Below are 57221 nucleotides of genomic sequence, written 5' to 3' on the forward strand. Positions count from 1 at the left end.
CAGCAGCGGCCGCCGCAGGGACGGCCGAACCCGGCCCCGCCGCCCGGCGCCCAGGCCACCCAGAAGATCGACCGCGACTCGCTGCCCGGCGCGGCCGCCGACCGGACCAGGCGCGGTGGCCCCGCCACCGGCCCGCGGCCGACGGCCGAACGGGCCCGCCGCGTCGGCGACACCGGCACCGGCGAACGCAGGCAGACCGCGGGTGGACCGCCGTCCGGCCCGCCCCCGCGCCGCAACGGCGGCAGCGGCGGCGACGGCTCCGGCGGATCGGGTAAGCGCAGGCCCGGCCAGAAGAAGAAATCGCCGTGGCGGATCGTGCGCCGGGTCATCTACGTGATGATGGCCATGGCCATCCTGATACCCAGCGGCGTCTTCCTGATCGCCTACACCACCGTTTCGGTACCCCAGCCCGGCGACCTCAAAACCAATCAGGTCGCGACCATCTTCGCCGCCGACGGCGAGACGGTGATCAGCAGACGTGTTCCGCCGGAAGGCAACCGGACCGATGTGACGATCGAGCAGATCCCCGCGCACGTGCGCAACGCGGTGATCGCCGCCGAGGACCGGGACTTCTACTCCAATCCCGGCTTCTCGATCTCCGGCTTCGCGCGCGCCGCCCGGGACAACGTGCTCGGCAAGGAGAGCGCCGGTGGTGGTTCCACCATCACCCAGCAGTACGTGAAGAACGCGCTGGTCGGTGACGAACGCTCGCTCACCCGAAAGATGCGTGAGCTGGTCATCTCGGCCAAGATGGCGCGGCAGTGGAGCAAGGACGAGATCCTCGCGGCCTACCTCAACACCATCTACTTCGGTCGCGGCGCCTACGGTATCGACGCCGCCGCCAAGGCCTACTTCGAGAAGCCGGTGACGGAGCTGACCGCCGCCGAGGGCGCGGTGCTCGCCGCCACCATCCAGCAGCCGTCCGGCCTCGATCCGGAGAAGAACCCCGAGGGCGCGAAGACCCGCTGGAACTATGTGCTCGACGGCATGGTCTCCGGCGGCAACCTGCCCGCGGCCGAACGGCAGAGCATGCAGTACCCCCGGGTGGCCCCGGTGTCGAACACCGAGGACAAGACCCTGGACTCGGGCCCGGAGGGCCTGATCAAGCAGCAGGTGCTCAAGGAGTTGTCCGCCGAGGGCATCAGCGAGCAGCAGCTCAACACCGCGGGTCTGTCGATCACCACCACGATCGATGCGAAGGCGCAGCAGGCGGCCGTGGACGCGGCGCAGAAGAAGCTGCAGGGCGAGCCGGAGAAGCTGCGTGCCGCGGTCGTCTCGGTGGATCCGAAGACCGGTGCGGTGCGGGCCTACTACGGCGGTGACGACGGTAAGGGCTGGGACTACGCCAACGCGGGCCTGCAGCCCGGCTCGTCGTTCAAGGTGTTCGGCCTGGCGGCGAATCTCGAACAGGGCGTACCGCTCTCGCAGATGTACGACAGCTCGCCGATCACCGTCAACGGCATCAAGATCACCAACGTCGAGGGTGAGGGCTGCGGCATGTGCACCATCGCCGAGGCGTTAAAGCGCTCGCTGAACACCAGCTTCTACCGGATGCAGATCGACATGGGCAACGGGCCGAGGAAGATCGCCGACATGGCGCACAAGCTCGGCATCCCGGAGACCATTCCCGGCGTCGGCCCCTCGCTCACCGAGCCGGACGGCAGCGGCCCGAACAACGGCATCGTGCTCGGCCAGTACGACGCCCGCGCACTCGACATGGCTTCCGCCTACGCGACTTTGGCGGCCTCGGGGGTCTACCACAAGCCGCACTTCGTGCAGAAGGTCGTCACCGCCGACGGCACCGTGCTGCTCGATCGCGGCGAGGTGCCCGGCGAGAAGCGCGTCGAGGCGGCGGTGGCCGACAACGTGACGGCGGCGATGAAGCCGATCGCGGCGTGGTCGCGCAACCACAACCTGGCCGGCGGACGCGAGTCGGCCAGCAAGACCGGCACCGCCCAGCTCGGTGACACCGGGGAGAACAAGGACGCCTGGATGGTCGGTTACACGCCGTCGCTGTCCACCGCGGTGTGGGTGGGCGCCGTCGACAGCACGGCGCTGCGCAACTACCAGGGCGGCATGATCTACGGTTCCGGCCTGCCGTCCGACATCTGGAAGGCCACCATGGACGGTGCGCTGGAAGGCACCAAGAACGAGACCTTCCCCAAGCCCGCGCCCATCAAGGGCCAAGCGGGCGTGCCGGAATGGTCGGCGCCGTACACGCCGCCGCCGACCACCGAGGTCCCGTTCCTGCCGCCGATCCAGATCCCCTCGGGCCCGATCGAGATCCTGCCCGGCATCGTCATCCCGGGCCTGCCCGGCGCGCAGCCGCAGCAACAGCCGCAACAGCGCCCGCAGCAGCAGCAACAGCCGCAACGCGAGGAAGGCCCGGGCCCGCTGCCCGGGCAGCCGGTAGCGCCCACCGACGGCGCGTCGCCGACCGCGACCGGTTCGCCGCGGGCAGGCAACGGGCAGAACGAGAGCACCGGGGCACCACCCACCACCCGCAGCCGGTAGTGGCGGACCTGCGGCACCCGGCGGAATACGCCGTGGTGCCGCAGGTTCCACACTGCGAGCAGTCCCCTCAGCCTGCTGAGTGGGGACGACTCGATCCGAAGCAATAGTCGAACTCAAGGTAGCGTCGGGGGCCGTGACCGATCAGGAACTGGTGGACCAGCGGACGAACGGGAGCGTGCCGCAGGCCGATGGGGCACCTTCCGGTGGCGCTTACTACGTCGCGCCAGGCCCCCTGGCGCCGGATCTGCGCTCCGCCGACGCGCGGGATCGGCCCAGCCGCAACGATTCGCTCACCGCACAGCTGTCGACGGTCGTCGGCGGTCCGGTCGGTGAGCACGCGCTGATCGGGCGAGCCCGGTTCTGGACGCCGATGCGGGTGCTGCTGGCCTTCACGGTGGTGTTCCTGGCCTTCGGCTGGTTCAGCAAGGCGGGCTGCATCCAGCAGACCGGCACCGGCGAGGGACTCACCCTCGATTGGAACAACGGACGCCAGTACGTGGCGATGTGCTACTCGGACACCGTCCCGCTGTACGGCGCGGAGCGGTTGAACGAGGGCGCCTTCCCGTACAAGAAGGACTGGACCGAAAAGACCGCGGACGGCGGCCAGGAAACCCGGTACATGGAGTATCCGGTGTTGTCCGGTCTGTACCAATACCTTTCGATGCGCATCGCCAAGGCCTGGGATGCCGCGCCGCTGCCCGGCGCGCTGCAGGTGGTGATCTACTTCAACGTCGTCGCCTTCGGCCTCGCGCTGGCCTGGCTGATCACCGTGTGGGCCAGCGCGCAGCTGGCCGGGCGCCGGGTGTGGGATGCGGCGCTGATCGCCTGCTCGCCGCTGGTGATCGTGCACATCTTCACCAATTTCGATGCCCTGGCAACGGCTTTCGCCGCGACCGGCCTGCTGGCCTGGGCGCGCAGACGCCCGGCCCTCGCGGGTCTGCTGCTCGGTCTCGGTGGCGCCGCCAAGCTGTATCCGCTGCTGCTGCTCGGCCCGATCGTGGTGCTGTGCCTGCGCACCGACCCGATGCAGCGGCTGCCGAGCACCCAGCTCGGGCTGCGCTTTCGCGATATCGACAGCTGGTCGGCGGCGCAGGACTGGGTGCGCGAAACCCCCTATCGCATACACCTGTTCAGTCTGCGGCCGCTCGGCGCCGCGGCCGTCGCGGTGGCCGCCGCGCTCGGCACCTGGGTGGTGGTGAACCTGCCCATCGCCGCGCTGTACCCGAACGGCTGGCGGGAGTTCTTCCGGCTCAACACCACCCGGCACGCCGACCCGGACTCGATCTACAACGTGATCACCTCGTTCACCGGCTGGAGCGGCTTCGACGGCACGCTCAGCCACGGGGAACCGCCGGTCATCCTGAACGCGGTGTCCCTGCTGGCGTTCGTCGCCGCGTGCGTGGCGATCGGTTACATCGCGCTCACCGCGCCGCAACGCCCCCGGCTCGCGCAGCTGTGCTTCCTGGTGGTGGCCGCGTTCCTGGTGACGAACAAGGTGTGGAGTCCGCAGTATTCGCTGTGGCTGGTGCCGCTGGCCGTGCTCGCGCTGCCGCATCGGCGAATCCTGTTGGCCTGGATGACGATCGACGCGCTGGTCTGGGCGCCGCGCATGTTCTACTACCTCGGGCTGGACAAGAAGGGCCTGCCGGAGCAGTGGTTCACCGGCACGGTCGTCGTACGCGATCTCGCGGTACTCGGCTTGTGCGCCTTGATCGTCCGGCAGATCTATCGGCCCGAAGAGGACCTGGTGCGCCGCGATTATGTCGACGACCCGATCGGCGGCATCGTCGACCGCGCGCCGGATCCGTTGCTGCCCTGGCTGCCCGAGCTGCTGCGGCCCCGCGTGGCGCCGACCCGCGAGTGGCACTCGCAGGTCGGCGACTCGGCTCAGTGGGTGCGCAGGTAACGCGACAGCAGCACCTGATCCTCGGGCAGCGTGTCCAGGTCGAGCTGCCACGGACTGCCGGTCCACGGATCGAACAGCGGTGCTCCTGCGATCGTCGGTAGGTGCCTGCACGACTGGGACAGCATCGCCACGGTGGTATCGCTCGACTCGGATTCGTCGCTGCCGATGATCACGATCGACAGCCCGATCAACTCACCGCGCACCATCAGGGAACCGATGCGCTGCGCGTCCGAACTCTGGTAGCCGTGCGGGAAGTCGGCCGCGATCAGGATGCGGTGCTCCTCGGGTGGACTGCCCATGCCGCTGGTGAAGGCCAGCTCGGCCAGCTCCGCAGCTTGGACCAGCGCCTGTAGCCGCGCCGAGATCTCACTGTGGTCGGTGATCGGCGGCCCGTTGAGCACCGGCGCTAGCAGGTCGGTGAAACCGCTGAACGCACCGGTCAGATCGATGATGTCGACCAGCGTGCGCCGACCCGGCGCCGCCGTGAGCAGCCGCGCGAGCAGCGCGCTCACCACCGGCGCGACCGCGCGGGTGGACTCGGTATCGATCCACAGCGGCCGATTCAACGGCACCGGAACGCAATACGGCACTCGCAGTGTCCCGCGTTCGAGCGCGTACAGCTCGCCGAGCCGGATGCCGTCGCTGGGCGTGACCGGCTTCTCCCAGACCGGCGAGTCCCAGGACGCCAGCGCGGGCGGCAGCATCAGATCGGCGTCGGCGAGCTCGCGCACGAGCTGCGCGCTGTCGCGCTGATGGTTGCTCTCGGCGGTGGCGATCAGTTCGTCGTTGCGTTGCTGTGCCGCCCGGCGCGCGGCGTCGGCGACCGGGGTGTTCCTGGTCTCGGGATCCGCGACCGCGACCGACAATTCCTGGTCCAGCCGCTTGGCCGCGTAGTCACGGGCGGACAGCAGCGCGGCGGCCGAACGAGCGGCATCCTCGAAGATCATCCACAGGCGTTCCAGGCCGTGCCCGACCTCCAGCGGCGCCGCCGCCGCGGAGCGGGCTTCGCTGGCCATCGGACCGGCCATGGTGTGTACGCCCGGCCCGGCCTGGTGGGCTGCGGTCGGATGGGGCACCTCACCCACCTGTGCCGCCGAACCGGTCTGCGCGGCGGGATCGGCCGGGTCGTCCTCGACCTCGACACCGTGCGCGGTCAGCAGCACGCCGAGGCCACCGGAGTAGCCCTGCCCGACGGCGCGTAGCCGCCAATCGGTGCCGCGGCGGTACACCTCCAGGCAGATCAGCGCCGCCTCACCGGCCGACGGCGTGATCACGAATTCCGCTGTGGTCCGGTCGTTCTCGGACAGCGTCGCGGTCACCGTGCCGAGCCCGCCCGGACTGGCGGGGACCGCCGGGTCGGCGCTGACCACCAGCAATACCGCCTTGGCGTCACCGCGCACCTCGGGCAGCGTGACGGTCACCTCGTCCGCGTCCAGCCGCACCCCCGCAGCGGTCGGCTGGTTGTAGAACACGAAATCCTCGGGGGCGAAGACCTTGAGGTTCTCCGCCACCACCAGCGCCGAAACGTCCAGTGCCGCCTCGGCTTTCGCCCGGAATCGGACGACATTGCCGGTCAGTGGCGTGTTCTGACCGGCCTTCAGTTGAATCACCTTGTCTGCCTTGCTGTTCGCGCGTCCCGATCAACCGTGCTGCAGGAACCGGCCGAGATGGGGTACTGCCTCACCGGGGTGCTTGGCCGCGAAGCCTTCGCCGAGCGCCTGCATCTTCCAGTCGTTGCCGACCCGGAAGACCTTCGACATCGCCATCGCGGTGAAGGGCATGCCGCCGGCCAGGGTGTACCTGGCCAATTCGGCATTGGTGGTGCCGTCGACCAAGCGGCAGAACGCATTCTGCACCTGCTCGAAGGTGTGCCCCTTGTAGGAGGTCACGATGAACACCAGCGTGGACACGTGCGCCGGGATGCGGGTGAGATCGACCAGGATCACCTCGTCGTCGCCCTCACCCTCACCGGTGAGGTTGTCGCCCTGATGCCGGATCGAGCCGTCCTTGGAGGTCAGCTGACCGTAGTAGGCGACGTCTACCGGGTTCGTATCGGCGAACATGACCACCGACGCGTCGAGGTCCACATCGACGGTGCGGTTGCCGAACATGCCGCGGCTCTTCACCGGATCCCAGCCCAGACCCATCTTGACGAAGGTCAGTGCGGCGCCGCCCTCCTTACGGAGGGTGACCCGCTGGCCCTTCACCAGGCTGACCGGGCGGTCCTTGCTCAGGCTCACCTCGGCGGGCGGCTGCTGCGGCGGAACCGGTTGTCCCGGCGGCGGATACGCGCCCTGGCCGGGCGCGCCGCCCCGTCCGGGCGGCGGCGGGTAACCCTGGCCCGGCGGCGGGTAACCGGGACCGGGCGGCGGATAGCCGGGGCCGGGCGGCGGGTAACCGCCGGTCGGCGCGTACTGCGGATCCTGGGCCGGGTACGCCGGTGTAGTCGGCGGCGGCGGCTGGGTCGGGTAGGCGGGCGGCGGTGGCGGCGCGGGCGCGGCCTGCGGTGCGGGCGCGGCCTGCTGCTGGGACGAGGAATCGTCGACCGTCACGCCGTGGTCGGTGACCAGCGCGGCGAAACCACCCGCGTAGCCCTGCCCGACGGCGCGCACCTTCCAGCTGCCCTGGCGGCGGTAGAGCTCGAGCGCGATGACGATCGACTCGCTGCTCAAACCCTCGATCTGGTACTCGTACAACCGATTCCCCGCCGCGTCCGACACGATCGCGGTCGGCGCGGGGAACTGCCCGAAGTTGCTGTTCGCGTCGTCGAGGGTGATCACCGCGCGAATCTGCGCGATATCGGCGGGCACCGAGTTCAGCGACACGGCAAGCGAGGCGGGCTGCCCGGCGGGCGCGGGCTGCAGGTTGACCCCGGGTCCGCTCGGCTGGTTGAAGAAGACGAAGTCCGCGTCGGAGCGGACCTTGCCCTGCTCGGTGACCAATAGTGCGGAAAGATCCGCCGGCGCCGTGAGCTGGATGGAGACCACCACGTCGTTCGTGGCCAGCGGACCGTTTTGGCCCTTGGCGAGTGTTGCGGACAAGTTAGACCCTTCGCTTGTCGGTGCGTTCGAATGCCACTCTACGAGAAAGGCGCGGGCAACGGTTCCGGTAAACACCCTCGTTGACCCCGACAGTTGCCGGGGCATCGGCTAATGTGTCGACACGCAGTTGGAATGTGGGGGTTTTCCATGTTCCCGTAACGAGACAGCGAGCAAAAACACCCTCATGGCGCAACTGTTCGAACAATCCAAGAAGGTGATCGAGGCGCACCTCGCCGGGACGAGCCTACGGGCGATATCCGGGTCGATGATCGCCTACGAAGGCAACGTGCAGTTCAAAGCGGCCGGTTTCGGCGGCGGCGACGGAGTGCTCGCGGGGCTCAAGCGCCGCGCCACCGGCGAGAAACTCGCGCTGATGGAATGCTCCGGCAACGGCCGGGTCTTCTTCGCCGTGAACGGCCAGCACGTCACCGTGGTCAACCTGAACAACGAGACGCTGCAGGTGGAGTCGCAGCAGCTGCTCGCCTTCGCCGGGAACCTACGCACCGACGTGCGGTTCGCCGGCCTGCGCGGCGCGTCGACCGGCGCGGGGCTGTTCACCACGACGGTGTCCGGGCAGGGCCAGGTCGCACTGCTGTCGGCGGGCGGGCCGCTGATCCATCTCGAGGTGTCGCCGCAGTACCCACTGGTGGTCGACCCGGATGCGTTCGTGGCCGCGCGCGGCAACCTCAATCAGTCGTTCGTCACCGACGTCTCCTGGCGCACGGTGGTCGGTCAGGACGCGGGCGAGGCGTTCTCGCTGCGCTGGGACGGCCAGGGCGTGGTGTTGATCCAGCCGGCGGAACGGTAAGGGCGAGCGGATGTTCGAGAAAGTCAACAGCAAGGTCGTCAAGGTCAATGTCGGCATGGCGGGTGGCGTGGCCGCCCGCACCGGCGCGATGCTGTTCTATACAGGTGACGTTTCCTTTGCGCCGCACCAGATTCCGGGCGGCCAGGCGATGGGTGGCGGCGGCGGGCTGATGCGCATGGCAGGCCGCATGATGGCAGGCGAGCACGAGCGCACCATGCTGGCGCAGGGCACCGGTGAGGTGCACTACGGATTCGCGGGACTGGAAGTCCATGTGGTGCAGATGCAGCCGGGTGCGATGCTGCGGGTCGAGGCTTCGCGATTGCTGGCGAATACTGCCGGTTTGCAGAGTTCCATTGTCTCGGTGATGAGTTCGGGTGGCGGCGGGGGCGGCNGCGGACTGATGGGCGCGCTGCGCGGTGCCGCGACCGGGGCACTGACCGGCCAGGGCATGTTCACCACGCAACTGTCCGGGCAGGGCGCCGCCGTCCTGCTGGCGCACGGCGGATTCCTGGAACTGCAAGTGGGCGGCCCGAATCCGATCGTGGTGGACCCGCAGGCGTTCGTCGCCGCGTACGGAAACGTGCAGACCGAGCTGAAGACCGCGCTCAGCTGGCGCGACGCGGTGGGTCGCGGTTCCGGCGAGGCGATGCAATTGCATTGTGTCGGACAGGGTGTCGTGTACGTGCAGGCCTCGGAAGAGAAGTTGTGACCATGACCGATATCTTGAATCCGATGAATCTCGGTGACAGCGACAATATTCCGGGAAACAGCTACGCCTACTGCATCGACCTGAACAAGCCGTGGTTCATGCGCAAGGGCGCGATGATCGCCTACTACGGCGACATGCGATTCCAGATGCTCACCCATGGCCTGCAGGGCGGGCTGATGCACATGGTGGCGCAGCAATTCTCGGCGCCGCTGTTCACCGGCGACTATGTGGTGGCCGAGGGGCACGGGAAGCTGATCATCGGTGACCGCGGCTACGACATCAATTCCTATGACCTCGAGGACAACGGCAACCTCACCATCCGCGCCGCCAACCTGCTGGCGTTCGAGCCGGGCCTGTCGCTGAACCAGTCCATCGTGCCCGGCTTCCTCACCCTGATCGGCACCGGCAAGTTCCTCGCCTCCTCCAACGGCCCGGTCATGTTCGCCGAGCCGCCGCTGCGGGTCGACCCGGAATCGCTGGTCGGCTGGGCCGATTGCCCCTCCCCCAGCCACCACTACGACCAGCGCTGGATCTCCAGCTTCCTGGCCGCGGGCGCCGCGCGCTTCGGCGTCAGCTCCGGCGAGGAACGCCAATTCGATTTCACCGGTGCGGGCACCGTGCTGATCCAGTCCAGCGAGAAGGTGATCAGCGACGCCATGCTGGTCCGCACCATCGAGGGCCAGCTCCAGAGCGGCATCACACCCACCGGACTGCAACGTCTGCAGGGCGTCATCGCCCAGCAGTTGGGCGGGCAGCAGGGGTACTGAGTACCCGTGCGCGGCGGCGCGTCCCGGACTGCGCTACCGTCGGACCAGCTGGCCAGACGTCTGGACAAGGTGGTCGATACCGTGGCACGACGTTCGACACTGTTGCGTACTTCGGCGATCGCGGCTGCCGCGGTCACCAGCGCCGGCCTGGGTCCCGCGGTGGCCGCCGCGCAGCCCGGCGCGCAATATGTCGCGCTCGGTAGTTCTTACGCGGCCGGCCCGGGGATCGCGCCGGTCGCCGACGCCGGGTGCGCCCGATCCGCGCAGAACTATGCGCGCCTGCTCGCCGACGCGCTCGGGCTCGCGCTCGCCGACGTCACCTGCTCAGGCGCGACCACGGCCCACGTCCTGGATACTCCGCAGCGACTCCGGGACGGGCGGTCGGTACCGGTGCAGCTCGACGCGGTGACCGCCGATACCCGGCTGGTCACCGTCACCATCGGCGGCAACGACCTGCGTCTGGTCGGCACCATGATCACCCAAAGCTGCGGTAACGCTGCCGTCCAGGCGTTTTCGCTGCCCACGGCGGCGGCCGATGTGGTGACCCGCGGGTGCGCGCTCGGCGGGGGCGATATCGCTGGGCCGTCGATGGATACGGATTACGGTCGGGTCGAGCAGGCGCTGGTGCGTATCGCCGACGCGGTGCATGCCAAGGCACCAAATGCCCGCGTGCTGTTCGTCGACTACCTGCCCGTCGTCGACCGCGAAGCCACCGCATGCGCCGCTGTGCCCCTGCAACCGCATCAGGCGAGCACCGCGCGTGCAGGTTATGACGGGCTGCTCGCCGCGACCGCCCGCGCGGCCCGGTCGGCGGGCGCCGACCTCATCGAGGTCGACCAAACCCACACACCGTGCACACCCACCCCGTGGGTCACCGGTTTCGCCGACCCCTTCACCCGCACACCGGATCTCGCCGCCGTCATGAGCTCGTACCATCCCAACCTCGACGGCATGACCGCCATCGCCGAGCAGATCGCAGGCCTGATCAGCAGGTAGCCGCCCGCAGGTGGCGGCGGCCGAACGACCCGCGGTCATCCTTCGGATCGTCCGTTCGATGGACTCGGTGGCGCTCGGGGCGGGGTTAGTTTCCCGGCAGGACTTCGTGCTGGGAGGCGCCATGAGTGTGGGATTGCTGCTCGTCATCATCGTGGGGGCGATCGTGCTGATCGTGAAGCGGTTCCAGGGGGAACCGGTGGACGCGCGTGACACGTTTCTGACGCCGTTGATCCTGGTGGGGGTCGGGATTTACAGCGTCACCAGGGTCGAGGGGCTCAGTGGCGTCGACCTCACCTGGTTGGTGATCGGTGGCGTGGTGGGCATCGCGTTCGGCGCGGTGCGTGGCACCACGACGGTGCTCTTCGAGCGGGACGGACATCTCTGGCAGCGCTACACCGCGAAAACCCTTGGCGTCTGGGCGGCTTCGGCGGCGGTGGGGTTCGGCATCAACGCCCTCGGCAGCACCATGGGGATGCAGCACGACGCCAAACCCCTCACCCTGTCGATCGGTATCGGCATGCTCGGTGAGATGTGCACGCTGGGACTGCGCGCGCTGTCGACCGGTATTCCGTTCGCGCCGGACAAAAAGGCAGCCCGGCCCTAGACGTCATGACCTCTCGGCCCATCCAGCGCGCAGGATCGTAGCTACTTCGGATTTCGTTGCTTGCCAACCTAATTCACGATGCGCGCGATCGCTGTCGCTGACCAGCCGCAGGGGCTCCTGCGCCGCAGGCCGATGCTCTACGGGTATGGTCCGACCGGTCAACCGGCTGGCTTCGGCGACGAGTTCAGCGACACTGGTGCCACTGCCGCTGCCGATGTTGTACCGGCGGCACGCACCACGCTCGGGCAGGTGGGCGACCGCCGCCGCGAAAGCTGTTGCGGCATCCTCGATATGCACATAGTCGCGCACCGCGGTGCCATCACCGTTGATGGTCAGGCAAGGCTCGTCGCCCGCCGCCACCGCGAGGACGCGCGGCACGATCCTGGTCGGGTCCGGGTCGGCGCCGCCCGCGATATTGAACAGCCGCAACACCACTGCCGCGAGTTGACCGGTCGCCGCCTGCGCGGCGATCACCGATTCGGCGGCCGCCTTGCTGGCCGCGTACGGATGCGGCGGACGGTCCGGCAGCTCCTCCGGCATCGGCTGCCGGTCCGGCGTGCCGTAGATCGACGCGGTGGACGCGAAGACCAGCCCGCCCACCTGCGCCGCGGCCATCGCACGCAGCAGCGCGACCGTGCCACCGACATTCACCGCGAAGTAGCGCAGCGGATCGTCGACGGATTCGCGGACGCGAGTGAGCCCGGCCAGATGACACACCACATCGATGTCGCGGACCGCCGCGGCCAAGGACTCGGGGTCGAGCAAGTCGGCAGTACGAACCGGACCTGCCCCCGCCGTCCCCGCGCCACGCACCAGCCCGATCACCTCGTGCCCGCTGACCCGCAGCTGCTCGACGACGGCACCGCCGAGGTAGCCGTTCGCACCTGTCACCAATACCCGCACCCGCACATTGTCGGGTGCCGTAGCGCGCGGTCGGCCACCGGGCCGATCGGACCTACTCAGCCGACGGTGCGCCCTTGATGAACCAGTTGATGATCTCCTCGCCTGCGAGGATGCCGGTGGCCCGGGTGATAGTGAGGTTGGGGTGCGTCCAGTTTAGGTGTTCGAGTTCGCCGTGCCGTGGGCGGATGGCGTAGTCGGCGGCGCGCAGCATCTCGGCGTCGAGGGCGCCGTCGCCCGCGGCGAAAGTCTCGGCCTCGGTGGCGAGTTCGCCGGACGCGAGCAGGCGACGGCGGACCTCGGCGACGGCGTGGCTCTTGCAAACGACATCGGGCATCGAGTAGATCTTGCGGCCCTGCTGGGAGGCGGACCAGCCGCGAGCCCGGCACCAGGCGTCCCACTCGGCCAGGAAGCCGGCCGGAACTTCCTTGGGGCGCACGACCAGATAGCAGAAGAGGTCGTCGGCCTCGCGGAACTTGGTGACCCACGAATCGTCGATGCGGGCCCGGAGTTCGGCGGTGACCTCGGAGAGCGTCGCGCCGCCCGCACGGACCTTGGCGTCGATGTCGATGCGCCAGCGCAGATCGGGCACGCCGTCGACCAGGATGTTGCCGCCGTTGCTGGTGATGGCGTAACGCCATGGTGCACCGGGCAATTGGATGCGGGTGAACTGCTTGATGGTGCGGGTGGTCGTCGGGATGACCGCGGCGGGCTCGGTGAGGGTCTGCATCCGCAGCGCGGCGGCGGTCGTCATGAACGACAGCGGCGCACCCTCGAGATGTTCCACGCAGACGGTCGGCACGTCGGCGGCCGCGCTGAAGGCATTGCGCGAGTAGATCATTGTCCGGTCCAGGTCGGTGGCGACCAGCGTGCGTCTTCGGGGTCTTCGTAGCTCCATCACGGCTGCTGCACGTCCTTGATCAGTCCCATACACGAGTAGGCCAGGTCGGGCACGACCTCGACCGGCACGCCGCGGGCCGCGGCGAGCAAACGAATGTGCGCGTGTTCGGGCGCCTCGGCGTCGCGCACCAGCACCAGCCACGGCATCCGCCGCAGCAGTACCCGGGTGGTCTCGCCGACGCCGGGCTTCACGAAGTTCACACTGGCGACGCCGTATTCGGCGCGGACCTGCTCGACCGAGGCCCAGCCCGCCCAGGTCGGCGTGCGATCGCTGTCCCGAACGGCCGCTACCGCCGCGGGCACCCGAGAACGGACGGCATCGAAGGCGGCAGTCACCGTATCGATCAGGCGCTGTGAGACATCGTCGTCCGCGAGTTCGCGGTAGTACTTGGCCCCGTGGAACTCACCGGGACCGATCAGCGTGTCGTTCAGCACCGTGCGGGAAACCAGGCCGGACACTGTCGAATTCAGGCAGGCGGACGCGATCAGGAAGTCGTCGCGCGTGCCGTAGGTACGGACGCAGTGGCCCGGGTCGGCGAGCACGGCGAGCTCGTCGTTGAACCGCGCACCGCCCGCCGCGTGGTACGCGTCGAGGGCTTCGGTGAGCTCGCGCGTGATGGCACCCTTGCCGGTCCAGCCGTCCACGAACACGATCGAAGACGGATCATGATGGCGCGCAAGGTAATCCAGCGCGACAGCATCGATACCGCGATCCCGCACGATGGAGACCGCGTAGTGCGGCACGTCCAGGCTCCCGGCGGCCCGCCCGGAGCGCAACCAGCGCCGCATGAGAATGCCGATCGGCGTGCCCGCCCGGGCCAGCGACACCAGCACGATGTCGTCACCGCGTTCGGCCACCACGAGTTCGGCGACGGTCGCCACGGCCAGCGCCAGCCGTTCGGCACTGTCGGCGAGCACCTCGTCGAACAGCGAACGGTACGCGGCGTCGGGCTGGTACTCGATCGGCAGCGACTCCGCGTAGTGCGCGGCACCGGACTGGATGCGTCGCTCCCGCTCGGCCACATCGGCCTCGAGGTCGACGTCGGACAGATCCTTCAACAGCCACGAAACATCGTCGGCCGCATAAGAACCGAAGTCGGGGCCGTGCAGCGGTTCGGGCAGTGCGCGCGCCACCGCGGCGCCACCGCGCGCGGCATGCAATGCGCGGGGATCGGCACCGGGGATCACCGCGACGAGCACATCGGCACCGGAGGCGGTCAGGACATCGACGAGCCCACCGTCCGCGACGAGCGCCGCGGTATCGGCGGGCGGGGCGATGACGACGACCAGCACCGGATCAACGGACTCGGCCACCGGCGCGGCGCCGTCGGGCTGACCGGAGAACTCCGCCGTCCAGTGCGCGTTGTACAGGTAGCGCGGCGCTTCCTGATCCGATTCCGGTGCGGTGAAACGGAATCCGCGACGCAGCGGGTAGCCGGGCTCGTCCAGCACGTAGGCCGGTGACCGCGTGGTGGTCTGGTAGCGAGTCGGCGTGCCGGAATCGGCCAGCTCCGCCGCGAGCCGCAGCGGCAGATACATCAGCTCCTCGTGCGCGAGCACGATCACGGGCCGTCCGGGGAATGCCAGCTCGAGCCGGGATCGCAGCACCTCGTGCGCGGCCGCGACGGCCGCGTCGAACACGGTGAGGTCAGCGCGCAGAATCCCGTGCCTGCCACCCTCGGGCACCGTCGCGGGCCAAGGCAGCTCGATCCGTTCGGACGAGCCGCGCTGTGCGGCAACGGGATTCAGGTCAGGTTCCGGCAGCTCTGCGACCGCGTCGACCAGACCGTCGGGCAGCACGGTGCGCCCCGACGCCAGGCAGACGGTCTCGATACTGACTCCCAGCTCGGCGGCCGCCTTGTCGAAGGCGAGGCGATCGGCTTCCAGGCGCATATCCACCAGCGAGGCGAGCAGGTAACGCGAGCGCGGCGAGAAGGCATGCAGGGCCCGAATCGCGTCGAGTGCTGTTGCGCCAGTTGAGATTTCATCGTCGACCAGCACCAGTGGAAGGTCGTTCACGAAGATATCGGCGGGCACGGGTTGCAGCAGGTGCGAGGTGGCGTGCGAGTGCCCCTCCTCGAAGCCGGTGAGAGTCTGCGCCTCGGCGACATCACGCCGCGTCGAGTGCAGATAGCCGACCGCGCCGATCCGCGCCGCCACGCAATGCCCGAGCCCCGTCGCGGTTTCGGCGAAACCGAGCACCAGCGCCTCGCGGTCAGCGAGCAGCTCGCGCACCAGATCACCGAGCCGGTTCCCGCCGTCGAGCACCACTCGCGGGTCGGTCGGCAGATGCTTACCGAGCACGGTGGACACCAGCAGATGCGCGCGCCGCGGATTGCGGCGCAGGCCGGGCTGGATCAGCTCCGCGATCGCCAGCTCGGCGGGCAGCGCACTGGCCTGCCCGGTATCGATGGCGCCATACGACTCTTCGTGATGCAGTCGAAGACCGAGAGTTTTTGTCGCCCAGGGAATTCCGACAATATCCAGCGCAGCGCCGGTCATACCGTTACCAACGCCGTCAACAAATCCACGAACGAAACTCCCTTATTCGCCACACCGAAAACTCGCGCCCGCAACAGCGTCTGCCGCGCCCAACTACGGTGCGGGCGCATTTCATTCATCTTGTTCCGATAGCCCGACGCCGCGACACCGCCGACATCGACCTGCAGAATGTCCAACGCGTCGGAGTACTCCTCATGCGTCACCACCGACAGCGCGTGCACCGCCGCCACATGCGACGGATGGATCACCGTTTTGCCCTGGATCCCGTTGGCCCGATCGAGCGTGATCTCCCGCAGCAGACCGTCGAGGTCCCGGCTCACCAGGTACTGCCGGAACGGCACCGCGTCGGACTCCTCGAACGGCGCGGTGCGCAGTAACGGCCGGAACATCCGCTCGTGATCGGCGAAGTACTCCCAAACCGGCCCGGTGATCACGAAACCGGTCCCGTCCGCCCGGCCCAAGTAGTTCACGATGTCGGCGATCACGTCGGCGACCACCCGCACGTCGTAGATCGTCAGATCCCGGTCCCGCCGAATACCGAACGTCGAGCACATGTCGGTAGCGCCGACCCGCACCGCGAGCACCCGCTCCCGATGCTCGGCCAGCAGCTCCGCGATCAGCGTCAGCTCCTGGTCGCGCGTCTGCCGGTGCACCAGCCCCGCCGATTCGAGCACCGGCATGCCGTAGATGGGCCTGCCCAGCCGCTGCATCGCCGCCGCCAGCGCGGCCAGATATTTCGGCCCCGTCGTGCTGTCGAACTTGGGAAATACGAAGCCGGTCAGCACCGCGGCGCCCGCGCCCAACTGCTCGACGATCTCGGTGATCGTGTCCGCGTCGCGGACCCGGACGAACAGCAGCGGGTTCGAATCGCCGTTGGCCGCCAACAGGTTCAGCGTGTCCACGGTCTGCCGTTTGGCCAGCTCGACCTCGTGATCGGCGACCGCGTCTTCCAGATCGATCACCATCGAGCACACGCCGCGTTCGGCGCGTTTGCTGATGGTCAGGGCCAGATCCGGCCGGGTGGCCGGTGCGTACAGCGTCGCGCCGAGGCCGACGGCCAGTAGTTCCCGATCGGTGTAGTCGTCTCCGAACGGCTCCGGCTCGCGGTGGAACAGATCGCGCGCCTCCGGTCCGTGCAGCTGCCGGAAATGCCGCAGCGGCATGCGCTTCCGCAGGGAAACCTCCCGCTGGACGGCGATGCCTGCGGTCATCGTTTTCCCACCCTCATTCTCGTCGTGGTCCTGCTTGTTTTCTCATTCGATCCACTACCCCGGCTATGAAGTCGGTGATGGTATCCAGCTCCACCACATAGGCCCAGTAGTTCGGGTGCCTACCTGTCAGTGTTTCGCTGATCCGGTCGATCCGTGCGGCCTGCGCATCCAGCACAGAGCCCCATTCGGTGACGAGCCCGCGACTCACCGCGAGCATTTGGGCGTCCCGCAGCCGAAATCGTACGGCCTTGGCTTTCTCTTGCGGGTCGGACCGTACTTCACGCAACGTGGCGAGCCGTTTGGTGACGGCGTCGACCCGCTGCTCGGCCTCTGTCAGATACCCGCGGGCGGATGTGGTCAGATCAAGTGCAATCTCCGGGTTGTGCTCCGCCGCTGCCGCGCGCGCCCGGCCCAGGGCGGCCTCCGCGGCATCGATGGCTCGCTGGCTTTCCCGCTCATTGTCAGCTAAGTCGGCCGAACTCGCAGCGTTGAATTCGCGCAGCAGGCTCGAGTACGCCGGTGCGAGGCCCTCGGCCTTGGTCCGCGCGGCGGCCAGCCTGGTGCTGACCGAGGAGATCGCGGTCTTCGCGGCCGTGGCCCGGGTCGGCGCCTGCGTCAACGCGTCCGCCAACCTCTTTGTCGCCGCCTCCAGCCGGTTCGCGGCCTCGCGCACCGCGGCGGCGGACGCGCCCGGACCCAGGGCTTCCAATGTGATGAGAGCCTCATCGACGGCCGCGGTGTGTGCGCGCACCGAGGGGTAGTTCGCGTACTCGGATTCGGCGGCCTGCCCGCGCACCCCAGCCGCGGTGACCTTGACCTGGTGGGCCAGCTGCGGCACGGTGCCGAGGATCGCGACGGCCTGCTCGAGCTGGGCCTGATGGCGGCGGTAGAACTCGTCGACGGCACGGGCCGCGTCGGTCAGTTGCCTCGTCACGGTCGCGGTCTGCTGTGGGCCCTGCGCCTGCGGGGTTCCCTCGCGTTCGGCCTGGTCGAGCTGCTCAGTCAGCGCCACGTAGGCGCCCGCGGCGTCGTAGCAACGGCCGCGCACCGGCTCCCAGGCCGCGGCCATTCTGCGGTCCGGGAACACCTCCTCGGCCGCGTGCACCGCCGCCTCGGCCGCGCTCTGGCGCTGGTCCATGTCGAGGAACGCGGACGCGAGCGACGCTCGCGCCTGCTCGATCCATTCGTTGTTCCCGGACGAACGGAACCAACCACGCCTACGACCCGCCACGCCCCGATCTTAGAGATCTCTCGTGTTCACCGAGGGTTCTGCGGGTTCCTACGCAAGTTCGCGGAAACCTACTACTGTCGTAAGGCGTACCCGGCGATTCGGACATGCTGGGAACCAATGACGGACTATTGAAAGGGAATCCCGCATGGGTGTCAGTTTGTCCAAGGGCGGCAATGTCTCGCTGACCAAGGCGGCGCCTAACCTGACCGCCGTCGCAGTCGGCCTAGGGTGGGACGTACGGACCACCACCGGGGTTGACTTCGACCTCGACGCCAGCGCGATCGCGACCGGCGCGGACAAGAAGGTCCTCTCGGACCAGCACTTCGTATTCTTCAACAACCTGAAGTCGCCGGAAGGCGCCATCGAGCACGCCGGCGACAACAAGACCGGTGAGGGCGAGGGCGACGACGAGGTCATCAACGTCGACCTGGCCAACACCCCGCCGACCATCGAGAGCATCTTCTTCCCGGTGTCGATCTACGACGCCGAGACGCGGCAGCAGTCGTTCGGTCAGGTGCGCAACGCCTACATTCGCGTTGTCGACCGCAGCAACAACGAAGAGCTCGCCCGCTACGACCTCACCGAGGACGCCTCGACCGAGACCGCGATGGTCTTCGGCGAGCTGTACCGCAACGGTGCGGAGTGGAAGTTCCGTGCCATCGGTCAGGGCTACGCGGCCGGCCTGGCCGGTATCGCCCGCGACTACGGCGTGAACGTCTAAAGCACACTTCACCACAAGCAGGGGGCCTGGTGACGGGCCCCCTGCTCGTGCGCCCGGTCTCCGGATGCGCGGGAACCCTGCTGCATGCAGGATCGTTGGACAAGCAAGGGTTCTCCGGCCACGCTGGTAGCAGCGGCGCCAACTCGGTTCAATCAGACAAGCGCTCGGACGGATAACTCGTCCGGTCGACGCAAACGAAAGGTCCCCCGCGTGGTCGTGCGCATTTTCGGCATGTCGATCGTCGTGACAGTGCTGTCGCTGGTCGTCGCCTTCCTGTACGGCGGGCCAACGGCGTTGGCGCTGGTCTTGATCCTCGGCATCCTCGAAGTATCGCTGTCCTTCGACAACGCCGTCATCAACGCGACGGTGCTGCAGCGGATGAGCGAGTTCTGGCAACGGATCTTCCTTACCGTCGGCATCCTGATCGCCGTGTTCGGTATGCGCCTGGTCTTCCCGCTGGCGATCGTCTGGATCACCGCGGGGCTGAACCCGGTGAAGGCGTTCGACCTGGCGCTCAATCCCCCCGAGGGCGACGCGGCGTACTTCCCGAACGGCGAGCCGAGCTACGAAACGCTGCTCACCGACGCGCATCCGCAGATCGCCGCGTTCGGTGGCATGTTCCTGCTGCTGCTGTTCCTCAACTTCATCTTCGAAGAGCGCGAGATCACCTGGCTGTCCTGGCTGGAGCGTCCGCTCGCCCGATTCGGCAAGCTCGACATGCTCTCGGTGGTCGTCGCGTCCATCGGCCTGGTGCTCACCGCGGAACTGCTCACCCCCGACGACAAGCGCTCGACCGTGCTGCTCGCAGGCCTGCTCGGCATGGTGGTCTACATCGTGGTGGACGGGCTCGGCTCGATGTTCCACACCGAGGAGCACGTGGGTGACGGGCCGTCGGAGCTGGTCAAGGCCACGGGTAAGGCCGGGTTCTTCCTGTTCCTCTACCTCGAGGTGCTCGACGCGTCGTTCTCCTTCGACGGTGTGATCGGCGCGTTCGCCATCACCGCCGACCCGATCATCATCGCGCTCGGCCTCGGTCTGATCGGCGCCATGTTCGTCCGGTCGATCACTGTGTACCTGGTGCGCAAGGGCACGCTGGCGGAGTACGTGTACCTCGAGCACGGCGCGCACTGGGCGATCGGCGCGCTGGCGGTCATCCTGTTCGTCTCGATCGGCGTGCACGTCAACGAGCTCGTCACCGGCCTGGTCGGTGTCGCGTTCATCGGTGCCGCGTTCATCTCCAGCATCCTGCGCAATCGCCGCGAGGACGACAAAGAAGTGGAGAGCGAACGAGAGCCGACCCCGGTAGGCTGATTTTCGGCAGGCAGCCGAATACTCGTGCGGCAGCGGCCACTCCCTCGGGAGGACCGCTGCCGCTCCCATTTCTCTAGGGGGATCACGCCGATGGCGAACGACAGCAACGCCGGTGGGGTCAACCTGTCCAAGGTGACCCTGTCGAAGGCGACACCCAGCATCAACCTCACCAAACCGGGTGAGCAGCAAGGCAACATGCGGGTCAACCTGAACTGGTCCACCGGTTCGAAGGGTTTCTTCCGCAGGTCCAAGCCGGTCGATCTCGACCTCGGCTGTCTCTACGAACTGGCCAACGGCAACAAGGGTGTCGTGCAGGCGGTCGGCAACAATTTCGGTGCACTCGACACCGAGCCGTTCATCGCGCTCGACGGTGACGACCGCAGCGGCAACGCGGCCGGCGGTGAGAATATGCACATCAATCTCGCACGGCCCGAACTATTCCGGCGCATTCTGATCTTCGCCTTCATCTACGAGGGCGTGCCGAACTGGGCCGCCGCCGACGGTGTGGTCACCCTCTTCCCGACCTCCGGCCCGCAGATCGAGGTCCGGCTCGACTCCCCCGTGGACGGTGCCCGCTCCTGCGCCATCGCGCTGCTGCAGAACCAAGGCAGCGGCATCACGGTGCACCGTGAGGTGCACTACATCAACGGGGCGCAGAAAGAGATCGACGAGGCCTACCGCTGGGGCATGAACTGGCACAGCGCTCGTAAGTAGAACACCCCCTTTCACGCGCGATAGACCGTTTCACCAGCGCGTTCGGTGGACATTCAGACCACGTTCAGTCGACTCCAGATGCTGTAGGAGATCGATCGCCGGTACTGCGGCGCTCCGACGTGAACTGGAGGAAACCCATGACCACCACCCCGAATGTGCTGCTCGTGCACGGCGCCTGGGCCGACGGGTCCAGCTGGAACAAGGTGATCGAGCGCCTGCTCGACCAGGGCTTCGGCACCGTGGTCGCCAGCCAGCTGCCGCTGCGCGGCTTCGCCGACGACGTCGCCGCGGTCACCCGCGATCTGGACGCGCTGACCGGTCCGACGATCCTGGTCGGCCACTCCTACGGCGGTGCCGTGATCAGCCAGGCGGGCGCGGGTCGCGCCGACGTCACCGGGCTGGTGTTCGTCGCCGCCTACGCCCCCACCGCGGGCCAGTCCGCCTTCCAGATCAACCAGGAATTCGGTCAGGACCTGCCCAGCGGCGCGGACCTGGTGAACATCGGCGCCGAGGACATCCCGGATCTGATCATCGCCCGCGACCGCTACCACGCCGACTTCGCCGCCGACGCCGACCCGCGCGAGGCCGCGCTGCTCGCCGCCACCCAGAAGCCGACTTCGGTGCTGTCGCTTGCCGGTTCGGGCACCGCGACGCCCGCGTGGCAGACGCTGCGGCACAACACCTGGTACCAGATCTCCGAGTTGGACGCGATGATCCACCCGGACCTGGAGACCAAGATGGCCTACCAGGTGGCCACCGAGGATCACATCGTTTCGCTGGCCACCGGGCACGCCTCGATGATCACCCAGCCGGACGCCATCGCCGAGCTGATCGCGCGGGCCGCCGGTCGGTAAAGCCGGACCACCCGACATCCCGGTCCACGTCAGCCGGTGGGCAGGCTGCCGGCTGACGGGATGCGCGCCGTCGCGCCGAGCAGATCGCCGATGAGTTCGAGATACCTTGTCGCGCCGATGGTTTCGGCATGCGAGCGGGCCTCCCAGCGCAGCTCGACGGCCCGCTCCGGGTCACCGCTGTCGTGCCGGACCGCGGCGAGTTCCAGCAGCGCCGGGATCAGCTCGACCGGCGAGTCGTAGCGGCGCAGCAGGCCGACGGCCCGGTCCAGCAGCTCCGCGTCCACACCGCCCGGCGCGGCGGAAGCCATGGCGCGCAAGGCCCTTCCGATGGTGCCGGGGGTATCCCACTGTTCGGCCAGTTCGAGTTCCGCGGCGGCCAGTTCGCGGGCCTGCGCGCGCTCGCCGAGGCGCACCAGTTCCATGGCCGCGGAACTGCGCCACGGGATGTGGGCCGGGTTGCGGATGCCCACCGCGCCGACGCGGCGCCCACAGTCCAGGAAGTGCGCGATCGCCTGGCGGGAATCGCCGCGGGCGGCACACAGCAGACCCTTGACGTGGATGACCACGGTCCACTCCCAGGTTTCGGGGTTGGCGTGCTCGGTCACGCTGTCGAGCCACTGCTCGGCCTCGGTCAGGCGGCCGAGCCCGAGCAGGGCGTGCGCGTACTGGGCGACCAGTGCCAGCGGTGGCCGGATGGACTCGTCACCCAGCGTGCCGACGGTCGGTGCGACCTCGCGCAGCACCCGGCGGTAGTCGCCGCAGCGCAGCAACACCTCGGAGTGCAGGATGAGGCGGTAGACGTCGATGGTGCCGAAGTGGTGGTCCTTGCGCTGTTCGCTGAGTCGCCTGGCCAGCGCGAGGTCGCCGGACCACATGGACAGGTGCGCCAGCAGGCCGATCAGCTGCTGCGGCAACACTTCCCAGCCGCGGGCCGGATCGGGTTCGGCGGGGAAGCGGGCGAGGGTTTCGAACGCGGTGTGCCGCACGCGGAAGGCGTCGTCCCAGGTGAGTATCGCGGTGGTGATCTGATCGGTCGATTCGGCGCCGCGCAGTGCGGCGACGTAGTCGCGCCACGAGGCCGAGGTCAATCCGGCAACCGCCCAGGATGCAGCGCGGATACTTTTGGCCGCCAACGGGTTTCGTTCCGCTGTCTCGGCGAGTACCTCGTCCAGCAGCGCCATCGCCGCGCCGGACTGCCAGCGCGTCGACATCGTCCAGGCCAGTGGAATGAGCGCGGTCGGCGCGACCTCACGCGTGCGCTGACTGTGCAGCGCCTCCTCCAGGTGTGCGCGGGCCGCCGCCGGGTTGGTCCACAACTCCAGCTGGCCTAGCCGGACGAGAATGTCGTCGCGGCCGGTGGGCGCGGTGATCCGCAACGCCGCCGCCAAATGGCGCACGGCATCGATGATCAGGCCGTGACGCAAGCATTCTTCTGCCGCGTCCAACAGCACCACCGTCCACCGCGCGTACTGCACGCCGACCAGATCACGGAGATAAGCCGCGACCTGTCTGGCCGAGTAGCCTGCGCTGCGCGCCTGTTCGGCGGCGGCGATCCGGATCCGGTCCGTGTCCTCGCGACCGCCGAGCCAGCGAATCGTGTTGCCGATCAAGGGATGACGGAACACCGGGGGCGTCACCGAAGTCAAAATGCCTGAGGCGGCGAGTAGTTCGCAGCGGTGCTGGATCACGCCGGCCGGTTCGTCACAGGCGGCAGCGAGCACCTCGATGGTCGGCGCCACATCCGCCAGCACGGCGAGGGCGCGCAGCATGGCGACCCCGTGCGGGGAGTATCGGCCGAGCAGTCGGCTGATCGAGCGCGAATAGCAGCCCTCCGGTAGATATTCCGGGATGCGGTCGTGGTCACGCAGCGCGACCAGGTCGGTGATCAACGCGCCGGCCAGCAGCGGAATATCCGCCGTCACCTGCTGAATATCCGCGGCCAGTCCTGGCGGGCACGTTGTCCCGGTCCGCCGTTCGTACAGTCCCTCGATCGCCGCCACGCTGAGCCCACTCGGCCGCAAGATCGCGACGGCGAGCGGCTCCAGCCGCGCGTGCAGATCGAGAATCGCAGGCTCCCAGGGACGTTCGTCCAATGCCAGCACCAGCAGCACCCGCATCCGACGTAGCCGCGGCGCCACCGCCGTCAGCACCCGCGCCGAGCGCTCGTCCAGGTGCTCGCCACCGTCCACCAGCACCACGTGCAACCCCGCCGACGAATCCTGAATCAGCTTGGCATGCAACGTTTCCACCAGCCGAGCATCGGAGTCCTGCGCCGACACTTCGATCCCCAGCAGCTCCGTGATCGCCCCCAGCGGCGGCGCACCGTCCCACAGATCCACGCGCCGTGCATCAGGCACCCGGCGCGCCAACTCGTCGAGCAGCTGCGTCTTCCCGAAGCCCGGCCGCCCCGAAATCACCACCAACCCACCGCTACCCGCAGTGGCCCGCTCGGTCCACGCCGCGATCCGCGTCAGCTCCTGGTCGCGTTCGAACACCAGTGGCGCTGCGGAATCAGGTTTCTGCACTGGTGCCAGGACGGGTGCCGATGGTGGTGTTACCGGCCGTGTCACGCCCGGTGCCGATGCCGATGCGACCGGCGATGTCGACGCCGTTGCAGGTGCAATCGTCCACGTAGGGGCTGCTGGCGGTGTGGGCATCGGTGCTGATCCGACCGCCGACGGTCCCGCTATCGGCACCGCGGCTGCCGATGTCGGGTCCGCTACTGGTGCTGGTGCCAGTGGCGATGATGGTGCCTGCGGTGTCGATGCTGGTGGCGATGCCGGTGCTGGTGCTGGTGCTGGTGCTGCCGGTGATGGTGTCGATGGCGGTACTGGTGCCGGCGGTGTCGCCGTTGCCAGTGGTGCTGGTGCCGCAACGGAAGTCGGCGTCGGGGATGTCGACGTCGGTGCCGGAGTGGGAGTCGGAGTCGGAGTCGGAGTCGGAGCAGCCGACGACGCCGGTGCCGCCTGTGTTGGCGTGGGCAACGACGCTGGTGCAGGCCACAGCGCGGACACCATCGCGAGTCGATGTTCAGCGCCGGGCGGAAGCGATGCCGACTCCCTTACCCAAGCGGTGTCCGAAAGCCGCTGTGCAGCGGTATCTTCCGGAGTCTCAGCGGTCCGAGCGGGCACACCAGCAGACCCAGTCTGTCGCGTAAATCGCTGCACGACAACGGCATTCGAGTCACCAGCCACCTCATCCGCACGTGGTTCGGCGGCCGGCTTTAGTTGACTCTCGGCGTGCGGTCGTTGAGGTGCCCGGTTCACCAGGACCTCGCCGGACAGGATCTGGGTATGCAGGGCGCGAAGTTGCTCCCCCGGTTCGACGCCCAGCTGATCCACCAGCAAGTTACGCGTCTCCCGGTAGACGTCGAGCGCCTCGGACTGACGCCCGCGGGCGTACAGCGCGCGCATCAGCACCACGCGTGGGCGTTCGCGCAGTGGGTGTTCCGCCGTGAGTACCCGCAGGCGATCGATCACCTCATCGGAACGGCCGAGTGCCACAGCGACATCGAGGCTGTCCTCCACCACGGCGAGCCGACGCTCGGCCAGTGCCGTGCGTTGGCGTTCGGCGAACGGGCCGGGCAGTCCGGCGAGCGGTTCGCCGGAATACAGGGCGAGGGCCTGCGCGTAGCGGTTTTCGGCTCGCGCCCAATCGCCGGCTTCGCGGGCGCGGCCCGCTTCGCCGGCCAACCGGTCGAACACGCCGAGATCGGTCTGCTCGTCCGCGATCCGCAGCTGATATCCGCCGTGCCCGGACAGCAGCAGCACCGGCGGCGTGCGTGGCTTACGGTCCGGCTCGAGGATGCGGCGCAGCGCGGACACGTAGGTCTGGATCACGCCGACCCCGCTGGCCGGCGGCACGCCGTCGTACAGCGCGGCGAGCAGGCTCGACGCCGAGACCCACTGCCGCCGCCGGAAGGCCAGCACGCACAGCACGGTCCGGCGCTGCGGCGGGCCGAGCGGCAGGATCTGCTCGCCACGGTGCGCTTCCACGCCGTTGAGCAGCGTCAACCGCACCGCGGGCGGCGAGCCCGCGACCGCCTGATCCATCCGTTTCCACCGCCTCACTCCGACCTGGCCCGACCAGGGTAAGCGGACCGGCGTCCACCCGAAACGGCCCGGGTGGTCAGCCGACCGAGATCAGTGCGCCGGGCGCGAACCGCGGCACCGGCGGCGGCACCGGCCGGTAACCGCGCGGCCGCGCCCGCAGAAACAGAAAGAACAGCGCGACCAGCAGCACCGCCCTGCCCCACACCCCGAACTGCACGACCTTTTCCATATTTTCCCAGGGCAGGCCGGAACCCAGCGCGTAGAAGTACCGGAAAACGCCGATCCCGAGGGCGGCGTCAGCGACGAAGTAGGCCACGATCGCCGCCCACGGCACCTCGAGCAGCACCAGGAACGGCACCAGCCACAACGTGTACTGCGGTGAATGCACCTTGTGGAACAGCAGGAATCCGCACAGCATCGCACCGCTCACGCCGACCCACGGGAACACCTTGGTGGCGAGGTATCGCTTCCAGCCGAGCCACATCGCGAGTGCGAACGCGGCGAGCACCAGGGTCGGTGAGGCGATCGACACCACCTGCTGGAACAGGGCCTCGCTCTGCGTGTCCGGCCCGAACAGCGGCCGAAGTCCCCAGTACCAGATCGAATTCGTGGTGATGTCGGCCTGCCGCAGCTGCTGGAAGGTGATCGAGGCCCGCCACCCCTCGTACCCGGCCAGCGCGAACGGCAGGTTCACCGCGATCACCGTGCCGATCGCCGCGCCCGCCGTCAGCAGCGCGCCACGCACGTCCAGGCCGGTGTCGTCGCGGTCGCGTTCGACACCACCGGTGAGCACGTAGGCCAGTAGCGGCAATACGAAAATGCCGGGGTACAGCTTCAAACAGAACCCGAGACCCAGCAGCACCGCGGCCACCATGCCCCTGGTGCGCAACGAGTATCGGGTCCAGGTCGCGATCACGTACACCGCGGCGACCGCCGTGCACACCACCGGGAGTTCCCAGTTGTGGAAGGCATAGAGCACCAGCGGCGGTCCCGCCGCCCACAGCAGCGCGGCGCGGCCCGCGAGCCGGGCCAGCATCCAGGCGGTCAGCAGCGCGAACGGCGCGAGCAGAAGCGCGGAGTGCCGCAGGAACTCGGCATCGTTGTGCGCGCCGAGCGCACCAAGCCACATCAGCGCGCCGCTGAGCACCGGGTATTCGACCGCCCCGCCGACCAGCGTGCCGTCGTCGGTGATGCCACCGTGCACATACGGAAAGACGTGCTCGTTGATGTCGCGACCCAGCCAAAGGAACTGGATATCGGAGTAGCAGACATCCGAATCCTTGCTGACATCGAATACCGTACTGCGACCGTCGGCCGTGAACGGCGCTCCCGCACACCGCGCCTTGTTCGCATATCCGAGCGCCAGCGTGAGCCCGCACAGTATGAGCACGACCGCCGCCAGCGCCACGCGACGAGTCACGCGGCGCGCGATCAGGTCGCTGATGGCGGGTCCGGTCGGCATGAGCACCACCCTAAGCGGCGAGGTATATCAACGTCCGCGTTCCCTCGCCGACGGGATCGATTTCGGTGGTCAGGGGCGGTTCATGTAGCCTTGTCGGGGTGCTGACGCAACGACCCTCCTGCCACGGAGAGCCCGTGGCCGTTTCCTAGTCCACAGGAGGTGATTGGTCCGTGCGTCATTACGAAGTGATGGTTATTCTCGATCCCAGTCTGGACGAGCGCACCGTTGGTCCGTCTCTCGAGACGATGCTCAACGTGGTTCGTACCGAAGGCGGCAAGGTCGACAAGGTCGATATCTGGGGCCGCCGCAGGCTTGCCTACGAGATCGCCAAGCAGGCCGAGGGCATCTACGCGGTGGTCGATCTGACCGCGGAGCCCGCGACCGTGAGCGAACTCGATCGCCAGCTCGGCCTGAACGAGTCGGTGCTGCGCACCAAGGTTCTGCGCCACGACAAGTAGTCCCGCAAACCTCGATTGCGTCGGTGCCTGTATCTAGGCTCTAGCGCAACAGCGAGACGCGGACTGCACACCGAGCAGGAGGAACCACATGGCAGGCGACACGGTCATCACCGTCATCGGAAACTTGACGGCCGACCCCGAGCTTCGATTCACGCCCGCGGGAGCGGCGGTGGCCAATTTCACCGTCGCGTCGACTCCCCGGATGTTCGACCGTAATTCGAACGAATGGAAAGACGGCGAAGCGCTGTTCCTGCGCTGCAATATCTGGCGCGAGGCTGCGGAAAATGTCGCCGAAAGCCTGACCCGGGGTTCCCGAGTCATCGTGAGCGGGCGACTGAAGCAGCGCTCCTACGAAACCGCTCAGGGTGAGAAGCGCACCGTCGTCGAGCTCGAGGTCGATGAAGTCGGCCCCTCGCTGAAGTACGCCACCGCGAAGGTCAACAAGACCAGTCGCGGCGGCGGTGGCGGCGGTGGCTTCGGATCCGGTGGCTCCGGTGGCGGCGGTAACTCCGCCCCGGCCGGTGGTGGCGGTGGACGTTCCGGCGGTGCCGAGGACGATCCTTGGGGCAGTGCGCCCGCGGCAGGCTCCTTCGGGGGCGGCGGCCGCGTAGATGACGAACCGCCGTTCTGATAACGGCAACTCATAGGTCTACCTCGCGTGGACCATCACTGATTACGGAGTAAAAGACCATGCCTAAAGCGCCAGCGCGCGAAAAGGTGCTCAAGAAGAAGGCCTGCGCATTCTGCAAAGAAGCCAAGTCCGGAATCGTCAACATCGACTACAAGGACACGGCGCTGCGGCGTAAGTACGTCAGCGATCGCGGCAAGATCCGCGCCCGCCGCGTCACCGGCAACTGCGTGCAGCACCAGCGTGACATCGCGGTTGCCGTCAAGAACTCGCGTGAGGTGGCCCTGCTTCCTTACGTGTCGACGGCTCGCTGAGTAAGGGAGGCACGCAAATGAAGTTGATTCTGACTGCTGACGTGGACAACCTCGGTGCGCCCGGCGACACCGTCGAGGTCAAGGACGGCTACGGCCGCAATTTCCTGCTGCCGCGCGGACTGGCGATCGTGGCCAGCCGCGGCGCCGAGAAGCAGGTCGCGGGCATCCGCCGGGCGCAGGACGCCCGTAAGGTGCGCGACCTCGATCACGCCAACGAACTGAAGCAGGCCATCGAGAACCTCGAGTCGGTCTCGCTGTCGGTGAAGACGGCGGGCACGGGCAAGCTGTTCGGCTCGGTGACCCAGGCGGATGTCGCCTCGGCCATCAAGGCCGCCGGTGGGCCCGTGGTCGACAAGCGCAGCATCGAGCTGCCGAAGTCGCACATCAAGTCGACCGGCAAGCACGGCGTCGTGGTGCACCTGCACCCGGACGTGGTGGCCAAGTTCGACCTGACGGTCGCTGCCAGCTGATATAGCACCACATCGAAGACCACTCCCGTGTTCGGCACGGGGGTGGTCTTCGGTTGTGCGACGTCGGCCACTCTTCCGAATAACTGGCTGTTTGCTAGATACTGGGCACTGCCATACGGAACATTCTCGGCAAATCGTCGCTGGTCACAGCGTTCCCATGAGCAGGCCTGTGGATTACTTGGAAAACCGACCGGTGGCAATGTGATTCAGCTCATAGCCGTCACCCGCGCTGTTAACCCAACACGCCCGGCTGTTCAACTTGGCCGACACGCGCGACTTTATTCATCCACACGGGGATAGATCGGTAAATCGATATCTATCTGCGGGTTTTCGCGGAGTGACCTGGGTTTTCCCCAAGTAGTACACAGGGGGTGCACACAGTTAGGTGAACAGTCCCCAAGTTATCCACAGGTGTGTGCACAGTGGCGTTTGGCGACCACCCTTCGGGTCGCCTAAGTTCGTCCTACGTCGTGCACAAACGGCCCGCACGCCCCGAAATCGTGGATACCGCAACGGTAGCTGGATCCCGCAGGTGGCCCTGGTCATCAGGCGCTGCCGCTGCGGCAGCGTGTCGGAGCACCGAGAGTGGAACGAACATCAATAGCGTGGGCCCCGGTGGGTAGAGAGAGGACGGTCGAGTCTCATGGCAGTCGTCGATGACCGCGGGCACGCGAACTTCCCGCCCGAACCCCCCGGCGAGGACTTCGGGCGCCAGCCACCGCACGACATGGCGGCCGAGCAGTCCGTGCTCGGCGGCATGCTGCTGAGCAAGGACGCGATCGCCGACGTCATCGAGGTCATGCGGCCCGGCGACTTCTACCGCCCCGCCCACCAGCTCATCTACGACACCATCCTCGACCTCTACGGTCGCGGCGAACCCGCAGACCCGGTGACCGTCTCGGCCGGCCTGGACCGCCGCGGCGAACTCAAGCGCATCGGCGGACCCCCCTACCTCGTCACGCTCACCCAGACCGTGCCCACCGCGGCCAACGCCAGCTTCTACGCCGAGATCGTCGCCGAAAAAGCCATCCTGCGCCGCCTCGTCGAGGCCGGCACCCGCATCGTGCAGTACGGCTACGCCGGCGCCGACGGCCAAGACATCGCCGAGGTCGTCGACCGCGCCCAAGCCGAGGTCTACGAGGTCACCGAACGCCGCACCACCGAAGACTTCCTCCCCCTAGAGGAACTCCTGCAGCCCACGATGGACGAGATCGACTCCATCGCCAGCCGCGGCGGCATCTCCCTCGGCGTCCCCACCGGCTTCACCGAACTCGACGAACTGACCAACGGTCTGCACCCCGGACAGATGGTCATCGTCGCGGCCCGACCTGGAGTTGGAAAATCGACGCTGGGAATGGATTTCATGCGCAGTTGCTCGATCAAGCATGGGCTGCCCAGCGTTATCTTTTCGCTGGAGATGAGTCGCACAGAAATTGTGATGCGGCTGTTGTCGGCCGAGGCGAAGATCAAGCTCGGTGATATGCGCTCCGGGCGGATGAGCGACGACGACTGGACCAAACTCGCGCGTCGCATGAGTGAGATCAGTGAAGCGCCGCTGTTCGTCGATGATTCACCGAACCTCACCATGATGGAAATTCGGGCGAAGGCGCGGCGGCTGAAACAACGCCACGATCTGAAACTCGTTGTGGTGGACTACCTCCAGCTGATGACCTCCGGTAAAAAGGTCGAATCCCGGCAGCAGGAAGTCTCCGACTTCTCCCGAAATCTGAAACTGCTCGCCAAGGAACTCGAGGTTCCGGTGATCGCGATCAGCCAGCTGAACCGTGGTCCCGAACAGCGAACCGACAAGCGCCCCATGGTCTCCGACCTTCGCGAGTCCGGCTCGCTCGAGCAGGACGCGGATATGGTCATCCTGCTGCACCGCCCCGACGCCATCGAACGCGACGACCCCCGTGGTGGTGAAGCCGACCTCATTGTCGGCAAGCACCGTAACGGTCCGACCGCCACCATTACCGTTGCGCACCAACTGCATTTGAGTCGGTTCGTGGATATGGCGCGCGGTTAACGACGCGAGTTCTTCACCGATCCCCGGCAACGACGACTTCACCTCACCACCGCCGCAGTGGGCATCCAGTTTCGAAATTCTGCAACGCTCCTGGCGCGATGGCGCCGTTGGTGAGGCGCTAGGGCGTCACAGCTGCTGATGCGCGATGAACCATTCGGCTGCGGCTTGCGCAGCCTCGACTGGGCCGATGTTGTCGCGGCGCAAACCGTCCTGCGGCGAGGTGTCGATGCCCGCGTCGGCTGCCCGGACGCCGTCGTCCCAATTGAGGCATGCCGGACTCCACCCGCCGCAGAGGGCGATTCCGTCGTAGTCGACTCGCAGTGTGGCGTGGATATGGCCGTCGCTGTTTACGAAGTCGAGGGACGCGATCACCCACAGCGTGCCGTCGTCGTCCGCGTGGTACCAGTCATCGATGTCTGGCACCTGTGTTCGCAACGTGGCAAAGAACCTTTGTTCGTCCGGAGTCGGATCCTGGTCGCGCATAGTGCCATTGTGTCCGTCCGCTACAACGGCTCATACCCGTTCCGCTTGCAGTGCGGGATAGTCGGTGTAGCCCTCGGCGCCGCCGCCGTAGACCAACTCTCGGGCGTACTCGTTGACGGGGGCTTCGGTGGCGATGCGGGCGGGGAGGTCGGGGTTGGCGATGAAGAGGCGGCCGAAGGAGAAGAGGTCGGCCAGGTCGGTTTCCAGGACTTTTTCGCCTGCGGTGCGCGTGGTGGGGGTCGGCCCGTTGAAGTTCGCGATGAGGGTGTTGGACCAGCGGGGGCGCAGGTCGGCGAGGGCGGGGTACTCGCCGCGTTCGATGACGTGGAGGTAGGCGAGGCCGAGAGGGGCGAGGGTGTCCACCAAGGTGCGGTAGGTGGTCTGTGGATCTTGTTCCGCGACCTGGTTTTCCGGGTTGTCGGGGGAGATGCGCAGGCCGACGCGTTCGGCGCCCACTTCGGCTGCGACGGCGGTCGCGATGTCGACGGCCAGTCGTAGCCGGTTGTTGCGGGAGCCGCCGTAACGGTCGGTGCGCTGGTTGGTGTTTTCTGCCAGGAATTGCTGGATCAGGTAGCCGTTCGCGCCGTGGATCTCGACGCCGTCGAAGCCGGCCGCGATGGCGTTGCGTGCTTCGGTGGCGAAATCCTCGACTGTGGCGTCGACTTCGGCGGTGGTCATCGCGCGCGGTGTGACGTGGTCCTTCAGCCCCTGATCGGTGAAGATCTGCGCGTCGGTGATGCGCACGGGCGAGGGTGCGAGTGGGGTCGCGCCGCCCGGCAGGATCAGCGGGTGGGTCATCCGGCCGACGTGCCACAGCTGGGCGAAGATGCGGCCGCCTGCCGCGTGCACCTTGTCCGTCACCTTGCGCCAGCCTGCCACCTGCGCGTCATCGACGAGGCCGGGAATTCCGGGGCCGCCTTTGCCGAGGACATTGGCGTAGATGCCTTCGGTGACGATCAGTCCTGCGCTCGCGCGCTGGGCGTAGTAGTCCGCGGTGAGCGGGTGGGGGACGCCGGTGGAGTCGTCCGCGCGCCCCCTCGTCATCGGGGCCATCGCGATCCGGTTCGGCAGGTCGAGTGCGCCGCGGCGGTAGGGGCGTAGCAAAGGGCTCTCGGACATGGGTTTTCCTTTCACCAGGGTGGATCGGGATCAGCGAGCGAGTGCGGTGACTTCTACTTCGATCTGCCAGTCGGGCTGGGCGAGCGACGACACTTCGAGCAGGGTGTCGGCCGGGTAGGGCTCGCTGAGGAACTCCTCGCGAAGCTGCAGGACCTTGTCGAGGTTGGCGGCCATGTCGGTGACGAAGATGCCCACCTTCACCACGTCATGCAGATCGGCACCGGCCTGCGCCAGAACGCGTTGGATGTTGGCGAACGCCTGCCGTCCTTGCGTCAGAAAGTCGTCGGAGACGGTGCGCCCCCGCTCGTCGATCCCGGCCTGCCCGGACACGTAGATGACGCCGTTCGCCTTGATCGCCTGCGAAATCTTGTACGGCTCATACCAATCGGGCGTGGTGGCGATCTTCTCGATGCGCTGAGGGGTCATGATCATCCCGTCATAAGTTGTATGTGCATGCAATAACTGTAGGTGCATGCAGATATTGGCACCACTTGCCCTGCGCTGTCAACACCGGCACGGTCATCGCCGGACCCTTCAACCGCCGACGACCTCATCTGACACGCGAGAGCCCTGACCATCCGCCCGGCGATGAGCCGCTGGCTGTCGCCGGGACAGCGGCCATGGAAACTGAGGGAATGAGTTTCAGGCTGGCAGCTTATGCCGTATGCATCGATGATGGGCGGGTTTTGCTTGCCCGTCAGGTGTCGCCGGATGGCGAGAGCAACTGGACTCTTCCGGGTGGCAAGGTCGAGCATGGGGAGGATCCGTTCGATGCGGTGATTCGGGAACTCACCGAAGAGACCGGGTGTCGGGGAAGCGTCGAACGTTTGCTCGGCGTGGATTCGCGGGTGATCCCCGCGGCCGTCGCACGGGCCGGAACCGAGCATCAGAATGTCGGTATCTTCTACCGAGTCCGCGTCACCGGCGGCCGGCTCCGGCCCGAGTCGAACGGTGAAACCGCCGAGCCGACATGGACTCCCCTTGCCGAGGTCGACCGCCTGCGCCGATCGTCACTGGTGGACATCGGTCTCACCCTTGCCCGGACGCTGCCGGCAACCGGTCATGTCGCTGACGTGCCGGTGGGCGGGTTGATCCAGTACTGAAGCGCCGTGCACCTGCTATCGCGCCAACCTGCGGGGTCAGTCGAGGACGGCGTAGGCCTCTACTTCGACGAGGACGTCGGGCTCGAAGAGGTAGTCGACGCCGATTGCGGAGACCGGGGGTAGGGGTTGGGGGAGGGCTAGTTCTTCGGTGACGCGATCGATTCCGGCGACGAAGTCGGGGTATTTGTCCGGAGTCCAGTTGGTGACGAAGAAGCGGAGGCGGACGACGTCGGCGAAGGTTGCGCCGGCGCCGGCGAGGCCGCGGGCGGTGTTGCGCATCGCTTGGGCGACCTGGCCGGCGAGGTCGCCGGTCGCGACGGGGTTGCCTTCGGCGTCGCGGGCGATTTGGCCGGCGACGTGTACGTGGCGGGTGCCGGTGCTGATCGAGACGTGGTGGTAGGGAACGGGGGTGAACATGCCCTCGGGGGTCAGCAGTCGCACGGCCATGGGGTGCCTTTCGGAGTAGGTATCCGATGTCTACCTGGTGCCCCGAGGACACTTCAACGAGACTAGGTGTCATGCAGGAAACCGCCCTCGCACCTTCGGACAGCCCGCAATTGACCGCACAGCACCGTGAGCTGCTGGATCAGATGCTCGACAAGTGGTCGCTGCATGTGCTTGACGCACTGTGTGGAAGTCCGTTGCGCTTCAACGAACTTCGTCGGGCGATCCCGGTGGTGACACAGAAGTCGCTCACGGCGACGCTGCGGCGGCTGGAGCGCAACGGGATGGTCGAACGGATCGTGACGAATACGCGTCCGGTCGCCGTGCAGTACCGGATCTCACCGCTGGGCAAGTCGTTGCAAGATCTGATCGACGCACTGCTGCGCTGGTCTACCGTCACGTTGCCCGATGTCGAGCGGGCCCGGGCGCGCTTCGACGACCAGGTCGAAGCCGAGCAGGAGCGAACACTGTGAGGCAGGTCGGCGAAAGTGGCTGCGTCCCTGACACATTTGCTGACGAGCTCCAGAAACGCCGACTATCGCGGGATCCGCACTTCGGCGGTGCACATCCAGTTACCCTGAGGTGATGCGATTCCGGTTCCGTCGGTATGCACTGACCGTACTCGCCGCTGCCGCGTCGACGATGCTGCTATGCACGAACTCTGCTGCGGCACCGCCGATTCGCCCGGTAGCGGCGCCGCTCGGCAATTTCCTCTGGGGTGTCGCGTCCTCCGGATTCCAGTCCGAAGGTCATGCGCCCGACAGTAATTGGACGCGCTACATCCCCAAGCATCCCGATTACGACGCGTTGCACGATTCGGTCGACTTCTACAACCGTTACGAATCGGACATCGATGCGGCCGCCGCACTCGGTGTGCAGGTGTTCCGGGTCGGGATCGAATGGGCCCGAGTGCAACCCGCGCCGGGGGTGTGGGACGAGGACGCGTTCCGTTTCTACGATGCCGTCATCGCGGCTATCACGCGGGCGGGAATGCGACCGATGATCACCCTCGACCACTGGGTTTATCCAGGCTGGGCGGTCGATCGCGGCGGCTGGCGCAACCCGGGCATGGTCGGCGATTGGCTGGACAACATGCGTACCGTGGTCGATCGCTACGCCTCCCGCAATCCGCTGTGGGTCGCGGTGAACGAGCCGGCCGCCTACATCTCGCACGAAGTGCGCAGGGGCGCCGCCGAGGCCGGCGAGATGCTGGATCGGATCGCGCAGGCGCATAATGCCATCTACGACCACATTCATCACGTGCAGCCCGGCGCCCAGGTGACCAGCAACGTCGGTTATGTGGCCGGTGCGGAGGGTGAGGTCAACGGGTCGTTCCTCGATCGCGTCGGACATCGGCTCGATTACGTCGGCATCGACTATTACTTCGGTTACGACCCGGTGCAGTCACTGCTCGGCGGCATCAGCAGAGCCACCGGATCGGCCATTCCGAGCCTGCCGGGCACGAATATCTGGGATCTGCCGCTGCGGACCGAGGGCATCTATTACGCGCTGCAACACTATTCGCGCCGCTACCCGGGTAAACCGCTCTACATCGTCGAGAACGGCATGCCGACCGACAACGGCCGCCCTCGGGCCGACGGCTATTCCCGCAGCGATCACCTGCGCGACACCGTCTACTGGATCCAGCGCGCCAAGGCCGACGGCATGAATGTCATCGGCTACAACTACTGGAGCATCACCGACAATTACGAATGGGGTAGCTACACACCACGATTCGGCCTCTATACCGTGGATGTGCGCACCGACCCCGGCCTCGTACGCCGCCCCACCGACGCGGTCGGTACCTACACGCAGCTCGTCGCCGAGGGCGGTGTCCCCGACGGCTATCGGCCCACCCGCGGCCCGGCACCCTGCTTCCTCGTCGACCCACCGGCCAGCTGTCTCGGCCCGGTCGGGGTCCCGTAACCACTAGGTCACACCCGGGGCGGGTGGCTGTGGCCTGCCCAGATGGTCGACCATAGAGTCATGTCGCTCAGCACGCACGAAGCCGATCTGTTCGAGAGTTACCGGGGACGCCTGGAAGCGATCGCCTATCGGCTGCTCGGCTCGGCCGGTGACGCCGAGGACGCCGTGCAGGACGCGTATCTGCGCTGGCATGCGGCCGACCGGACCCGGATCGAGACCCCGGCGGCCTGGCTGACCAAGGTGCTCACCAACCTCTGCCTCAACCAGCTGACCTCGGCCCGCGCCCGGCGGGAAACCTATGTGGGGCAGTGGCTCCCGGAACCGGTGCTGGCCGGCGATCGTATGCTCGGCCCGGCCGACACGGTCGAGCAGCGCGAGTCGGTCTCCCTCGCGATGCTCACTCTGATGGAGCGCCTGTCGCCCAACGAGCGCGTGGTGTACGTGCTGCGCGAGGCTTTCGGATACTCGCATCGGGAGATCGCGGAAATCCTGGACCTGACCGAATCGAACTGCCAGCAGCTCTTCCGGCGAGCCAAGCAGCACGTCGGCACCGAACGGCCACGCGCCGAGGTCGATGCGGACACCGCGCGCCGGATCGTCGAGGAATTTCTCGCCGCGGCGCTCAGCGGCGATACCGAGCCACTGATCCGGCTGCTCACCGACGACGCGGTCAGTATCGCCGACGGCGGGGGCCGGCTGCCTGCCCGCAAGATTCCGGTCGTCGGCGCGTTCGATATCGCGCGGTACCTGCGTCACGTGTTCCAGCCGACCCCGGCCAAACGCGCCTTCGTCGGCGACGACGCGGTCTTCTATGCCGTGGTGGTCAACGGTGCGCCCGCCGTGCTGGTGGAGGTCGGCGAGCGGGTGTACGGGGTCCTGAGTCTCGAGCCGACCTCGGACGGCGTCGCGGCGATCCACATCCAGGTCAACCCCGACAAGCTGGCGCGCATCACCCGGCAGTGGGCGGCCGCCGGACCGCAGCAGCCGATCGTCCGGAAGTGGTGACCCACATCACAAGAGCTTTTTGTCAGGGATCGCGGAGCTGTCCGGTTCAGGAGGTGTACGCAACCACAGAGGAGCTCGCCATGAAGCATCGCATTGTCGTCCTCGGCGCCGGGTACGCCGGAGCCATCACCGCCGGTCGGCTCGCCAAGCGGCTGCACCGCGACGACGTCGAGATCACGCTGGTCAATGCCGATCCCGAGTTCGTCGAGCGGGTGCGCATGCATCAGCTCGCGAGTGGTCAGGAGCTGGCGTCGCGCCCGCTGCGCGACATGTTCGCGGGCAGTGGGGTGCAGGTGCGGGTGGCCCGGGTCGACGCGGTCGATGTCGACGGCAAGACCGTCGAGCTCACCGATGAGCACGGCGCCACGACCCTCGGCTACGACAGTCTTGTATACGCCTTGGGCAGCACCGTCGCCGACTACGGCACCGCCGGTGTCGCCGAGCACGCCCAGCACGTCGCGGGTAAGCAGGCCGCGCTGCGGCTGCGGAACCGCTTGAACGAGTTGGCCGCCGGCGAGACCGTGCTGGTGGTCGGCGGCGGTCTGACCGGTATCGAAGCGGCGACCGAGATCGCAGAAGCCCGCCCGGACCTCCGGGTCGCGATCGCGGCCCGCGGCGGTGTCGGCGACTGGCTCAGCGACAAGGCCCGGCACCATCTGCGGCAGACCTTCGAACGGTTCGGCATCACGGTGCACGAGCACGCCGACGTCGTGCGCGTCGAGGCAAACGGTGTGGTCCTCGCGTCAGCTCCGGCGCAGGGTGCCACGCCGATCCACGACAGTGCGCACCGGATCCCCGCCCAGCTGACCGTCTGGACAGCGGGTTTCGCGGTGCACCCGATCGCCGCCGCGACCACTCTCGAGGTGTCGGCGAGCGGGCAGATCGTCGTCGACGGCACCCTGCGCTCGGTGTCGCACCCCGATGTCTATGCGGTCGGTGATGCCGCATTCGCGATGGGTGTGGGCGGCCGGCCACTGCGAATGGGTTGCGCCACGGCTTCTCCGATGGCCTGGCAGTGCGCCGACGCCCTCGCCGCGCGGTTGACCGGACGCAAGGTTCCCGAGTCCCCGATCGGCTATGCCAGCCAGTGCCTCAGCCTCGGTCGCCGCGACGCCATCGTGCAGAAGGTGACGCCCGACGATCAGCCCACGTCCACCGTCCTCACCGGCCGGATCGCCGCCCGCGTCAAGGAGTTGATCTGCTCGGGGGCGGCGTGGAGCGTCACCCACCCCACGCTGATGATGCCGAGCCGCCGCCGTCACCTTGCGGCCGGCCCGGTGGCAGCCGAACTCGTCGCCAAGTGACGGGAGCCGCTGTGGCACAGGCGAAGCCACCGGCCCGCTTGCGGCGGACCGGTGGCCGAGCTTCAGTCAGCTGATCGGTAGTCGGCCGGATCTTCCGCGAATGTTTTCTGCATTTTCCGCGAGATCCATTGTCCGGCGGTAGTTATCCCGAGTGCATCGTGGTCGCCGCCCGCGAACGAGCCGATCGGATCAATTGCCGCATCATGATCGGGCAGATAGAAGAACGGGATCGACAGTCGCGACGAGGTATTACCGAGTTCCGGGTTGATCACTCGGTGCATGGTCGATACCCAGCGGCCCGCTGTCCACAACGCCATGAGATCGCCGATATTGACGATGAAACCGCCGGGAATGGTCGGCACGTCCTGCCATTCGCCGGTACCGTGCCGCACCTGGAGGCCGCCTATGTCGGTGTCCTGGTAGAGGATGGTCAGGCTGCCCCAGTCGGTATGTTCGCCGCGGCGCAGTTGTCCGGGAAGTGGCGAATGGTGTTGCGCGAAGTAGTAATTGACGGCAACCGAGGAAACATGGTTGGCGAATATCCGATCGAAGAAATGCTCCTCGAGGTCGAGTGCCAGCGCGAACAGACGCATGAGGTCGCCGGCCAGCTCGGTCATGGCCGCGATGTACTCGTGCCAGGTGCTCTCGAAATCCGCTGGAAGAGTCGGCCATACATTGGCCAATTTCCAGGACGCCCAGTAGTCGCCGAGGCGGTTACGCTCCGCATCGGGCAAATCGCCGGTGACGTGCGCCGAGAAGACTTCGCACAGGTCGGGTGGGGTCTTCAAGTCCAGGCTGTGCGCGGTAGACCCGCCGAGACGCCGGAATCCGGATACACCGGGCCGGTGCGCGACAAGTTCTTTCACGGTATCGGGCAGGGTGAAGAATTCTCGATTCGTCGCGCACATCCGCTCGATGAGCTCCGCCGGTACGCCGTGACCGACGATGGTGAAGAAACCCGAGCTCGCGCATGCTCGATTGATCGCTTCGGCAATCGTTTTCCGGCCCGCCGCATTATCTCTGGATGACAAGTCGATCACCGGGACAAACCCCTCGACCACGGTGACTGCCTGCTGTTCCGCCATCGGACACCTTTCTCGAATACTGCGAGTTCTGCTGCGCCATAGGAATTTTCCGACCATGGCGCGTCGAGTATCCGCAGATCGAGCATGCGCTGTACCCAGTAGCTAACGCAGGCGCGAATTTCCGCCGCGCGCCGGGCAGACGCGTGCGAGGAAGTTCCACCTCGAACCTCGTCGATGCGCAGATCGTGCAAGCCGCCGCTGCGGGCACTCTGTAGCGGACCTCAACTCATTCGAAGCCAGGAATCATCGTTGCCCCTATTAGTAGGGGCAATTGCCGCTCCCCCAGTGTTACTCGTTTGTGTTGTTCGTCGCCTCAGCAGCTCGACTGCGTAACGATCGCCGCCCCATCCACGACGTTCCTGGTGACGCATGGCCTCGGGGGGCCCTGCCCGTCCACGTGCCGGAAATTGGAATGGGGATCAGGACATGGAATTTCGCGAGTTCTTCGCGCGACATCGAATCGCGACCGCCGTCGCGGCGCCCGCGGTGCTCGGGCTGGCGGCGGTCGTGGCCACCACGTTCGCACTGACGTCGACGCCACAGACGCGGGACACGCAGCTCACGTCGTCGGTCACCGAGTGCCACGACATGGTGAGCATCTCGGTGGCGGGCCGCGGGGACACGCCCGTCGCGGGGACGACGAAACTGCTGGTCGACGCCAACGGCAACGAATTGCCCGCCGCGCTGTCCGGTGACCACAAGAGCGAATGGGTCGACCCGGTCGTCAACGCGCCCAACGGTGCCGTCGAGCCGGGTTCCTACGCCGCGGTCTACATCGCGTACCCGGCGAACATGGCGACCTACGAGGACGCCGTCAACGCCGGTGCCGCCAATACCGAGCAGGTGATGCGGGAGATCGCGAAGGCCTGTCCCGACACCAAGTTCTCCATCGTCGGCTACAGCGAGGGCGCCGATGTCGTGCGCCGGGTCGCGATGAAGGTCGGGCATCAGGAAGCCGACAAGGACGGGGCCTACGGCATCGTCGATCCGGCCAATGTCGTCGGTGTCGTCATCCTCGCCGACTCCGGACGCGGGGCGGGTGACGGCCCGTTCCCCGGCTCGAAAGATCCGCACGGCAATCCGGACGGCTTCGACCAGAAGTATCAGAACGGGAAGAACCCGACGCCGGGCCAGGGTGCCCTGCCCGGTACCAGCGGTGATTTCGGTGCGCTGAACGGCAGGATCGCGTCGTTCTGTTCCGACGGCGATCTCACCTGCGCCGCACCGGAAAACATCTCCCTGCTGCAACTCGTGGTCAATGTCGGCAGGCAGATCAATGTCGACGCGCTCGAGAAGGACGGTCTCACCCCGGCGACCGGGCAGGACGTCGCGGTCGTGCTCAGCCGAATCGCCCTGGCCGCGTTCGCCGACATCCAGTCGCAGCCGAACTGGCTGAAGAGCGACGAGACTTTCCTGCAGGTGCTGCTGAAGGTGTCGGATCCGGCCTACAAGCCGGGCCAGGCGCCGAAGACTCCGGTGAAGGCGGATGCGATCGCGGCCGACGACATGTCGCCGCTGGCTTACCTGCCGCAGAAGATCCTGAACGAGATCGTCGGGCTCATCGTGACGAACCAGAACACCATTCCGGTGGTCATGAACGATCCGTACAAGCTCACCCTCGGGCCGAACCACACGGGTCACCACTTCGACTACTGGCGTGACGCCGACCCGGCCAACGGAAAGCCGCTCACCTCCGCCGAATACGCGGCCGCCTGGATCACCCACCTGGCCAAGCAGGCGCAGGCGGGCAAGAAGGTCGACACCACCGCCAAGCCGGAACAAGCGGATCTCGCCGCCGTGTACAAGGCGGCCGCGGCCACCTCGACCTCGCCGTCGGCCACGCCGACCAAGAGCGCGACGCCGACCACCAGTGCCGCGCCCACCACGACCAGCAGCGCGCCCACCACGACGCCGACCACCTCAGCGTCGCCGACCACCACCTCGGTCGCCCCGCAGTCGACCACCACAGCGGCTCCGACCTCGGTCACCCCGACCGAGACCGCGCAGCCGACCACCACCGTGCCGCCCACCACCACAACGGAATCCGCGGCACCGACCACCACCAGCACGAAGTAACAACCGGAGGAATCCAAAACCCTGCCCGGCGCACTACGCGCCGGGCAGGGTTTTGTTGTGTGTCCCGGCGAAGCGGTCAGACGATGGCGTATGGGTAAGCGGCGGCGCGGTTCTGGAAGGACAGGATGCGCAGGTTCTGGACGCGGCCGTCGCGGATCTCGATGGCGCGGCGCACGGTTTCGCTGCCGTCCCAGGCGTCCGGGCCCGCCATGACGATGGGCAGGTATTCGAGCAGCGCCTCGGAGTTTTCCCAGGTGGCGGAGTTCCACAGGAAGGACGGGCTGTGGTCGACGGCGTAGTAGTGCAGGTCGTCGCCGATGGTGAACATGGGGGCGGTGAACGAGGTGGGGCGGGCCCATTCGAAGCCCATCCCTTCGTCGCACGAGACGTCGATGAACAGGGTGCCGCGCGCGAACAAGGGCAGGTCCTCGTTCCGCACGAACATCAGCGGGTCTTCGGTGTCCTGGAAGATGCAGTTGACGACCACGTCGTACTGGGCGAGCATCTCGGCCAGCGGCCCGGGTTCCGGCGCTTTCAGCGCGAGGATCCGGCCGGGGTTCGCGGGGTCGCGCTGGAAGTGCTGCATCCGCACCGACGCGAACGGCGAGGCGACGGCCGAGACGCTGCGCTGGGTCAGCACCGTGACGTCACTGATGCCGAGTGCGTTCAACGCCCGGACGGCGCCGCGGGCGGTGGCGCCGAAGCTGATCACGGCCGCGCGCAGCCGCCGTCCGTAGTCGCCGGTGGATCCGCGCAGCTGTAGCGCGTGCAGTACCGAGCAGTAGCCGGCCAGCTCGTTGTTCTTGTGGAAGACGTGGACGCTGAAGTTGCCTTCTTTCGTCCAGTGATTCATTGCCTCCCAGGCGATCAGGGTCAGCCCGCGGTCGACGGCCAGCTGGGTCATCCGCTCGTCCTGCACACAGTGCGGCCACCCCCACACCACCTGCCCCGGCCGCAGTTGCTCGAGATCCTCGGCCAGCGGCTTGGGCAGCAACAGCACGTCGCACTCGGCGAACAGCTCCGCCCGCGAGCGATGGCCGGCGACCAGCGGCGCGAGGTGTTCATCGGTATAGCCGAAGCGATCGCCGTAACCATGCTCGAGGAAGACGCGGTCGCGAAGCCCCGGATCGATCCGGTCGAGGTGCGCCGGATGGATCGCCAACCGGTGCTCGTCCTCCTTGCGGGAGGTCGCCACTACACCGATCGTTAGTTGCTTCACCAAATGAGTCTACCCGCATCGACCAGCTCTGACCTGGTCGAGCGCCCGTGCTGCCCACCGATGCAAACCAGCGCCGAGCCGGGCAGGCCCCAGCCTGCCGATAATCGGGTGCCGACCACCCGGTATCGAATTAGGCTCGGACGCATGCGTTTTCTCGTGCCCTACCACCTCGACGAACACCGTCCGGAACTGGATGCGCCGGTGACACCGGACGAGGTGATCACCGCGGATCTGCCGGAGGTGGACGATCCGTGGGCGCGAATGGCGGTGATCTACGAGGCGGTTGCGGAAAAGGTTGCGGCGTCAGTCCGGAAGGGCGAACGTCCGGTGGTGGTGTCCGGCGACTGCACGACCTCGCTGGGTGTGGTGGCCGGGTTGCAGCGGGCGGGTCTGGATCCCGCGATCGTTTGGTTCGACGCGCACGGCGATGTGCAGACGCTGGAGACGTCCGCCTCCGGGTATCTCGGCGGAATGCCGCTGCGGATGCTGACCGGGTACGGGCGGCACTTGATCGCGGATCGAATCGGGTTGCGCGACATACCCGAAGAACACGCGGTGCTGGTCGACGGTCGTGATCTCGATCCGCCGGAGGCGGAGTTCCTGCGCACGGCGCGGATCAGCCACCGCACCGTGGCCGACCTGGGCGACCTGCCGGACGGCCCGATCTACCTGCATCTCGACTGCGATGTGGTCGATCCCGGCGACCTGCCCGGCCTGCTCTTCCCCGCACCGGGCGGACCGAGCTTGTCGGCGGTCTCCGGTGCGGTGCGCGCGATCGTGGACACCGGACGGGTGGCCGCCTTCGGTCTGGCCTGCACCTGGCGCGACGACCAGGGTGCCGCCGCCCGGATGCGCCCGCTGGTCGATTCCGTCTGAAACCCTCGGCCGACGGCGCTGACGCCCCAGGGTGCTAGGCCGACTGGCCTGGTCCGAGCCCCGAAAAGTGGATCTGTCGGATGATCGGATCTTCTGTATAAGCTCCCGTTCGATCGAAAGCGAGTGGAGCATGCCGGTGACCCTTATATCTGTTCTGTGCCGAGGGGCGGTCGCGTGACGCGGCGCGGGTGGGCGCTGTTCCTCGCGATGGGTCTGATCTGGGGCGTGCCCTACGCCATGATCCGGATCGCGGTCGAGGACTTCGACCCGGTGGTCGTCGCGTTCGCCAGGACATTGCTCGGTGCGCTGGTGCTGTTGCCGATCGCGGTGTACACCAACGCCTTGGCTCCGGTGTTCCGGCGCTGGCGGCCGCTGTTGCTGTACACGGTCGCCGAGATCGTCGGGCCGTGGTTCTTCATCGGGTACGCGGAGACCACGCTGCACAGTTCGACCGTCGGGCTGCTGATCGCCGCGACGCCGTTGATCGCGGTGGTCCTCGTGACCAAACTCGGCCACGACCGCTTCGACCGGCGCAGGCTGACCGGGCTGCTGATCGGGTTCGCCGGGGTGGCCACGCTGGTCGGCCTCGATATCGACCTGTCCAGCCCCGCCGCCCTCGGCGCGATCGCGTTGACCACCATCGGTTACGCGGTCGGCCCGATCGTCATCAACCGGTCGCTGGCCGACCTGCCACCGCTGGGCGTGGTGACCGCCTCGCTGATCATCGCCGCCGTGGTCTACGCACCGTTCGCCGCCTTGCGCAGGCCGGCCAGCTATCCCGCCGACGCCACCCTGTCGGTACTCGGCCTCGCGCTGATCTGCACGGCCGCCGCGTTCCTGTTGTTCTTCGCGCTCATCTCCGAGGTGGGCCCGGCCCGGGCGACGGTGATCACCTACATCAATCCCGCGGTGGCCATCGTGCTAGGCGTCGCGGCGCTCGGCGAACCGCTCACCGCCGGCATGGCGATCGGCTTCCCGCTGGTGATCCTCGGCTCCATCCTGGGCACCGCGCGCAGTCGCGAGAAACCGGAGGAGGCGCTGTGCACCACCCCCGCGGCGCCGGAAGCGGCGGTCCACTTACCTGAGAGGTAATCGACGGCGTCCATCCGCGCACCCAGAATGGTGTCGCGCCGCCTCGACCGGAGGCGGCAGCGAGATCGGAAGGATCGGCCGTGACGTCGACGACCAGCACAACCACCCACGCCGTGGTAGCGGAACTGTTGCGCCGCATCGGTTCCGGCGACGCCGACGCGATCGCCGAGCTGTACGCCGACGAGGTGGACTGGAAACTGGATTGGCCGGACGCCGAGCACGGCCGCGCCGCGACACCCTGGATCCGGCACCGCTCGACCGGCGCCGAGTCCGCCGTGCACTTCCGCGCGATCGCCGAGCACCATGTGCCCGAGCAGGCGGCGACCGAGATCGAACGCGTCCTCGTCGACGGCGACCACGCGGTAGTGCTCGGCGAGATCCGGCAGACCGCGCGCAGCACCGGCCGCTCCTACCGTGCCCGCTTCGCGCTGCATCTGACCGTCGAGGCGGGCTCGATCACCAGGCATCACGTCTACGAGGACAGCCTCGCCGTCGCGCAAGCCTTCGAGGCCGACGACTGACAACCCTCGCTCGATATGGATGATGTTGGGGTGGCAGGAAATCCGAGCACCCCGGCAGACATGGACCGCACCCGTGACGCCTACGACGGCATCGCGGAGATCTATACGGAATTCGTCGAGAACCACCTGGCCGGCCAGCCGCACGACCGCGCCATGTTGGCGCTGTTCGCGGAACTGTTGCAGGCCAACGGTTCCGGTGCCGTCGCCGACATCGGCTGCGGACCGGGTCGGCTCACCGCGCACCTGCACACCCTCGGTGTGCCTGCCTTCGGCATCGATCTGTCGCCGGAGATGATCGACATCGCGAAGCGCCGGTATCCGGAGCTGTCCTTCCACGAGGGCACGATGGAACACCTGGCCCTGGCCGACGCTTCGTTGCGCGGGCTCGTCGCGTGGTACTCGATCATTCATCTTCCGCCGGAACGCGTCCCGGATGTGTTGGCCGAGTTCAATCGGGTATTAGCGGTGCAAGGGCACGCGTTGCTGGCATTCTTCGCGACCGACACCCCCGACGCGGTAGAAGCGTTCGACCACAAGGTGACTCGCGCCTACCGGTGGGCACCGGAGCGGCTTGCCGCATTGTTGCGGGACGCCGGGTTCACGGTGCACACGCGGATGGTCCGGGAGCCGGATCCGGGCGAGCGCTTCCTACAGGGTTACTTACTGGCAGTAAAGGTTCGCTGAAGACCGGGCGGTCACCGCCCGGACCAGGTAAGTTGGTGGTGTCGCGCAGGATTCATGGCTGCGCGCGGGCCCGCCCGACAACGTGGTCGATTCGTTTGCAACCACACCACTGTCGTCAGGGGGCGACCACACCATGGACCTCATCGCACCGATTGATGCCGTCTTCCTCCTCGCCGAATCCCGCGAACACCCGATGCATGTCGGCTCGCTGCAACTCTTCGAGGCGCCCGAGGACGCCGGGCCCGACTTCGCCCGGCTGACGCACGAGAAGTTGCTGGCGTGCAAGGACATCGACTCGACCTTCCGTAAGCATCCGGCCACCCTGTTCGGCGCACCGCAGCTGGCCTGGACCAAGGCCGACGACGTCGAACTCGAATACCACGTGCGCCGCCTCGCGGTGCCGCGCCCCGGCCGGCTGGACCAGCTGGTCGAGCTCGCGTCCGGGTTGCACAGCACCCTGCTCGACCGGCACCGCCCGCTATGGGAGATCTACCTCATCGAGGGCTTGGCCGACGGCCGCTTCGCCGTCTACTCGAAGATGCACCACGCCCTGATCGACGGCGTCTCCGCACAACGCGTCATCCAGCGGACCTTGACGAACGACCCGGCCGCGACCGAGGCCAAGGTCCCGTGGAACCTGCCGAGGACGCCGCGCGAACCCGCCGCCGAGTCGAGCAACGGGCTCCGTGGGGCGGCCCGAAACCTGTTGTCGGCGGCCGCATCCGGGCCCGCGCTCCTGCGGACCGCACGCTCCATCCTGGTCCAGCAGCAGCTGACCATGCCGTTCGAGGCGCCGCGCACCATGTTCAACGTGCCGATCGGCGGCGCGCGCCGCACCGTGGTCCGGTCCTGGCCGCTGGAGCGGATCAAGCAGGTGAAGAAGGCCACCGGATCGACCATCAACGACGTGGTGCTGAGCATGTCCGCCGGTGCGCTGCGCGCCTACCTCGCGGAGCGAAACGAGTTGCCGGACAAGCCGTTGATCGCCATGGTGCCGATGTCGCTGCGCAGCGCCGACGACGTGGAGACCAACGGCGTGAAGGTCGGCGCGGCGCTGTGCAACCTCGGCACCGACGTCGCCGATCCGCTGGAGCGACTGCGGGTGGTGAGCGAGTCGATGCGCAAGAGCAAGGAGGTGTACGGCTCGCTGTCGAACCTGCAGACGATGGCGTTGTCCGCGCTGATGGTCAGCCCGATCGCGCTCAGCCTGCTGCCCGGCCTCGTCCCGTTGACCAATCCGCCGTTCAATATCGTCATCTCGAATGTGCCGGGCCCCCGCGAACCCATGTACTGGAACGGTGCTCGCCTCGACGCCACCTACCCGATGTCCATCCCGTTCGACGGCCAGGCGGTGAACATCACGCTGACCACCAACGGGGACAATCTCGACTTCGGTCTGGTCGGCTGCCGGCGCAGTGTGCCGGAACTCCCCCGCCTGCTCGATCACCTCGAAGACGCGCTGACCGCACTGGAGGAAGCCGCCGTCTGAAAGAGGTCTGCCGGGCAAAACTAGAACGTGTTACTGTCAGATGATGGTGCACAGACCAGTCGAGGAAGCCGCGGCCGTGTCATGGCGATCTCTGCGGCTCGCGGCCGATTCGACGCGTCTGGGTTCGAGCGTGAGCTCACGGGCACCGCGGACAACTATGTAACTCGTTCTAGGACAAGCTGCAGCTCGTCGTTCGCGGCGGCGGAGCAGTGAGGGAGACCAGCACGCCATGCGTACCGAAATCTGCGAACGGCTCGGGATCGAATTCCCCATCTTCGCGTTCACCCACTGCCGCGACGTGGCGGCCGCGGTCAGCAATGCCGGCGGTCTCGGCGTGCTCGGTGCGGTCGGTTTCACCGCCGAGGAGCTCGAGGTCGAGCTGGCCTGGCTCGACGAGCACGTGCACGGCGTGTACGGCGTCGACCTGGTGATTCCGAGCAAGTACGAGGGCCAGGGCATCGACGGCCTGACCCCCGAAGAGCTGGAATCCAAACTGGCGGAACTGGTTCCGAACGGCCACCGGGATTTCGCCGAGAAGATCCTGGCCGACCACGGTGTGCCCGCACTGCCCGACGGCGAGCGGCACAACCAGCTGCTCGGCTGGACCGCGACCACCGCGGCCCCGCAGGTGGAGGTGATCCTGCGGCATCCGAAAGCCAAGCTGGTCGCCAACGCGCTGGGCACCCCGCCCGACGACGTGATCAAGCAGGTGCAGGACTCCGGCCGGCTCATCGGCGCGCTGTGCGGCTCGGTGAAACACGCGCTCAATCACAAGAACGCGGGCCTGGACTTCGTCGTCTGCCAGGGCACCGAGGGTGGCGGGCACTGCGGCGAGATCTCCTCGCTGGTGCTGTGGCCGCAGGTGATCGACGCCGTTGGCGACCTGCCGGTGCTCGCGGCGGGCGGCATCGGCAACGGCCGCCAGGTCGCCGCCGCCATGGCGATGGGCGCGGCGGGCGCGTGGACCGGTTCGCTGTGGCTGACCGTCGAGGAGGCCAATGTGCCGCCCGCGCAGATGCAGACCTACATCGACGCGTCCAGCCACGACACCGTGCGCTCGCGGTCGTGGACCGGCAAGCCGTGCCGCATGCTGCGCAACGACTGGACCGACGCCTGGGAGCAGGCCGACACCCCCGACCCGCTGCCCATGCCGCTGCAGATGATGGTGGCGCTGGACGGCGTCAAACGCGGGCACCGCTACCCGGAGGCGGCCAAGGACGTGAACTTCAATCCGGTCGGTCAGGTGGTCGGCATGATGACCAAGGTCGAGCGCTCCGCCGACGTGGTGAATCGGCTGATCCAGGAGTACGTCGAATCCTGCGACCGGCTCAACAAACTCAACGGCGGGCTGTAGTCACTCCAGCCAGCCTTTTTCACGCAGCACCGGGTCGGTGATGCCGCCGGCGCAGGCGAGCTGGTCGGTATCCCACCCGGCCAGCTCGGCCCCGTTCGCATAGACGGACTGGAAGAACTCGAGCGCGGCGCCGACCGGGTCGGCGGTCGCGCGGGCGGCGTCGTACGGGTAGTACGCCGAGTGGCCCGCGCCCGCGGTGATCCAGTGGGCCCCCGCGGGGGTCAGCGCACGGTCGGCCAGCCCGGGGGGCTCGGGTGCGGTGTAGGAGTAGAACGTCGGCTCCGGCACCTTGTCGTCGCCGAACCAGAAGCCGGAGCTGATCACCTCGCGCGAGTACGCCTCGCGGGTCACCGAATCCACCGTGTCGGGCAGTTCGATGTGCCGCGGCGAGAACCGCTGCACCGCGATATCGAAGGTGTGCCAGAACAATTGGACCGGGCTGATCTTGCCGGAGAAGGTCGCGCTGAACTCCTCGAGCACCCGGCCGACCTGACTCTGCACCTGAAAAGCGTGGCGCGCCTTGTCCGGATCGTAGTCACGGTGCTCGTCGTCGTCCTCGAACGGCCGGTGCGCGTCCGGTAGATCGAACGGATTCGGGTGCGCCAGCACGACATCCACGTCCAGGTCGCGCAGGCCGTTGCGCACAGCGCCGTAGAAGGTGGCCACCGACTGGTCGACCAGGTCGATCTCAACCTGGGTGCCCTGATCGGTAGCGATCCGCAGCACGTGATCGAAGAAGTCGAACGCGCAGGTGAAGACCGGTCCATTGCGGGCGGAGCCGAGCGGGACGGTGGTCCAGCCGCGCGCGGTGAGCCGGTAGGTCATGTGCCACCAGTGGTTGCGCCGGACCCCTTTGGCCAGCGCCACCTTGCCGACGATCTGGGCGAAGCGGTGCAGGGTCTCCTTGGTCGGCCGCCAGGAGTCCAGGGGAATCGCGGGCAACGGCTCGAATGGCACGGTCATGCCGAAAACGGTACGCCGTCGCGTCCGCCGCCAGCTCGGCTGCACTGTCTCAGACAGTGTAGACTTCGCAAGCGTCGGCGGCCGCGCCGTCGATCGCCGCCGTAGCAGCACGAGGAGTATCCCCATGACGCCCTGGATCATTGCCGCCGCCATCTTGTTCGTCCTCGGCCTCGCCGGAGTGGCCGTGCTGATCGGGTTGCGACGCTCGGCCAAGACCACGCTCGCCGGTGGCGGCAGCTCGCTAACGCCGGTGCGCGCCGACAAACTCCAGCGTTTTGTGGAGAGCAAAGCGGGCTTCGTGGTCACCACCGCGCACACCTTCGACGCGTCACCGGAGCGGGTCTGGGCCGCCCTCGATACCAACGGGTTCTTCTCCTGGTTGCCGCTGATCAACGGCATGCGCTACCCCGACCAGGATCGCGGCGTCGGCGCCACCCGCGTCTTCGACGGCTTTCTGGTCGCCGGCGCCGAACAGGTCGTCGCCAGGGAGGAGGGGCACCGGCTCGCGCTGACCGCGACCACCTCCTCGGTGCCGTTCGCCGTCAAGTCGATCGCCGAGCAATACGTGCTGAGCCCAACGGATTCCGGCGCGACCACCCTCACCTGGACGCTGGCCGTACAGCCGCGCCTCGGCTGGCTGCTGCCGTATCGGCTGTTCGCCCCGCTGGCCCGGCCGTTCGCGCGGTGGAGTCTGCGCGGGCTCGCCAGCCGCCTCTGACGATCAGGCCGCGGCGCCGTCCTCGCCGAAACCGGGCAGCCAGCGCGCGACCAGCTCGACGAACGGTCCTTCCGCGTCGAGCTGGGCGCACACCCCGACGACGCCGGCGAAGACCCGGCCGAGCATGGCCAGCTCCGGAATCTCGGCGGGCGCCTTGACCGCCCTGGTGTTGGCCAGCGACACATTTTTCATGTCCAGGGCACGAGCGGTGTGCCCCTGCAACAGTTCTCGGCTGATGTGCACGCTCTCGCCACTGATCTGCGACACGATCGGCGCGACCAGCCGCTCGATCGGGCCGAGCTCCAGCGCGTGGCCCGGCCGCACGAAACCGTTGTCGCGCAGCACGATTGCCAGCTGTTCGTAGTCTTCGCGCACCGCGCAGCGAGCCAGCTCCCCGATCACCGGCGGAAGGCCTTCCGGCAGTGCGATGGACGCGCCGAAGTCGATGATCCCGAGCCGCCCGTCGTCGAGCAGCTGGAAGTTGCCCGGATGCGGATCGCAATGCAGGTACCCGGCCCGGACCGGCGAGGACAACGAGAATTCGACGAGCAGGCGTCCCGCCCGATCGCGCTGTTCCTTGGTGCCGTCGGCGATGATCGCGGCCAGCGGCGTTGCCTGCATCCATTCCGAGACAAGCACTTTCGGTGCGCTGGCGATCACTCTCGGCACCTGGAAGGCCGGATCACCGGCGAAAACCTTAGCGAAGCGGCGCTGGTGATCGGCCTCGATCCGGTAGTCGAGCTCGTCGGCGGTGCGGTCGATGAACTCCGCGATCAACGCCTTGGTATCCGCACCCGGCATCATGAGACCGAAAGCGCCGGAGAACATCTGGAGCATCTTCAGGTCCGACATCAGGGCCGTGTCGGCGCCCGGGTACTGCACCTTCACCGCGACGGTGCGCCCGTCGCGCCAGACGGCGCGGTGCACCTGCCCGATGCTGGCCGCGGCGACCGGCTTGTCGTCGAACTCGGTGAAGCGTTCGCGCCAGCGGGAGCCGAGTTGTTCGGCGAGCATGCGGTGCACGGAGCTGGTCGGCATCGGTGGCGCCTGCGACTGCAGCTTGGTGAGCGCGTCGCGGTAGCGGTCGGCGAAGCGGGGCGGAATGCTGGCCTCGGCCACGCTCAGGGCCTGGCCGAGTTTCATCGCGCCGCCCTTGAGTTCGCCGAGCACAGCAAACATCTGGTCGGCGGCCTTGTCGATGAGCTCGTCGTCGAGTTCGTCGCGGGACGCGCCGGTCATCATCGCGCGCCCGGTCGCGGTGACCCGGCGGGCCATGATGCTCATCGGCAGGCCGGCCAACTTCGCCGACCGCGCCAACCCGTTACGCCTGCTGCCTGCCATGGTTCCCTCGCTTCGTTGCGTGCCATTTCAGCCTATTCTGTCTGGGACAGTGAGGCAATGGGGCAATACGGCCGCATGAGTCGCATCGACCCGTGCGAAACAGCAAGGGATATCGGGACTGCGGGGCGGGAAGGTCGCCGTCAGGCGGTCGCCGCGTGCCCGTTGTCGGCGTGCCCGTGCGTCGCGCCGACCAGCTCGTCGAAGCGCAGGATCCCCCGCCCGTGGTACACCCCGAACAGACCCTCGACCAGCGCGCCCTGCGCGTCGGACGGGCCGGACCCGGAGTCCCACACCGCCGCGAGCGCCCGCCAGACCAGCACGTGCAGGTCCGGCGCGCCCGCGAAGAACGCCTCGACCGCCTCCGGCACCTCGAGCACCATCTCGCCGACCGAGTTCATGATGGCCCGCTGCATGGTGAGCCCGAGCGCGGTGAGCAGCCTGCGGACCAGCCCGACCTCGATGGCCAGGATCTGGCGCAGGTCCGGATCGTCCTGTCGGGCAATGGCTTCCAGCTTGTCGATCTCCGCCTTGAGCACGGCCTGATCGATGGCCTGCTCGCTGCCGGTGTAGGCGAGCAGCGTCTCCATCACGATGCCGCGCTCGACATCGACGATGTCGCGGAACATCTCGGTCGCGACCTCGGGCATCGGAATCGAGAACCGGAACAGCTGCCGGTACACGTCGACGCCACCGGCCTCGCGCACATCGCGGATGGTGAAACCCTTGCCGCGGCGCGCCTCGACGAATCCGTTCGTCTCCAGCCGTCCCAGCGTCAGCTGCGCGGTCGCCCGGTTCATGTCGAACTCTTCGGCCACCTGCCGCACGGACGGCATGAGATCCCCCGGCTGATACTCCCCCGCGGCAACCCGGCGTGCCAACTCATCGGCAACGTCGGCGACTACCGTCTGGGATCCCATCGAAGTCACCTTTCGACTACGTTCGAATACGTCCCAGACAGTCTAAGGCCTACTGTGCCAGACTGCACGTGTGTAACACTGGTCGGCGCACAGTGTGAGGTGAGTCATGGCGATCCGGCGCAGCGGCGACAGTTCAGACGAGGGTTCAACGAGCAAGCGCTCGCGCCTTTTCGCGTCCAGGTCCGACGGCAAACCCCCAGTTCGCACCGCTGTTCGCAATGCCAAGCTCGCCGCACTGCCCTTGGCCTTCGCCGGTCGGCAGGCCGCGGGCGTCGGTAAACGCGCCCTCGGCAGATCGTCCGAAGAAGTCAATCGAGACATCCAATTGCGCACCGCCCAGCACATGTTCGAGGTGCTCGGTGAGTTGAAGGGCTGCGCCGCGAAACTCGGTCAGCTGCTTGCGATTTACGAGCTGGCGCTGCCGCCGGAGCTCGCCGAGCCGTATCGCATCGCGCTGAGCCAGCTGCAGGACGCGGCCCCCGCCATGCTGCCGCGGACCGTGCACGCGGCCATCGCGGCCAGCATGGGCGCGGACTGGCGTGACAGCTTCCAGGAATTCGATGATCGGCGAGCCGCCGCGGCCTCGCTCGGCCAGGTGCACCGCGCGGTGTGGCACGACGGCAGAGCGGTCGCGGTCAAGGTGATGTACCCCGGCGGCCGCCAGGCGGTGGAGGGCGATCTGGAGCAGCTGCGCCGGATCTCGCATCTGGCCACCGTCTTCCTGCCCGGCGCCGACGTCAAGGCGGTCACCGAGGCGATCTGCGACTGCGTCCGGGAGGAACTGGACTACGCGGCCGAGGCCGAGTATCAGCGCGCCTTCGCCGCGGCCTACGCGGACGACCCCGACTTCTACGTGCCCGAGGTGGTCGCGCAATGCGGCGACGTGCTGATCACCGAGTGGGTCGAGGGCACCCCGCTCACCAAAATCGTGGCCAACGGTGCGCAGGCCGAACGCGATCGGGTCGGCATGCTCATGGTTCGTTTCGTCACCTCCGGCTGGGGACGGCACGGGTTGCTCTATGCCGACCCGCATCCCGGCAACTTCCGGGTACTGCCGGACGGGCGGCTCGGCGTGGTCGACTTCGGCGCCTGCTGTGCCTGGCCCCCGGAGGGTTTCGAGGAACTGGCGATCGACTACTGCAAGGCCTTCTTCACCGGCGGCGGGCCGGAGCAGTTGGCGGCGGCGACCAGGCGGCACGGCTTCGTCACCTTCGGGCGCGCGTTCGACAGCGACGCGCTCTACGCCGTTGTCGAACCGTGCAGTGAACCGTTCAAGCACGCGACCTATCGGATGACGACGCCGTGGCTGCGCAAGCAGGTGCTGCGCACCACCAATCCGCGGCTGTCGAATGTGGTGCGCGAGATGACGATGCCCGCCTACTTCACGCCGTTCGCGCGGGCCGCGCTCACGCTGGTCGGGGTGCTGAGCCAGCTGGAGACCGAGGGGCCCTACCGCGAGGAGATCCTGCGCTGGATGCCGATGCTGGCCGAGGCGCTCGGCACGATCGAGGATCCCGACCCGGACCGGCCGGTGGACTTGGCCGCGGTGCGCGAGCAGCGGGCCGAGGCCGCGAATCGCCAGATGTCGGTCGGCTGAGCCGGGCCGTCTCGCACGGTCAGGGCACGACGCTCACCGAGACATGCTGTCCCAGACAGTGCTAGTGTTCGGATAACTACCCGTCAGCTAAGCGGGAGTCCATCGGCAGCCGGCCGAGTTCTTCCGCAGCCGCTGGCTGAGCGTCCGCACCCAGCGCCTACCGAGGAGAAGCATGGGCAGAATCATCGGCCGTCGTAAGCGCCGCAAGTCGATCCGAGCGCTCGCGGCGGGCACTCCGCCGCAGCATGCCGTCGTGCTCCCGGCACGGAAGCCGGACAGCCTGCGCGCCCGGGCTTTCGGACTCGGACTCGCCGGTACCGGCGCGGCACATTTCACGGCACCGCAGGCCTTCGATCCGCTGCCCGCGCGCGCCTCCCCCCGCGCCACCCGCCGCTGGACCTATCGCAACGGGCTCACCGAAGTAGTACTGGGACTGGCGATCACCTTCCGGCGGAGCAGGCCGCTCGGTTCCGTCGGCTTCATCGCCTACCTCGCTTTCCTCGCCGCACGTTTCTCCGGTGCCCGGCCGGTCGAGCAGTCCGGCACGAGCGCGTGGTGACCGGCACGTTCTGACGCCGCGCGGTCGCGGACTTCCGGAACACGAGGGGTTGCCGGAAATCGGACCGCACGCGAGCCTTCCTGGCCCAACCACTGCCAGCGAGCGCACCGCCCCGCCCACCCGCGCACAAAACGAACACCAGCGACGGGGACGTGCACCGCGCAATATGATCGCGGTGGTTCGACCGGGAGGGAGTGAGTGATGTGACAACCGAGTCGGTAGTGGAGGCGCAGGCGCGCCCGAAGCGGTTCGCGGATCTGTTCGCCCATCGGCGCTGGATCCGTCGTAGCGAGCCGTTCCCGCATGTGTACGCCCGCGACGTGTTCGTGCCGGAGTACTTCGCGCGGATGAGCGCGGACCTGGCCGAGGTGCGTCGCGAAAGCCCGGACCTGTTCCAGCAGGTGGCGGCGAATTACAGCGCCGACGGCATCCGTCTGGCCAACCTACGGGGTACCGCGTTCGATGTGTTCGCCTCCCGGGACTGGCACGACCTGGTCGCGGGGATCGTCGGTGTCACCGCGACCGGCGACGTCGAGGGCTCGGTGCATCATCACGCCCCGGGCGCCCCCTACGGGTGGCCGCACAATGATCTCAATCCCGCGTGGTTCCCCGGCGAGCCACCCGGCCCCGACGAGGTGCGCCTGCCGGGCGACTCGGTGGACATCAAATCCGGCAAGCGCGAAGCCGGGGTGCTCGCCCGCGAGTCGATCCGCGCGGTGGCCGTGCTGTTCTACTTCGGCAACCCGGACTGGCAGCCGGGCGACGGCGGCGAGACCGCGCTCTACAACAACCTTTCCGATGGCGAGAAGCTGCCGGACCTGACACTGATTCCGCCACTGGACAATTCGCTGATCCTGTTCGAAGTCACGCCGCGCACCTGGCACACCTTCGCCGGCGGCAATATCAAGGACCGCAACAGCGTGGTGATGTGGGTACACCGGACCAAGGACGACGCGGTAGCCCGCTGGGGAGGGGACAAGATTGTCTACTGGTGAACGGCGGGTCTGCCTGATCACGGGCGCGGGCGGCACGCTCGGCAACGTGTTCTGCCGCTCCTATTACACCGAGTACGACATCGTCGCGGTCTGCCGTACCCACACGCCCGCGGTGCCCTCGCAGCTGGAGTCGTTCGTCGACCCGCTCGAGCCGGAAAAGCCGGTGCCGGAGAACAATTCGCGGGTCTTCGTGGTCCGCGCCGATCTCACCGTGCCGGGCGAGGTGGAGCGGGTGGTCGATCTCGCGCTCGCCCGGTACGGCAAGGTCGACCTGCTGGTCAACAATGCCGCGCACGTCCAGTTGCAGCCGCGCGGCATCGTCGACGGTGACGCCGCGCTGGAGCAGTTCGATCCGCATTTCACCTTGAATGTCGCGGTGCCGCTGCGGTTCGCGGCACGGCTGGCCCAGCGCAGCTGGCTGCACGCGGGAGCCGAGAATCGCGCGGCGAACCGGAACATCGTCAACGTCTCCAGCATCTCCGGCTCGGAGGTGTATCCGGGACAGACGCTGTACTCCGCGTCCAAGGCGGCGCTCAATCAGCTGACCCGGAATATCGCCGACGAATTCGCGGAATTCGGGGTGCGCGCGAATGCCATCGCGCCGAACAGTTTTCCCGCGTTGGTACCCACCGAGCAGGTCGCACAGGCGATCGTCGAACTCGACGGCGGCAGCTTCACCGGCGGGGTGTTCGGCGTCGGCACGGAGCCGAGCGGGCCGGAGGCTGCGCCCGCCCAGCTCGCCGAGGCCGAACAGTAACCGCTACCGGGACGCGCCGGTGACTCGCTCGGACAGCTCCCACAGTTGTTGCGCGAGCGCCTGATCCACCGCCTGCTTGTTGCTCGGCGGCTCCAGCTTGAACCGGTGGAAGTAGTGCCCGTTGATCTCGTCGGCGGTGGTTGCCAAGTGCACCAGCGGTTCCGAGCCTTTCTTCGGGTTGATGAAGAACGGCTTGGCCAGCGGCGACCGGATGAGCATGCCGAGCCCGAGCGGCGCGTTGTCGTATACGTGGGTGGCCACCGCGCCGGGATGGAACGCGGCGGTGACCAGACCGGTGCCCGCGGTGCGGCGCGCCAGTTCCCGGGTGAACACGATGTTCGCCAGCTTCGACGCCGCGTAGGCGCCCATCTGGTTGAACGAGCCGGTGGTCGCGTTGACGGTGTCCAGGTTCAGCTTCGCCATCCGGTAGGTCATGCTGGCGGTGTTGATCACCCGCGCCTGCGACTGCACGAGCCGGTCCAGCAGCAGGCTGGT

At 67.5% G+C, this 57221-nt stretch carries 53 protein-coding genes and 1 pseudogene (1 of these 54 running past the window's edge); 33 read left to right on the top strand and 21 right to left on the bottom strand.

Features of this window, described 5'->3' with window-relative positions; translation table 11 throughout:
• Nucleotides 1–336 precede the first annotated feature (336 nt).
• A complete protein-coding gene (locus DBO33_RS01075; protein WP_234391308.1) occupies nt 337–2514 on the top strand; it encodes a transglycosylase domain-containing protein in 2178 nt (725 codons plus the stop codon).
• Between the two features lie 133 nt (nt 2515–2647).
• Nucleotides 2648–4420, top strand: coding sequence for a glycosyltransferase family 87 protein (locus DBO33_RS01080; RefSeq protein WP_107653375.1), 1773 nt, complete (start codon nt 2648–2650; stop codon nt 4418–4420).
• Here the strand turns inward: DBO33_RS01080 and DBO33_RS01085 are convergent.
• The gene (locus DBO33_RS01085; RefSeq protein ID WP_107653376.1) at nt 4402–6030 is read right to left on the bottom strand and encodes a TerD family protein; all 1629 of its coding nucleotides are present in this window, start codon (nt 6028–6030) and stop codon (nt 4402–4404) included. The genes DBO33_RS01080 and DBO33_RS01085 overlap by 19 nt on opposite strands.
• A gap of 30 nt (nt 6031–6060) precedes the next feature.
• Nucleotides 6061–7461, bottom strand: a complete 1401-nt coding sequence (locus tag DBO33_RS01090; RefSeq protein WP_107653377.1) for a TerD family protein — start codon at nt 7459–7461, stop codon at nt 6061–6063.
• A 184-nt stretch (nt 7462–7645) separates the two neighbouring features.
• Here DBO33_RS01090 and DBO33_RS01095 point away from each other — a divergent pair, with 184 nt between their 5' ends.
• The 5 genes from DBO33_RS01095 to DBO33_RS01115 all read left to right on the top strand — a co-directional run bounded on the left by DBO33_RS01095 (nt 7646) and on the right by DBO33_RS01115 (nt 11345).
• Complete coding sequence (locus tag DBO33_RS01095) at nt 7646–8269, top strand: AIM24 family protein (protein ID WP_107653378.1); 624 nt, start codon at nt 7646–7648, stop codon at nt 8267–8269.
• A gap of 10 nt (nt 8270–8279) precedes the next feature.
• Complete coding sequence (locus DBO33_RS01100) at nt 8280–8978, top strand: AIM24 family protein (RefSeq protein ID WP_107653379.1); 699 nt, start codon at nt 8280–8282, stop codon at nt 8976–8978.
• Between the two features lie 2 nt (nt 8979–8980).
• On the top strand, nt 8981–9745 hold the full coding sequence (locus DBO33_RS01105) for an AIM24 family protein (protein WP_107653380.1): 765 nt from the start codon (nt 8981–8983) through the stop codon (nt 9743–9745).
• A gap of 81 nt (nt 9746–9826) precedes the next feature.
• The gene (locus tag DBO33_RS01110) at nt 9827–10741 is read left to right on the top strand and encodes an SGNH/GDSL hydrolase family protein (protein WP_159080093.1); all 915 of its coding nucleotides are present in this window, start codon (nt 9827–9829) and stop codon (nt 10739–10741) included.
• A 121-nt stretch (nt 10742–10862) separates the two neighbouring features.
• On the top strand, nt 10863–11345 hold the full coding sequence (locus tag DBO33_RS01115) for a DUF1453 family protein (RefSeq protein WP_107659849.1): 483 nt from the start codon (nt 10863–10865) through the stop codon (nt 11343–11345).
• 3 nt (nt 11346–11348) lie between these two features.
• Here the strand turns inward: DBO33_RS01115 and DBO33_RS01120 are convergent, their stop codons facing one another.
• The 5 genes from DBO33_RS01120 to DBO33_RS01140 are packed head-to-tail and all read right to left on the bottom strand — an operon-like array spanning nt 11349 to nt 18089.
• Nucleotides 11349–12248 carry an NAD-dependent epimerase/dehydratase family protein gene (locus DBO33_RS01120; protein WP_107659850.1) on the bottom strand — a complete coding sequence of 300 codons (900 nt, stop codon included), beginning with the start codon at nt 12246–12248 and terminating at the stop codon, nt 11349–11351.
• A gap of 52 nt (nt 12249–12300) precedes the next feature.
• Nucleotides 12301–13143 carry an HAD family hydrolase gene (locus tag DBO33_RS01125; protein WP_107653382.1) on the bottom strand — a complete coding sequence of 281 codons (843 nt, stop codon included), beginning with the start codon at nt 13141–13143 and terminating at the stop codon, nt 12301–12303.
• Complete coding sequence (locus DBO33_RS01130) at nt 13143–15647, bottom strand: phosphoribosyltransferase (protein ID WP_107653383.1); 2505 nt, start codon at nt 15645–15647, stop codon at nt 13143–13145. The genes DBO33_RS01125 and DBO33_RS01130 overlap by 1 nt, the downstream gene beginning before the upstream one ends.
• Nucleotides 15644–16858, bottom strand: a complete 1215-nt coding sequence (locus DBO33_RS01135; protein ID WP_199856506.1) for an HpcH/HpaI aldolase/citrate lyase family protein — start codon at nt 16856–16858, stop codon at nt 15644–15646. Before DBO33_RS01135 ends, DBO33_RS01130 begins: the two co-directional genes overlap by 4 nt.
• A gap of 13 nt (nt 16859–16871) precedes the next feature.
• Entirely contained in the window at nt 16872–18089 is a 1218-nt protein-coding gene (locus DBO33_RS01140) for a hypothetical protein (RefSeq protein WP_107653384.1), read from the bottom strand.
• 145 nt (nt 18090–18234) lie between these two features.
• On the opposite strand from DBO33_RS01140, the gene DBO33_RS01145 reads away from it, so the two are divergent.
• The 4 genes from DBO33_RS01145 (at nt 18235) to DBO33_RS01160 (ending at nt 21689) form a co-directional block, all read left to right on the top strand.
• Nucleotides 18235–18810, top strand: coding sequence for a TerD family protein (locus DBO33_RS01145; RefSeq protein ID WP_107653385.1), 576 nt, complete (start codon nt 18235–18237; stop codon nt 18808–18810).
• A 210-nt stretch (nt 18811–19020) separates the two neighbouring features.
• Nucleotides 19021–20121 carry a DUF475 domain-containing protein gene (locus DBO33_RS01150; protein ID WP_107653386.1) on the top strand — a complete coding sequence of 367 codons (1101 nt, stop codon included), beginning with the start codon at nt 19021–19023 and terminating at the stop codon, nt 20119–20121.
• 90 nt (nt 20122–20211) lie between these two features.
• On the top strand, nt 20212–20835 hold the full coding sequence (locus DBO33_RS01155; protein ID WP_107653387.1) for a TerD family protein: 624 nt from the start codon (nt 20212–20214) through the stop codon (nt 20833–20835).
• A 137-nt stretch (nt 20836–20972) separates the two neighbouring features.
• The gene (locus DBO33_RS01160; protein ID WP_107653388.1) at nt 20973–21689 is read left to right on the top strand and encodes an alpha/beta fold hydrolase; all 717 of its coding nucleotides are present in this window, start codon (nt 20973–20975) and stop codon (nt 21687–21689) included.
• A gap of 29 nt (nt 21690–21718) precedes the next feature.
• Here DBO33_RS01160 and DBO33_RS43780 read toward each other — a convergent pair whose 3' ends face one another.
• The 4 genes and pseudogenes from DBO33_RS43780 to DBO33_RS01170 form a co-directional block, all read right to left on the bottom strand.
• Nucleotides 21719–24214 carry an AAA family ATPase gene (locus DBO33_RS43780; RefSeq protein ID WP_234390633.1) on the bottom strand — a complete coding sequence of 832 codons (2496 nt, stop codon included), beginning with the start codon at nt 24212–24214 and terminating at the stop codon, nt 21719–21721.
• A complete protein-coding gene (locus tag DBO33_RS43785; protein WP_234390634.1) occupies nt 24201–24692 on the bottom strand; it encodes a hypothetical protein in 492 nt (163 codons plus the stop codon). The genes DBO33_RS43780 and DBO33_RS43785 overlap by 14 nt, the downstream gene beginning before the upstream one ends.
• A gap of 338 nt (nt 24693–25030) precedes the next feature.
• Nucleotides 25031–25741, bottom strand: a pseudogene (locus DBO33_RS44645) (AfsR/SARP family transcriptional regulator); the annotation flags it as partial.
• A gap of 76 nt (nt 25742–25817) precedes the next feature.
• Complete coding sequence (locus tag DBO33_RS01170; protein WP_107659852.1) at nt 25818–27203, bottom strand: glycosyltransferase family 87 protein; 1386 nt, start codon at nt 27201–27203, stop codon at nt 25818–25820.
• A 170-nt stretch (nt 27204–27373) separates the two neighbouring features.
• On the opposite strand from DBO33_RS01170, the gene rpsF reads away from it, so the two are divergent.
• From rpsF to dnaB, 5 genes are all read left to right on the top strand, one after another.
• Nucleotides 27374–27661 carry a 30S ribosomal protein S6 gene (gene rpsF / locus DBO33_RS01175; protein ID WP_014989072.1) on the top strand — a complete coding sequence of 96 codons (288 nt, stop codon included), beginning with the start codon at nt 27374–27376 and terminating at the stop codon, nt 27659–27661.
• 88 nt (nt 27662–27749) lie between these two features.
• Nucleotides 27750–28292 (top strand): single-stranded DNA-binding protein, encoded by a 543-nt coding sequence (locus DBO33_RS01180; protein ID WP_107653390.1) that lies wholly within the window; start codon nt 27750–27752, stop codon nt 28290–28292.
• Between the two features lie 59 nt (nt 28293–28351).
• Nucleotides 28352–28603 (top strand): 30S ribosomal protein S18, encoded by a 252-nt coding sequence (gene rpsR / locus DBO33_RS01185; RefSeq protein ID WP_107653391.1) that lies wholly within the window; start codon nt 28352–28354, stop codon nt 28601–28603.
• Between the two features lie 17 nt (nt 28604–28620).
• Nucleotides 28621–29073, top strand: a complete 453-nt coding sequence (rplI, locus tag DBO33_RS01190; RefSeq protein ID WP_107653392.1) for a 50S ribosomal protein L9 — start codon at nt 28621–28623, stop codon at nt 29071–29073.
• 643 nt (nt 29074–29716) lie between these two features.
• Nucleotides 29717–31099, top strand: coding sequence for a replicative DNA helicase (gene dnaB, locus DBO33_RS01195; protein ID WP_107653393.1), 1383 nt, complete (start codon nt 29717–29719; stop codon nt 31097–31099).
• A gap of 126 nt (nt 31100–31225) precedes the next feature.
• On the opposite strand, the gene DBO33_RS01200 is transcribed toward dnaB, so the two are convergent.
• Genes DBO33_RS01200 through DBO33_RS01210 form a run of 3 tightly spaced genes read right to left on the bottom strand, consistent with a single transcriptional unit; the run spans nt 31226 to nt 33127 of the window.
• Nucleotides 31226–31582 (bottom strand): hypothetical protein, encoded by a 357-nt coding sequence (locus DBO33_RS01200; RefSeq protein WP_107653394.1) that lies wholly within the window; start codon nt 31580–31582, stop codon nt 31226–31228.
• A gap of 30 nt (nt 31583–31612) precedes the next feature.
• Nucleotides 31613–32701: an alkene reductase gene (locus DBO33_RS01205; protein ID WP_107653395.1), complete on the bottom strand. Its 1089-nt coding sequence runs from the start codon at nt 32699–32701 to the stop codon at nt 31613–31615.
• A 30-nt stretch (nt 32702–32731) separates the two neighbouring features.
• The gene (locus tag DBO33_RS01210; RefSeq protein WP_234390636.1) at nt 32732–33127 is read right to left on the bottom strand and encodes a RidA family protein; all 396 of its coding nucleotides are present in this window, start codon (nt 33125–33127) and stop codon (nt 32732–32734) included.
• 194 nt (nt 33128–33321) lie between these two features.
• Between DBO33_RS01210 and DBO33_RS01215 the strand changes: the two genes are divergently transcribed.
• A complete protein-coding gene (locus tag DBO33_RS01215; RefSeq protein WP_234390637.1) occupies nt 33322–33804 on the top strand; it encodes an NUDIX hydrolase in 483 nt (160 codons plus the stop codon).
• Nucleotides 33805–33840: 36 nt separating this feature from the next.
• Here the strand turns inward: DBO33_RS01215 and DBO33_RS01220 are convergent, their stop codons facing one another.
• Nucleotides 33841–34251: a RidA family protein gene (locus tag DBO33_RS01220; RefSeq protein ID WP_107653398.1), complete on the bottom strand. Its 411-nt coding sequence runs from the start codon at nt 34249–34251 to the stop codon at nt 33841–33843.
• A 71-nt stretch (nt 34252–34322) separates the two neighbouring features.
• On the opposite strand from DBO33_RS01220, the gene DBO33_RS01225 reads away from it, so the two are divergent.
• The 4 genes from DBO33_RS01225 to DBO33_RS01240 all read left to right on the top strand — a co-directional run bounded on the left by DBO33_RS01225 (nt 34323) and on the right by DBO33_RS01240 (nt 38483).
• Complete coding sequence (locus DBO33_RS01225) at nt 34323–34721, top strand: winged helix-turn-helix transcriptional regulator (RefSeq protein WP_107653399.1); 399 nt, start codon at nt 34323–34325, stop codon at nt 34719–34721.
• Between the two features lie 112 nt (nt 34722–34833).
• The gene (locus DBO33_RS01230; protein ID WP_107653400.1) at nt 34834–36174 is read left to right on the top strand and encodes a family 1 glycosylhydrolase; all 1341 of its coding nucleotides are present in this window, start codon (nt 34834–34836) and stop codon (nt 36172–36174) included.
• A gap of 60 nt (nt 36175–36234) precedes the next feature.
• Complete coding sequence (locus DBO33_RS01235) at nt 36235–37179, top strand: RNA polymerase sigma-70 factor (RefSeq protein ID WP_107653401.1); 945 nt, start codon at nt 36235–36237, stop codon at nt 37177–37179.
• Between the two features lie 80 nt (nt 37180–37259).
• Nucleotides 37260–38483, top strand: coding sequence for an NAD(P)/FAD-dependent oxidoreductase (locus DBO33_RS01240; RefSeq protein WP_107653402.1), 1224 nt, complete (start codon nt 37260–37262; stop codon nt 38481–38483).
• A 62-nt stretch (nt 38484–38545) separates the two neighbouring features.
• Here the strand turns inward: DBO33_RS01240 and DBO33_RS01245 are convergent, their stop codons facing one another.
• Nucleotides 38546–39568: an isopenicillin N synthase family dioxygenase gene (locus tag DBO33_RS01245; RefSeq protein WP_107653403.1), complete on the bottom strand. Its 1023-nt coding sequence runs from the start codon at nt 39566–39568 to the stop codon at nt 38546–38548.
• A 426-nt stretch (nt 39569–39994) separates the two neighbouring features.
• Between DBO33_RS01245 and DBO33_RS01250 the strand changes: the two genes are divergently transcribed.
• Entirely contained in the window at nt 39995–41644 is a 1650-nt protein-coding gene (locus tag DBO33_RS01250; RefSeq protein WP_107653404.1) for a cutinase family protein, read from the top strand.
• Nucleotides 41645–41720: 76 nt separating this feature from the next.
• Here DBO33_RS01250 and DBO33_RS01255 read toward each other — a convergent pair whose 3' ends face one another.
• Complete coding sequence (locus DBO33_RS01255; protein ID WP_107653405.1) at nt 41721–42863, bottom strand: N(5)-(carboxyethyl)ornithine synthase; 1143 nt, start codon at nt 42861–42863, stop codon at nt 41721–41723.
• Between the two features lie 144 nt (nt 42864–43007).
• Here DBO33_RS01255 and DBO33_RS01260 point away from each other — a divergent pair, with 144 nt between their 5' ends.
• From DBO33_RS01260 to DBO33_RS01285, 6 genes are all read left to right on the top strand, one after another.
• A complete protein-coding gene (locus DBO33_RS01260; RefSeq protein ID WP_107653406.1) occupies nt 43008–43739 on the top strand; it encodes an arginase family protein in 732 nt (243 codons plus the stop codon).
• A gap of 174 nt (nt 43740–43913) precedes the next feature.
• Nucleotides 43914–44831: a DMT family transporter gene (locus DBO33_RS01265; RefSeq protein ID WP_107653407.1), complete on the top strand. Its 918-nt coding sequence runs from the start codon at nt 43914–43916 to the stop codon at nt 44829–44831.
• 80 nt (nt 44832–44911) lie between these two features.
• The gene (locus DBO33_RS01270; RefSeq protein ID WP_107653408.1) at nt 44912–45352 is read left to right on the top strand and encodes a nuclear transport factor 2 family protein; all 441 of its coding nucleotides are present in this window, start codon (nt 44912–44914) and stop codon (nt 45350–45352) included.
• 30 nt (nt 45353–45382) lie between these two features.
• Nucleotides 45383–46036, top strand: coding sequence for a class I SAM-dependent DNA methyltransferase (locus DBO33_RS01275; protein WP_234390638.1), 654 nt, complete (start codon nt 45383–45385; stop codon nt 46034–46036).
• Between the two features lie 133 nt (nt 46037–46169).
• Nucleotides 46170–47525, top strand: coding sequence for a WS/DGAT/MGAT family O-acyltransferase (locus DBO33_RS01280; protein ID WP_107653410.1), 1356 nt, complete (start codon nt 46170–46172; stop codon nt 47523–47525).
• A gap of 229 nt (nt 47526–47754) precedes the next feature.
• On the top strand, nt 47755–48879 hold the full coding sequence (locus DBO33_RS01285; RefSeq protein ID WP_107653411.1) for an NAD(P)H-dependent flavin oxidoreductase: 1125 nt from the start codon (nt 47755–47757) through the stop codon (nt 48877–48879).
• On the opposite strand, the gene DBO33_RS01290 is transcribed toward DBO33_RS01285, so the two are convergent.
• Nucleotides 48880–49842, bottom strand: a complete 963-nt coding sequence (locus DBO33_RS01290) for a DUF5996 family protein (protein ID WP_107653412.1) — start codon at nt 49840–49842, stop codon at nt 48880–48882.
• 124 nt (nt 49843–49966) lie between these two features.
• Here DBO33_RS01290 and DBO33_RS01295 point away from each other — a divergent pair, with 124 nt between their 5' ends.
• Nucleotides 49967–50560: an SRPBCC family protein gene (locus DBO33_RS01295; RefSeq protein WP_107653413.1), complete on the top strand. Its 594-nt coding sequence runs from the start codon at nt 49967–49969 to the stop codon at nt 50558–50560.
• Between the two features lie 3 nt (nt 50561–50563).
• Here the strand turns inward: DBO33_RS01295 and DBO33_RS01300 are convergent, their stop codons facing one another.
• Together DBO33_RS01300 and DBO33_RS01305 are read right to left on the bottom strand one after the other, a co-directional pair.
• Complete coding sequence (locus tag DBO33_RS01300; RefSeq protein WP_107653414.1) at nt 50564–51901, bottom strand: ABC1 kinase family protein; 1338 nt, start codon at nt 51899–51901, stop codon at nt 50564–50566.
• A gap of 140 nt (nt 51902–52041) precedes the next feature.
• A complete protein-coding gene (locus DBO33_RS01305; RefSeq protein WP_107653415.1) occupies nt 52042–52818 on the bottom strand; it encodes a GntR family transcriptional regulator in 777 nt (258 codons plus the stop codon).
• Between the two features lie 106 nt (nt 52819–52924).
• On the opposite strand from DBO33_RS01305, the gene DBO33_RS01310 reads away from it, so the two are divergent.
• The 4 genes from DBO33_RS01310 to DBO33_RS01325 all read left to right on the top strand — a co-directional run bounded on the left by DBO33_RS01310 (nt 52925) and on the right by DBO33_RS01325 (nt 56726).
• Entirely contained in the window at nt 52925–54415 is a 1491-nt protein-coding gene (locus DBO33_RS01310; protein WP_234390639.1) for an ABC1 kinase family protein, read from the top strand.
• Between the two features lie 172 nt (nt 54416–54587).
• Complete coding sequence (locus tag DBO33_RS01315; RefSeq protein ID WP_107653416.1) at nt 54588–54974, top strand: hypothetical protein; 387 nt, start codon at nt 54588–54590, stop codon at nt 54972–54974.
• A 203-nt stretch (nt 54975–55177) separates the two neighbouring features.
• The gene (locus tag DBO33_RS01320) at nt 55178–55969 is read left to right on the top strand and encodes a 2OG-Fe(II) oxygenase family protein (RefSeq protein ID WP_107653417.1); all 792 of its coding nucleotides are present in this window, start codon (nt 55178–55180) and stop codon (nt 55967–55969) included.
• Nucleotides 55956–56726, top strand: a complete 771-nt coding sequence (locus DBO33_RS01325) for an SDR family NAD(P)-dependent oxidoreductase (RefSeq protein ID WP_234390640.1) — start codon at nt 55956–55958, stop codon at nt 56724–56726. Before DBO33_RS01320 ends, DBO33_RS01325 begins: the two co-directional genes overlap by 14 nt.
• A gap of 3 nt (nt 56727–56729) precedes the next feature.
• Here DBO33_RS01325 and DBO33_RS01330 read toward each other — a convergent pair whose 3' ends face one another.
• Nucleotides 56730–57221: the 3' portion of an SDR family NAD(P)-dependent oxidoreductase gene (locus DBO33_RS01330; RefSeq protein WP_234390641.1), read on the bottom strand. 354 nt of this gene lie beyond the right edge of the window; 492 of the gene's 846 nt are visible here — the last part of the coding sequence; its start codon lies beyond the right edge, outside the window; it ends in the stop codon at nt 56730–56732.

This window comes from Nocardia suismassiliense, from assembly GCF_900269665.1.
GTDB lineage: Bacteria > Actinomycetota > Actinomycetes > Mycobacteriales > Mycobacteriaceae > Nocardia > Nocardia suismassiliense.

What these genes read in the sequence shown, in the direction of transcription:
- DBO33_RS01075 (WP_234391308.1), top strand. Translation starts at nt 337, where the DNA reads ATGATGGCCATGGCCATCCTGATACCCAGCGGCGTCTTCCTGATCGCC.
- DBO33_RS01095 (WP_107653378.1), top strand. Translation starts at nt 7,646, where the DNA reads ATGGCGCAACTGTTCGAACAATCCAAGAAGGTGATCGAGGCGCACCTC.
- DBO33_RS01105 (WP_107653380.1), top strand. Translation starts at nt 8,981, where the DNA reads ATGACCGATATCTTGAATCCGATGAATCTCGGTGACAGCGACAATATT.
- DBO33_RS01115 (WP_107659849.1), top strand. Translation starts at nt 10,863, where the DNA reads ATGAGTGTGGGATTGCTGCTCGTCATCATCGTGGGGGCGATCGTGCTG.
- DBO33_RS01125 (WP_107653382.1), bottom strand. Translation starts at nt 13,143, where the DNA reads ATGGAGCTACGAAGACCCCGAAGACGCACGCTGGTCGCCACCGACCTG.
- DBO33_RS01130 (WP_107653383.1), bottom strand. Translation starts at nt 15,647, where the DNA reads ATGACCGGCGCTGCGCTGGATATTGTCGGAATTCCCTGGGCGACAAAA.
- DBO33_RS01135 (WP_199856506.1), bottom strand. Translation starts at nt 16,858, where the DNA reads ATGACCGCAGGCATCGCCGTCCAGCGGGAGGTTTCCCTGCGGAAGCGC.
- DBO33_RS01145 (WP_107653385.1), top strand. Translation starts at nt 18,235, where the DNA reads ATGGGTGTCAGTTTGTCCAAGGGCGGCAATGTCTCGCTGACCAAGGCG.
- DBO33_RS01155 (WP_107653387.1), top strand. Translation starts at nt 20,212, where the DNA reads ATGGCGAACGACAGCAACGCCGGTGGGGTCAACCTGTCCAAGGTGACC.
- DBO33_RS01160 (WP_107653388.1), top strand. Translation starts at nt 20,973, where the DNA reads ATGACCACCACCCCGAATGTGCTGCTCGTGCACGGCGCCTGGGCCGAC.
- DBO33_RS01170 (WP_107659852.1), bottom strand. Translation starts at nt 27,203, where the DNA reads ATGCCGACCGGACCCGCCATCAGCGACCTGATCGCGCGCCGCGTGACT.
- DBO33_RS01180 (WP_107653390.1), top strand. Translation starts at nt 27,750, where the DNA reads ATGGCAGGCGACACGGTCATCACCGTCATCGGAAACTTGACGGCCGAC.
- rpsR (WP_107653391.1), top strand. Translation starts at nt 28,352, where the DNA reads ATGCCTAAAGCGCCAGCGCGCGAAAAGGTGCTCAAGAAGAAGGCCTGC.
- rplI (WP_107653392.1), top strand. Translation starts at nt 28,621, where the DNA reads ATGAAGTTGATTCTGACTGCTGACGTGGACAACCTCGGTGCGCCCGGC.
- dnaB (WP_107653393.1), top strand. Translation starts at nt 29,717, where the DNA reads ATGGCAGTCGTCGATGACCGCGGGCACGCGAACTTCCCGCCCGAACCC.
- DBO33_RS01200 (WP_107653394.1), bottom strand. Translation starts at nt 31,582, where the DNA reads ATGCGCGACCAGGATCCGACTCCGGACGAACAAAGGTTCTTTGCCACG.
- DBO33_RS01205 (WP_107653395.1), bottom strand. Translation starts at nt 32,701, where the DNA reads ATGTCCGAGAGCCCTTTGCTACGCCCCTACCGCCGCGGCGCACTCGAC.
- DBO33_RS01210 (WP_234390636.1), bottom strand. Translation starts at nt 33,127, where the DNA reads ATGACCCCTCAGCGCATCGAGAAGATCGCCACCACGCCCGATTGGTAT.
- DBO33_RS01215 (WP_234390637.1), top strand. Translation starts at nt 33,322, where the DNA reads ATGGAAACTGAGGGAATGAGTTTCAGGCTGGCAGCTTATGCCGTATGC.
- DBO33_RS01220 (WP_107653398.1), bottom strand. Translation starts at nt 34,251, where the DNA reads ATGGCCGTGCGACTGCTGACCCCCGAGGGCATGTTCACCCCCGTTCCC.
- DBO33_RS01225 (WP_107653399.1), top strand. Translation starts at nt 34,323, where the DNA reads ATGCAGGAAACCGCCCTCGCACCTTCGGACAGCCCGCAATTGACCGCA.
- DBO33_RS01230 (WP_107653400.1), top strand. Translation starts at nt 34,834, where the DNA reads ATGCGATTCCGGTTCCGTCGGTATGCACTGACCGTACTCGCCGCTGCC.
- DBO33_RS01235 (WP_107653401.1), top strand. Translation starts at nt 36,235, where the DNA reads ATGTCGCTCAGCACGCACGAAGCCGATCTGTTCGAGAGTTACCGGGGA.
- DBO33_RS01240 (WP_107653402.1), top strand. Translation starts at nt 37,260, where the DNA reads ATGAAGCATCGCATTGTCGTCCTCGGCGCCGGGTACGCCGGAGCCATC.
- DBO33_RS01245 (WP_107653403.1), bottom strand. Translation starts at nt 39,568, where the DNA reads ATGGCGGAACAGCAGGCAGTCACCGTGGTCGAGGGGTTTGTCCCGGTG.
- DBO33_RS01250 (WP_107653404.1), top strand. Translation starts at nt 39,995, where the DNA reads ATGGAATTTCGCGAGTTCTTCGCGCGACATCGAATCGCGACCGCCGTC.
- DBO33_RS01260 (WP_107653406.1), top strand. Translation starts at nt 43,008, where the DNA reads ATGCGTTTTCTCGTGCCCTACCACCTCGACGAACACCGTCCGGAACTG.
- DBO33_RS01280 (WP_107653410.1), top strand. Translation starts at nt 46,170, where the DNA reads ATGGACCTCATCGCACCGATTGATGCCGTCTTCCTCCTCGCCGAATCC.
- DBO33_RS01285 (WP_107653411.1), top strand. Translation starts at nt 47,755, where the DNA reads ATGCGTACCGAAATCTGCGAACGGCTCGGGATCGAATTCCCCATCTTC.
- DBO33_RS01290 (WP_107653412.1), bottom strand. Translation starts at nt 49,842, where the DNA reads ATGACCGTGCCATTCGAGCCGTTGCCCGCGATTCCCCTGGACTCCTGG.
- DBO33_RS01295 (WP_107653413.1), top strand. Translation starts at nt 49,967, where the DNA reads ATGACGCCCTGGATCATTGCCGCCGCCATCTTGTTCGTCCTCGGCCTC.
- DBO33_RS01300 (WP_107653414.1), bottom strand. Translation starts at nt 51,901, where the DNA reads ATGGCAGGCAGCAGGCGTAACGGGTTGGCGCGGTCGGCGAAGTTGGCC.
- DBO33_RS01305 (WP_107653415.1), bottom strand. Translation starts at nt 52,818, where the DNA reads ATGGGATCCCAGACGGTAGTCGCCGACGTTGCCGATGAGTTGGCACGC.
- DBO33_RS01310 (WP_234390639.1), top strand. Translation starts at nt 52,925, where the DNA reads ATGGCGATCCGGCGCAGCGGCGACAGTTCAGACGAGGGTTCAACGAGC.
- DBO33_RS01315 (WP_107653416.1), top strand. Translation starts at nt 54,588, where the DNA reads ATGGGCAGAATCATCGGCCGTCGTAAGCGCCGCAAGTCGATCCGAGCG.